This is a genomic window from Brevibacterium sp. UBA7493, from assembly GCF_002479565.1.
In the GTDB taxonomy this organism is placed as follows: domain Bacteria; phylum Actinomycetota; class Actinomycetes; order Actinomycetales; family Brevibacteriaceae; genus Brevibacterium; species Brevibacterium luteolum.
Window position 1 is genome coordinate 1 of the sequence record NZ_DLOD01000022.1, and the last position, 56,053, is coordinate 56,053.

Annotated in this window: 56 protein-coding genes (1 of these 56 cut by a window edge); 14 read left to right on the forward strand and 42 right to left on the reverse strand. The window is 67.0% G+C overall.

What is annotated here, in order from left to right:
* From B4E96_RS12570 to rimP, 4 genes are all read right to left on the reverse strand, one after another.
* Window positions 1–578: translation initiation factor IF-2 N-terminal domain-containing protein (locus tag B4E96_RS12570; protein WP_286957860.1), on the reverse strand; the 578-nt coding region annotated here is incomplete at its 3' end.
* A 131-nt stretch (window positions 579–709) separates the two neighbouring features.
* Window positions 710–961 (reverse strand): YlxR family protein, encoded by a 252-nt coding sequence (locus tag B4E96_RS12575; protein WP_165882585.1) that lies wholly within the window; start codon window positions 959–961, stop codon window positions 710–712.
* 66 nt (window positions 962–1,027) lie between these two features.
* The gene (gene nusA, locus B4E96_RS12580) at window positions 1,028–2,011 is read right to left on the reverse strand and encodes a transcription termination factor NusA (RefSeq protein ID WP_286957862.1); all 984 of its coding nucleotides are present in this window, start codon (window positions 2,009–2,011) and stop codon (window positions 1,028–1,030) included.
* A gap of 155 nt (window positions 2,012–2,166) precedes the next feature.
* A complete protein-coding gene (gene rimP, locus B4E96_RS12585) occupies window positions 2,167–2,640 on the reverse strand; it encodes a ribosome maturation factor RimP (protein ID WP_259796299.1) in 474 nt (157 codons plus the stop codon).
* Window positions 2,641–2,741: 101 nt separating this feature from the next.
* Between rimP and B4E96_RS12590 the strand changes: the two genes are divergently transcribed.
* Window positions 2,742–3,719 carry a hypothetical protein gene (locus tag B4E96_RS12590; protein ID WP_286957865.1) on the forward strand — a complete coding sequence of 326 codons (978 nt, stop codon included), beginning with the start codon at window positions 2,742–2,744 and terminating at the stop codon, window positions 3,717–3,719.
* Window positions 3,720–3,721: 2 nt separating this feature from the next.
* On the forward strand, window positions 3,722–4,741 hold the full coding sequence (locus tag B4E96_RS12595) for an aminoglycoside phosphotransferase family protein (RefSeq protein ID WP_102162605.1): 1,020 nt from the start codon (window positions 3,722–3,724) through the stop codon (window positions 4,739–4,741).
* A gap of 230 nt (window positions 4,742–4,971) precedes the next feature.
* Here the strand turns inward: B4E96_RS12595 and B4E96_RS12600 are convergent, their stop codons facing one another.
* Window positions 4,972–5,283 (reverse strand): hypothetical protein, encoded by a 312-nt coding sequence (locus B4E96_RS12600; protein WP_102162604.1) that lies wholly within the window; start codon window positions 5,281–5,283, stop codon window positions 4,972–4,974.
* A gap of 245 nt (window positions 5,284–5,528) precedes the next feature.
* Entirely contained in the window at window positions 5,529–7,358 is a 1,830-nt protein-coding gene (locus tag B4E96_RS12605) for a proline--tRNA ligase (protein ID WP_259796294.1), read from the reverse strand.
* A gap of 227 nt (window positions 7,359–7,585) precedes the next feature.
* On the opposite strand from B4E96_RS12605, the gene B4E96_RS12610 reads away from it, so the two are divergent.
* Both B4E96_RS12610 and B4E96_RS12615 read left to right on the forward strand, forming a co-directional pair.
* On the forward strand, window positions 7,586–8,494 hold the full coding sequence (locus tag B4E96_RS12610) for an SDR family oxidoreductase (RefSeq protein WP_286957868.1): 909 nt from the start codon (window positions 7,586–7,588) through the stop codon (window positions 8,492–8,494).
* A gap of 19 nt (window positions 8,495–8,513) precedes the next feature.
* Window positions 8,514–8,915, forward strand: coding sequence for an RNA-binding S4 domain-containing protein (locus B4E96_RS12615; protein ID WP_311200209.1), 402 nt, complete (start codon window positions 8,514–8,516; stop codon window positions 8,913–8,915).
* Window positions 8,916–8,926: 11 nt separating this feature from the next.
* Here B4E96_RS12615 and B4E96_RS12620 read toward each other — a convergent pair whose 3' ends face one another.
* The 7 genes from B4E96_RS12620 to dxr form a co-directional block, all read right to left on the reverse strand.
* A complete protein-coding gene (locus B4E96_RS12620; RefSeq protein ID WP_286957870.1) occupies window positions 8,927–9,802 on the reverse strand; it encodes a DUF4081 domain-containing GNAT family N-acetyltransferase in 876 nt (291 codons plus the stop codon).
* A gap of 56 nt (window positions 9,803–9,858) precedes the next feature.
* Window positions 9,859–11,007 (reverse strand): flavodoxin-dependent (E)-4-hydroxy-3-methylbut-2-enyl-diphosphate synthase, encoded by a 1,149-nt coding sequence (gene ispG, locus B4E96_RS12625; protein WP_259796290.1) that lies wholly within the window; start codon window positions 11,005–11,007, stop codon window positions 9,859–9,861.
* A gap of 146 nt (window positions 11,008–11,153) precedes the next feature.
* The gene (locus B4E96_RS12630) at window positions 11,154–13,361 is read right to left on the reverse strand and encodes a TRAP transporter permease (protein WP_286957872.1); all 2,208 of its coding nucleotides are present in this window, start codon (window positions 13,359–13,361) and stop codon (window positions 11,154–11,156) included.
* A 124-nt stretch (window positions 13,362–13,485) separates the two neighbouring features.
* Window positions 13,486–14,499, reverse strand: a complete 1,014-nt coding sequence (locus B4E96_RS12635) for a TAXI family TRAP transporter solute-binding subunit (protein WP_286957875.1) — start codon at window positions 14,497–14,499, stop codon at window positions 13,486–13,488.
* A gap of 138 nt (window positions 14,500–14,637) precedes the next feature.
* Entirely contained in the window at window positions 14,638–15,942 is a 1,305-nt protein-coding gene (locus B4E96_RS12640; protein WP_259835384.1) for a diaminopimelate decarboxylase, read from the reverse strand.
* A gap of 137 nt (window positions 15,943–16,079) precedes the next feature.
* Window positions 16,080–17,558: a M50 family metallopeptidase gene (locus B4E96_RS12645; protein WP_286957877.1), complete on the reverse strand. Its 1,479-nt coding sequence runs from the start codon at window positions 17,556–17,558 to the stop codon at window positions 16,080–16,082.
* On the reverse strand, window positions 17,555–18,793 hold the full coding sequence (gene dxr / locus B4E96_RS12650; protein ID WP_217007147.1) for a 1-deoxy-D-xylulose-5-phosphate reductoisomerase: 1,239 nt from the start codon (window positions 18,791–18,793) through the stop codon (window positions 17,555–17,557). The genes B4E96_RS12645 and dxr overlap by 4 nt, the downstream gene beginning before the upstream one ends.
* Before the next feature lie 81 nt (window positions 18,794–18,874).
* Between dxr and B4E96_RS12655 the strand changes: the two genes are divergently transcribed.
* Window positions 18,875–20,080: an acyl-CoA dehydrogenase family protein gene (locus tag B4E96_RS12655; RefSeq protein ID WP_286957880.1), complete on the forward strand. Its 1,206-nt coding sequence runs from the start codon at window positions 18,875–18,877 to the stop codon at window positions 20,078–20,080.
* Window positions 20,081–20,250: 170 nt separating this feature from the next.
* Here the strand turns inward: B4E96_RS12655 and B4E96_RS12660 are convergent, their stop codons facing one another.
* The 4 genes from B4E96_RS12660 to rlmN form a co-directional block, all read right to left on the reverse strand.
* Window positions 20,251–21,426, reverse strand: coding sequence for a hypothetical protein (locus B4E96_RS12660; RefSeq protein WP_286957881.1), 1,176 nt, complete (start codon window positions 21,424–21,426; stop codon window positions 20,251–20,253).
* Between the two features lie 105 nt (window positions 21,427–21,531).
* The gene (locus B4E96_RS12665; protein ID WP_259844731.1) at window positions 21,532–22,209 is read right to left on the reverse strand and encodes a hypothetical protein; all 678 of its coding nucleotides are present in this window, start codon (window positions 22,207–22,209) and stop codon (window positions 21,532–21,534) included.
* Window positions 22,199–22,756, reverse strand: coding sequence for a DivIVA domain-containing protein (locus B4E96_RS12670; protein ID WP_257995173.1), 558 nt, complete (start codon window positions 22,754–22,756; stop codon window positions 22,199–22,201). The genes B4E96_RS12665 and B4E96_RS12670 overlap by 11 nt, the downstream gene beginning before the upstream one ends.
* Before the next feature lie 44 nt (window positions 22,757–22,800).
* Window positions 22,801–24,150, reverse strand: coding sequence for a 23S rRNA (adenine(2503)-C(2))-methyltransferase RlmN (rlmN, locus tag B4E96_RS12675; RefSeq protein WP_286957883.1), 1,350 nt, complete (start codon window positions 24,148–24,150; stop codon window positions 22,801–22,803).
* A gap of 136 nt (window positions 24,151–24,286) precedes the next feature.
* On the opposite strand from rlmN, the gene B4E96_RS12680 reads away from it, so the two are divergent.
* Window positions 24,287–24,532: a hypothetical protein gene (locus B4E96_RS12680; RefSeq protein ID WP_286957885.1), complete on the forward strand. Its 246-nt coding sequence runs from the start codon at window positions 24,287–24,289 to the stop codon at window positions 24,530–24,532.
* Complete coding sequence (locus B4E96_RS12685; RefSeq protein ID WP_170273427.1) at window positions 24,529–24,753, forward strand: hypothetical protein; 225 nt, start codon at window positions 24,529–24,531, stop codon at window positions 24,751–24,753. Before B4E96_RS12680 ends, B4E96_RS12685 begins: the two co-directional genes overlap by 4 nt.
* Here B4E96_RS12685 and B4E96_RS12690 read toward each other — a convergent pair.
* The 6 genes from B4E96_RS12690 to rpsB all read right to left on the reverse strand — a co-directional run bounded on the left by B4E96_RS12690 (window position 24,737) and on the right by rpsB (window position 30,770).
* Window positions 24,737–26,116, reverse strand: a complete 1,380-nt coding sequence (locus B4E96_RS12690; RefSeq protein ID WP_286957888.1) for an FAD-binding oxidoreductase — start codon at window positions 26,114–26,116, stop codon at window positions 24,737–24,739. The genes B4E96_RS12685 and B4E96_RS12690 overlap by 17 nt on opposite strands.
* Complete coding sequence (locus B4E96_RS12695) at window positions 26,113–27,357, reverse strand: phosphatidate cytidylyltransferase (RefSeq protein WP_286957890.1); 1,245 nt, start codon at window positions 27,355–27,357, stop codon at window positions 26,113–26,115. Before B4E96_RS12695 ends, B4E96_RS12690 begins: the two co-directional genes overlap by 4 nt.
* An 8-nt stretch (window positions 27,358–27,365) precedes the next feature.
* Window positions 27,366–27,920: a ribosome recycling factor gene (frr, locus tag B4E96_RS12700; protein ID WP_170273424.1), complete on the reverse strand. Its 555-nt coding sequence runs from the start codon at window positions 27,918–27,920 to the stop codon at window positions 27,366–27,368.
* 118 nt (window positions 27,921–28,038) lie between these two features.
* On the reverse strand, window positions 28,039–28,800 hold the full coding sequence (pyrH, locus tag B4E96_RS12705) for a UMP kinase (RefSeq protein ID WP_102162587.1): 762 nt from the start codon (window positions 28,798–28,800) through the stop codon (window positions 28,039–28,041).
* 197 nt (window positions 28,801–28,997) lie between these two features.
* Window positions 28,998–29,825 carry a translation elongation factor Ts gene (gene tsf, locus B4E96_RS12710; RefSeq protein ID WP_102162586.1) on the reverse strand — a complete coding sequence of 276 codons (828 nt, stop codon included), beginning with the start codon at window positions 29,823–29,825 and terminating at the stop codon, window positions 28,998–29,000.
* 51 nt (window positions 29,826–29,876) lie between these two features.
* Entirely contained in the window at window positions 29,877–30,770 is an 894-nt protein-coding gene (rpsB, locus tag B4E96_RS12715) for a 30S ribosomal protein S2 (protein ID WP_259844740.1), read from the reverse strand.
* Between the two features lie 398 nt (window positions 30,771–31,168).
* Here rpsB and B4E96_RS12720 point away from each other — a divergent pair, with 398 nt between their 5' ends.
* Complete coding sequence (locus B4E96_RS12720; protein ID WP_286957892.1) at window positions 31,169–32,242, forward strand: D-alanyl-D-alanine carboxypeptidase family protein; 1,074 nt, start codon at window positions 31,169–31,171, stop codon at window positions 32,240–32,242.
* Window positions 32,243–32,313: 71 nt separating this feature from the next.
* Window positions 32,314–32,982 carry an NAD(P)H-binding protein gene (locus tag B4E96_RS12725; protein ID WP_102162583.1) on the forward strand — a complete coding sequence of 223 codons (669 nt, stop codon included), beginning with the start codon at window positions 32,314–32,316 and terminating at the stop codon, window positions 32,980–32,982.
* A gap of 15 nt (window positions 32,983–32,997) precedes the next feature.
* Here the strand turns inward: B4E96_RS12725 and B4E96_RS12730 are convergent, their stop codons facing one another.
* The 4 genes from B4E96_RS12730 to B4E96_RS12745 form a co-directional block, all read right to left on the reverse strand.
* A complete protein-coding gene (locus tag B4E96_RS12730; RefSeq protein WP_286957894.1) occupies window positions 32,998–34,005 on the reverse strand; it encodes a tyrosine recombinase XerC in 1,008 nt (335 codons plus the stop codon).
* 183 nt (window positions 34,006–34,188) lie between these two features.
* Window positions 34,189–35,394 carry a DNA-processing protein DprA gene (dprA, locus tag B4E96_RS12735; protein WP_286957895.1) on the reverse strand — a complete coding sequence of 402 codons (1,206 nt, stop codon included), beginning with the start codon at window positions 35,392–35,394 and terminating at the stop codon, window positions 34,189–34,191.
* Window positions 35,391–36,971, reverse strand: a complete 1,581-nt coding sequence (locus tag B4E96_RS12740) for a YifB family Mg chelatase-like AAA ATPase (protein WP_286957897.1) — start codon at window positions 36,969–36,971, stop codon at window positions 35,391–35,393. Before B4E96_RS12740 ends, dprA begins: the two co-directional genes overlap by 4 nt.
* Window positions 36,968–37,318 carry a YraN family protein gene (locus B4E96_RS12745; protein WP_102162579.1) on the reverse strand — a complete coding sequence of 117 codons (351 nt, stop codon included), beginning with the start codon at window positions 37,316–37,318 and terminating at the stop codon, window positions 36,968–36,970. The genes B4E96_RS12740 and B4E96_RS12745 overlap by 4 nt, the downstream gene beginning before the upstream one ends.
* Before the next feature lie 198 nt (window positions 37,319–37,516).
* Between B4E96_RS12745 and B4E96_RS12750 the strand changes: the two genes are divergently transcribed.
* The 3 genes from B4E96_RS12750 (at window position 37,517) to B4E96_RS12760 (ending at window position 39,808) form a co-directional block, all read left to right on the forward strand.
* Window positions 37,517–37,978: a prevent-host-death protein gene (locus B4E96_RS12750; protein ID WP_102162578.1), complete on the forward strand. Its 462-nt coding sequence runs from the start codon at window positions 37,517–37,519 to the stop codon at window positions 37,976–37,978.
* Between the two features lie 2 nt (window positions 37,979–37,980).
* The gene (locus B4E96_RS12755; RefSeq protein WP_286957899.1) at window positions 37,981–38,331 is read left to right on the forward strand and encodes a hypothetical protein; all 351 of its coding nucleotides are present in this window, start codon (window positions 37,981–37,983) and stop codon (window positions 38,329–38,331) included.
* Between the two features lie 394 nt (window positions 38,332–38,725).
* Window positions 38,726–39,808 carry a Glu/Leu/Phe/Val dehydrogenase dimerization domain-containing protein gene (locus B4E96_RS12760; RefSeq protein WP_259844756.1) on the forward strand — a complete coding sequence of 361 codons (1,083 nt, stop codon included), beginning with the start codon at window positions 38,726–38,728 and terminating at the stop codon, window positions 39,806–39,808.
* 62 nt (window positions 39,809–39,870) lie between these two features.
* On the opposite strand, the gene B4E96_RS12765 is transcribed toward B4E96_RS12760, so the two are convergent.
* The 15 genes from B4E96_RS12765 to B4E96_RS12835 form a co-directional block, all read right to left on the reverse strand.
* On the reverse strand, window positions 39,871–40,191 hold the full coding sequence (locus B4E96_RS12765; RefSeq protein ID WP_102162575.1) for a DUF2469 domain-containing protein: 321 nt from the start codon (window positions 40,189–40,191) through the stop codon (window positions 39,871–39,873).
* Between the two features lie 85 nt (window positions 40,192–40,276).
* The gene (locus B4E96_RS12770; protein WP_286957901.1) at window positions 40,277–41,002 is read right to left on the reverse strand and encodes a ribonuclease HII; all 726 of its coding nucleotides are present in this window, start codon (window positions 41,000–41,002) and stop codon (window positions 40,277–40,279) included.
* Complete coding sequence (lepB, locus tag B4E96_RS12775; protein WP_259844764.1) at window positions 40,986–41,657, reverse strand: signal peptidase I; 672 nt, start codon at window positions 41,655–41,657, stop codon at window positions 40,986–40,988. Before lepB (B4E96_RS12775) ends, B4E96_RS12770 begins: the two co-directional genes overlap by 17 nt.
* A 13-nt stretch (window positions 41,658–41,670) precedes the next feature.
* Entirely contained in the window at window positions 41,671–42,321 is a 651-nt protein-coding gene (gene lepB, locus B4E96_RS12780) for a signal peptidase I (RefSeq protein ID WP_286957904.1), read from the reverse strand.
* 20 nt (window positions 42,322–42,341) lie between these two features.
* Complete coding sequence (gene rplS, locus B4E96_RS12785; RefSeq protein ID WP_175292871.1) at window positions 42,342–42,683, reverse strand: 50S ribosomal protein L19; 342 nt, start codon at window positions 42,681–42,683, stop codon at window positions 42,342–42,344.
* A 201-nt stretch (window positions 42,684–42,884) separates the two neighbouring features.
* On the reverse strand, window positions 42,885–43,778 hold the full coding sequence (trmD, locus tag B4E96_RS12790) for a tRNA (guanosine(37)-N1)-methyltransferase TrmD (RefSeq protein WP_286957905.1): 894 nt from the start codon (window positions 43,776–43,778) through the stop codon (window positions 42,885–42,887).
* Window positions 43,778–44,311, reverse strand: a complete 534-nt coding sequence (gene rimM, locus B4E96_RS12795) for a ribosome maturation factor RimM (protein WP_259855638.1) — start codon at window positions 44,309–44,311, stop codon at window positions 43,778–43,780. The genes trmD and rimM overlap by 1 nt, the downstream gene beginning before the upstream one ends.
* 23 nt (window positions 44,312–44,334) lie before the next feature.
* Window positions 44,335–45,621, reverse strand: a complete 1,287-nt coding sequence (locus B4E96_RS12800; RefSeq protein ID WP_286957907.1) for an aromatic amino acid transport family protein — start codon at window positions 45,619–45,621, stop codon at window positions 44,335–44,337.
* A gap of 239 nt (window positions 45,622–45,860) precedes the next feature.
* Window positions 45,861–46,091, reverse strand: a complete 231-nt coding sequence (locus tag B4E96_RS12805; protein ID WP_102162568.1) for an RNA-binding protein — start codon at window positions 46,089–46,091, stop codon at window positions 45,861–45,863.
* A gap of 2 nt (window positions 46,092–46,093) precedes the next feature.
* Complete coding sequence (rpsP, locus tag B4E96_RS12810; protein ID WP_286957909.1) at window positions 46,094–46,570, reverse strand: 30S ribosomal protein S16; 477 nt, start codon at window positions 46,568–46,570, stop codon at window positions 46,094–46,096.
* Window positions 46,571–46,765: 195 nt separating this feature from the next.
* Window positions 46,766–48,385: a signal recognition particle protein gene (gene ffh / locus B4E96_RS12815; RefSeq protein ID WP_102162566.1), complete on the reverse strand. Its 1,620-nt coding sequence runs from the start codon at window positions 48,383–48,385 to the stop codon at window positions 46,766–46,768.
* A 123-nt stretch (window positions 48,386–48,508) separates the two neighbouring features.
* A complete protein-coding gene (ftsY, locus tag B4E96_RS12820) occupies window positions 48,509–49,651 on the reverse strand; it encodes a signal recognition particle-docking protein FtsY (protein WP_276544053.1) in 1,143 nt (380 codons plus the stop codon).
* A gap of 161 nt (window positions 49,652–49,812) precedes the next feature.
* Window positions 49,813–50,187 (reverse strand): hypothetical protein, encoded by a 375-nt coding sequence (locus B4E96_RS12825; RefSeq protein WP_225210457.1) that lies wholly within the window; start codon window positions 50,185–50,187, stop codon window positions 49,813–49,815.
* A 169-nt stretch (window positions 50,188–50,356) separates the two neighbouring features.
* Window positions 50,357–53,938: a chromosome segregation protein SMC gene (gene smc / locus B4E96_RS12830; RefSeq protein WP_286957911.1), complete on the reverse strand. Its 3,582-nt coding sequence runs from the start codon at window positions 53,936–53,938 to the stop codon at window positions 50,357–50,359.
* 210 nt (window positions 53,939–54,148) lie between these two features.
* Window positions 54,149–55,150 carry a hypothetical protein gene (locus B4E96_RS12835; RefSeq protein ID WP_286957913.1) on the reverse strand — a complete coding sequence of 334 codons (1,002 nt, stop codon included), beginning with the start codon at window positions 55,148–55,150 and terminating at the stop codon, window positions 54,149–54,151.
* 404 nt (window positions 55,151–55,554) lie between these two features.
* Between B4E96_RS12835 and B4E96_RS12840 the strand changes: the two genes are divergently transcribed.
* Window positions 55,555–55,824 carry a type II toxin-antitoxin system Phd/YefM family antitoxin gene (locus B4E96_RS12840; protein ID WP_102162562.1) on the forward strand — a complete coding sequence of 90 codons (270 nt, stop codon included), beginning with the start codon at window positions 55,555–55,557 and terminating at the stop codon, window positions 55,822–55,824.
* Window positions 55,825–56,053, forward strand: partial view of a Txe/YoeB family addiction module toxin gene (locus B4E96_RS12845; RefSeq protein WP_170273404.1) — the 5' portion only. The gene runs 26 nt beyond the window's last position; the window shows 229 of its 255 coding nt (coding positions 1–229); it begins with the start codon at window positions 55,825–55,827; its stop codon lies beyond the right edge, outside the window.

Genomic DNA, 56,053 nt, shown 5'->3' on the forward strand with positions numbered 1-56,053 from the left:
GGGCGCGGTCCGGGCTTGGGCATTCCCTGCGAGGGCGCGAACGGGTTGTTGCCAGGACGTGCACCGCCGCGGCCGCCGCCACCAGGGCGCGGTCCGGGCTTGGGCATCCCCTGCGAGGGTGCGAACGGGTTGTTGCCAGGGCGTGCGCCGCCGCGAACGCCGCCACCAGGGCGCGGTCCGGGCTTGGCTCCGGCAGCACCGGGCCTGGGGGCCGGCTTGGGAGCGGGCTGCGCGCCCGGCATCGGGGCTGCCTGGCCGGGCTTGGCGGCCGGCTTCGGGGCAGCTGCCTTCTTCTCCTCGGCTGCCGGGCCGGCAGGCTTGGCGCTGCCGGAGGCTCCCGGCTTGGGGGCGGACTTCGCACCCGGCTTCGGGGCGGCAGGCTTCTGTGCAGCCTTGTCCTTCTTCGCACCTGCGCTGCCGGAGTCGCCGTAGGCTTCCTTCAGCTTGCGCACCACCGGTGCTTCGACTGTCGAGGATGCAGTGCGGACGAATTCGCCCATCTCCTGCAGCTTCGCCAGCACGTCTTTGCTTGTTGTGCCGAGCTCCTTTGCGAGCTCATGGACACGGGGCTTTGCCACTTTTCTCCTGTCCGGGTTCCTTCCCGGACAGGAAGGAACCTCATCGTGAGTGAACAGTTCTCATTTCACTGCTCACGACCGTATGCGTCGGGTGTCATTTCTGAGCACTCACTGCTGGGTTTCCATTCGGTTCATCTGCTTTCCGTAATCCGACGGATGTCATCGAGCAACTGTGCACCGGCCGGGGCCTGGGTGCGCAGCGCTCGTCTGAACGCGCTTCTCTTCACTGCTGAGTCGACGCAGCGCTGATCGGGATGGATCCAGGCTCCCCTTCCGGGCAACCTGCGCTGGGCGTCAACCGCAATGTGCGGTGTGCTCTCGTCAACCACTGCGAGCCTGACGAGCCGACTCATCGGCTCCCGCTTCCGGCATGCCAGACACATGCGCAGAGGTTCACCAGCACATACCACGCCTGTCAGTCTAACACTGCCCGCAGGCGCTGCCGTCACTCAGCCCTCGCCGGCGGCGTCGTCCTCGGGGGTGACGATGTCGATCTTCCAGCCGGTGAGCTTGGCGGCCAGGCGGGCGTTCTGCCCCTCCTTGCCGATCGCCAGCGACAGCTGGTCGGCCGGGACGACGGCGCGGGCGAGCTTCTGGGCTTCGTTGAGCACATCGACGCGCATCGCGCGTGCTGGTGAGAGCGCGTTGGCGACGAACTTCGCCGGCGAGTCGGAGTAGTCGACGATGTCGATCTTCTCCTCCCCCAGCTCGGCCATCACCGCACGCACCCGGGAGCCGAGCTCGCCGATGCAGGCGCCCTTGGCGTTGACGCCGGGCACCGTGGCCCGCACGGCCATCTTCGTGCGGTGGCCGGCCTCGCGGGAGAGCGAGACGATCTCGACGGTGCCGTCGGCGATCTCCGGGGACTCATGCGCAAACAGCTTGCGCACGAGGTTCGGGTGCGAGCGCGACACCGTGATCGAGGGCCCTTTGAGGCCCTTGTGCACATCGGTGACGTAGACGCGGATCCGGCTGCCGTGGCTGTACTCCTCGCCGGGCACCTGCTCGTGCGGCGGCAGCACGGCCTCGACCTCGCCGAGGTCGACCTGGATCATGTGCTCATCGCGGCCCTGCTGGATGAGCCCCGAGACGATCTCGCCCTCGCGGTTCTTGAAGGTCCCCAGCACCGAGGCGTCCTCAACGTCGCGCAGCCGCTGGTGGATGATGTTGCGTGCGGTCATCGCCGCGATGCGGCCGAATCCGTCAGGCGTGTCGTCGAACTCGCCGATCGGGTTGTCGTCGTTGTCGAACTCCACCGCCCAGATGGTGGCGGTGCCGGTCTTGGTGTCGAGTTCCGCACGGGCGTCCGGGTAGGCGCCCTCAGTGCGCTGGTAGGCGGTCAGGAGGGCCTGCTCGATGAGCTCGACGAGCGTTTCGAACGGGATCTCCCTTTCGTGCTCGATCAGACGGAGCGCAGAGAGGTCGATGTCCATTGCTGAGTCCTTCTCGGCACCAGGACCCGTGCGGGTCGTGCCGGCTGTTGAGTTGTCGGTATGGGCGATGTGCCCTTGAGCCTAGCGGAGTTGCCTGGGCCAGGGAAGCATCCGATCGTCGTCTGCTGCCGCCTGCCCAGGGCCGAGGCGCGGGCCTACTTGAACTGGAGGACCGCCTCGGCGTGGGCGATCCCAGCCAGCTTCTGGCTGCGTTCCGATCCGTCGGCGAGCCGGAATACCGCCTCGGGTGCGTCGCCGTCGCTGACGGTCAGCAGCACGCCTTCGAACTCCTCGTCCGAAGTAGTGCGCACGGCCAGGGTGCGGCCGATCACACGCTGGAAGTGACGGATCTCGCGCAGCGGGCGAGTCGCGCCCGGCGAGGTGACCTGCAGGTCGTAGGCGTGGTCGTTGAACAGCGGCAGGTCGTCGATGGTCTCGGAGATGATGCGGGTGGCCTCGGTGATGTGGTCAAGCGAGACCGGATCGGTGGTCGTGCCGTCGAGGTCGATGACGACGGTCAGCGTGCGGAAGCGGCCGGCGACATGGGCGGTGATGTCCTCGACGACGATGCCGCGGGCGGCCAGCGGTTCGACGATGGCGTCCCTGACGGGGGCTGTGTGCTTGTCCATGTCCCACACCCTACGGGCGGTCTCTGAACATGGGCTGACCTTTGCCGACGGGCCGCACGCGGTGGGCCGGCGGGGAGGTCCATGCCGTTAGGATTGTCAGCATGGCATTGCAGGGGAAGAGGATCAGCCGCCGGACGCTCATCGGCGGGGCGGCAGCGCTGGTGCTCGCGCTCTCCGGCTGCGGCCTGCGCCTCGACCGCGACCCGGAGGTCCCTGCGCTCTCGACCGCTGATGCGGTGCGCAACACCGTCGCCCGGATCCTCGCCCGCACCGAGGCCGCTGGCACCGACGCCGAGGTCGTGGACACCCTGGCTGCGGCGGTCGGGCCCGAGTGGGCGCCGCCGAGAGAACTCGTCACCCCGACCCCCACCTCGGGCCCGGATTCCTATACCTATGCCGACGGGCTGCATGCCGCCGCCGAGGCGATCGTGACCCGCTTCGATGACCTCGACTCGATGCGCGCGGTGCTGGCCGATGTCGCTGTCGGTGCGGTGCTGCACCTGCAGCAGGCCGGCGATGACCGGGCTGAGGCGCTGCTGGAGACGATCCGCGCTGTGCCGGCCGACCGGCCGGACACCAACGCCGGTGCCGCGCCGAGCGACGGCAGCGATACCCCGGCCGGCGAGGACGAGGACTCCGATCCGCAGCAGCAGGCGCTGACCGCCTTCGCCGAGGCCTGCTATCAGGGCTCGTACGCCTACGAGCGCACCGCCGTGCTCGTCCCCGCTGACGCGCCCGCCCGCCAGATGATGCGCACCCGGATCACCGAACTCGATGTCGCAGCCGACCTGGCCAATGAGCGGCTGGCCGATGCCGGCCACCCGGCAGCGGAGAATCGGCCGGCCTGGCAGATCGACCCGGATCCGGCCAGCGCCGGAGCAGAGACGGCCGGCGCCGCCTATGAGGATGCGCTCATCACGCGGATCCAGCCGCTCTTCGGTGACGATGTGCAGGCCCCGCGCTTGGGGCTGGCGAGCCTGTGGCAGTCAGCTTCAGCCCGCGCACAGCTCGGGCAGCTGCAGACGCTGCGCTTCGACATCACCGATCCTGCCACCGCCACGCCGACAACGGAAGGATGACGATGCGCGTACCTGCTGTGCTGTTCAATTCGGCTGCTGAGGTGATCGGCGCCGAATACGCCAGCGCGTGGGCGCAGGCGCTGGACTTCATGCTCATCGAGCTGCTCGACCGGTGGAATCTCACCCGCGACCCAGTGCCCGGTTCGCCATGGGCCGGAGCTGAGAGCCTTGTCATCCCCGTGCTGACACAAGAGAACTATCAGGCGATCATCCGCTTCGCCGCCCCCAACACCGCCAACCCGCAGGTCCACCGGCAGGTCCTCGAGGCCCTGCAGGCCTGGCAGGGCCACGGTGCGGTGCGCGTGTTCGAACAGGACAGCTCGTTCCGGGCGACGCTGCAGGAGCGGCTGCGCACCACCGTCAACCTCTCGACCGAGCCGCTGGGCAGCGTGCCGCCGATCTGGGGCCAGCTCGTCCGCGCGCTCAAGGTCCCCGGCGTGCCGGGGTTCGTGCGCGTGCAGGACATCGCCGCGAAATGGCTGGAGACCTTCCAGGCCGACTGCGCGCTCGTGCGCGACTTCCCGGAATTCTCCGCCCAGGACTATCAGGTGCTCGACAGCGCCCGGATGTGGATGGAGAAGCTGGCATCCTCCGATGAGCACTGGCTGCTGCACGCCGACCTGCACTACTACAACATCCTCGCCGGCCACCCGGACCTCAGCGGGGTAGCCACCTGGAAGGCGATCGACCCGCAGCCGCTGACCGGCCCGACGGCCTATATGGTCGCCCCGGTCCTGTGGAACCGGCTGTATGAGATCCCCCGGCCCACCGGTGAAGAGCAGGCACAGTGGCTGCGCGAGTTCGCCCACCGGCTGTGTCATCACGCCGAAATCGAAGCCGCCTACGGCATGGGCGCAACGGTCGTCCGCGAGCTGGAGAACATGTTCTGGTACCTGCGCTCTGCCTATAAGGGCACGCAGAAGGCTTTCGGCGACGCCGCCCGCTCGCTGTGGGTGTGCCGGGCGATGTGCGGGGTCAGCGTCGGCGGCGTCAGCGCCCACGACCTCAAGCGCCTCGGCTGAGGGCTGCCGGCTGCCTGGACGTGACGTCATATGACAGGCGATGACGTGACGGTCAGAAGCGCGCCTGCCCGCGGTGCGCTTGAGCGTGGGAACGGTCAGCCCGTCCCCGTGGGGATAGGCCGGAATCCCATGCCGCGCATTGTCCTCCTCAACGGCAGCCCCTCGAACCGCCGGTGCGCGTACCCGTCGGCTGACGCCGGAGAGCAGCGAAGCTTTGGGGACCGAAACCTCTACGGTTCCGGCCCCTGCGCGCCGGATTTCGGTCTGCTGTCTGTCGCATCACCCCACGCAATCGCCGCCGCCGGCTGCGGGCCTGCCTGCAGCTCGACGCCACGGGCTCGGGCGAGGTCGGCTTCGAGCGCACGCACCCGCGGGATGATCTCGCAGCCGACGTACTCGATCGCAGCCGGGGTGCCGTTGAGACCGAACCGGGCCGCAGCGGCTGCGCACCGTTGACCAGATGCCGCTGCCGCGAGGACGCCTGCGATGCTGTCGCTGAGCCCTCTAGGTGTAGTTCCTGGGGAGACGGGAGTCTCGGTCATGGGTCCTCCAGAACAGGTCATGGGTCCTCCAGAACAGTTGGGTGTCGATGCGACACGCCCAGCCTGACGGCTGGCCCGCTCCCGAGGCGCAGGTCACGTCATGTGCCGACGTCTGGTGTCACCTGTGGTCGTCTGGGGTCGTTGTTCGTCATGAACCTTGACAGCAGACCTTCACGCACATGCACCGGGACAGCACAGCGGCCGGGACACGAGTCCGTGTCCCGGCCGCTATGGATGTGCTCAGCTCAGAGTTCGCCGCGCTTGGCTCCGAGTTCCGCGTACTTCGCGTCGATCGCCTCGACGGTGCGGGCGACAGCGTCTTCGACCGGCACGTCGGTCGCTTCGCCGGTGCGGCGGTCGCGCAGCTCCAGCTTGCCGTCGGCCAGGCCGCGACCGACGACGAGGATCGTCGGCACGCCGAGCAGCTCGGCATCGCCGAACTTCACTCCCGGTGAGGCCTTCGGGCGGTCGTCGAGGAGGACGCGCACGCCCATCGACTCGAGTTCGGCGGTGATCTTCTCAGCCGCTTCGATGGGCTCTGCGCCCTTGCCTGTGGCGACGATGTGCACATCGGCCGGTGCCAGGTGCTGGGGCCAGATGAGGCCCTTGTCGTCGTGGTTCTCCTCGGCGATGCAGGCCATCGCGCGGGTGACGCCGACGCCGTAGGAGCCCATCGTCACAACCTGGGTCTTGCCGTTCTCATCGAGCACCTTGAGGTCGAGCGCCTCGGCGTAGCGGGTGCCGAGCTTGAAGATCTGGCCGATCTCCACTCCGCGGGCCAGCTCCAGCGGGCCGGAGCCGTCCGGCGCCGGGTCGCCTTCGCGGACCTCGGCGACTTCGAGCACACCGTCGACGGTGAAGTCGCGGCCGAGGATGAGGTCGTAGACGTGGGTGCCGGCCTCGTTGCCGCCGGCCACCCAGCGCGAGCCCTCGCGGGTGATGCGCGGGTCGACGAAGAACCGCACACCGGAGCTGCCTTCGGCGCCGAGCACCTGGTCTTCCAGCGAGGTGCCGGGGCCGATGTAGCCGGCGACGATGTCTGGGTGCTTGGCCAGGTCCTCCGCGCTGGCCGGTTCGAGGTCGATCTCGCCGCTGGAGAGCATCCCGGAGCCGGCGGCCCGGTCGAGGTCGACTTCCCGGTCGCCGGGCAGGCCGATGGCGATGACCTCGCGCCGCCCATCGGGGTGGACGAGGGTGCACATGACGAGCTTCATCATGTCCGCGGCCTCCCACGGGCGGTCTTCGCGGGCGAAGAGCTCGTTGGAGACGTCGACCAGGGAGGCGATGGTGTTCGCCTCCGGGGTCGTCTCCTTGTGCGCGGCCGGCGCATCCGAGGCGTCGAGCGGCTCACCGATGAGCGTGGTGACGGCCTCGACGTTGGCGGCGTATCCGCCGGCGGTGCGCACGTAGGTGTCCTCACCGACCTCGGAGGGGTAGAGGAACTCCTCGGTGCCCGATCCGCCCATCGCGCCGGAAGTGGCCTCGACGATGACATACGGCAGGCCGAGGCGCTCGTAGATGCGGATGTAGGCATCGCGCATGATCTGGTAGGAGTCGTCGAGGCCGGCGTCGTCGATGTCGAAGGAGTAGGCGTCCTTCATGATGAATTCGCGTCCGCGCAGCAGGCCGGCCCGCGGGCGGGCCTCGTCGCGGTACTTCGTCTGGATCTGGAAGATGCTCAGCGGCAGGTCCTTGTACGAGGAGTACAGGTCCTTGACGAGCAGCGTGAACAGCTCCTCGTGGGTCGGTGCAAGCAGGTAGTCGGCTTCCTTGCGGTCCTTGAGCCTGAAGATTCCGTCACCGTAGGTCTCCCAGCGGCCCGAGGCCTCATAGGGACCGGCCGGCAGGAGGGCTGGGAAGTGGACTTCCTGGGAACCGGCGGCCACCATCTCCTGGCGGACGATGCTCTCGATGCGGCGCAGCACCTCGAGCCCGAGCGGCAGCCACGTGTAGATCCCTGGGGCGGCACGGCGGATGTAGGAGCCGCGGTGCAGCAGCTTATGGCTGGCGACCTCGGCATCGACCGGGTCTTCTTTCAGGGTGCGCGCAAACAGCGTCGACATCCGCAGGGCCAAGGTGTTCTCCCCCAGTTCGTTCTCAGGACGGTCACCTCGGACTCTATCACTGCCGAACCCCGCCCCCGCGGCGCGCAGCAGGCCCTGTCGCACGGCTCCGGGAGACCGCTGGGACACCGGCGCCGAGGTGGTGGTGACCACCACCTCGGGACCGGTCGCCTTTCCGGCAAGGCAGGTTGTGCATTGAGACCATTGTCCCGGCAGTTGACGCAGACTAGGCTCGAGACATGAATGCAGCAGAGCACCGCGACCAGCTGAGCTTCCAGAACCCCGTCACCCGCTTCCCCGAGATCAGCCCGCCGAAGCAGCATCAGCCTGAGCCCGGTCTCGATCAGGACCTGAGCCCGCAGACCGATCGCGGGCAGCACTCCTATCGCGGCACCGGCCGGCTCGTCGGCCGCAAGGCCCTCATCACCGGGGCTGACTCCGGGATCGGAGCGGCTGTGGCGATCGCCTTCGCCCGTGAGGGTGCCGATGTCGCGCTGTCGTATCTGCCCGATGAGGAGGCTGATGCGCAGGAGATCAAGGGCTGGATCGAGGAGTCCGGGCAGCGGGCGTTCCTGTTCCCCGGCGATCTGACCGACGCTGACTTCTGCCGCCGGCTCGTCACTGAGGCCGAGCAGGCTCTCGGCGGGCTCAATGCGCTGGTGAACAACGCTGGCAAGCAGATCGCGATCGAGGACTTCGGTGAGCTGGCCGATGAGCAGTGGACGACGACGTTCGCCACGAACATCCACGCGATCTACCGCATCACCCAGGAGGCGATCAAGGTCATGCCGGCTGGGTCGACGATCGTGAATTCGACCTCGGTGCAGGCCTACGATCCCTCCCCGCACCTGCTCGACTACGCCTCGACGAAGGCGGCGATCAACAACTTCACCAAGGGACTCGCCCAGCAGCTGGCCCCGCGCGGCATCCGCGTCAACGCGGTGGCGCCGGGCCCGATCTGGACGCCGCTGCAGGTCTCGGACGGCCAGCCGAAGGAGGCGCTGCCGGAGTTCGGGAAGAACACTCCGCTCGGCCGGGCCGGTCAGCCGACTGAGCTGGCACCGGCGTATGTGTTCCTCACCTCCCCGGAGTCGAGCTTTGTCATCGGTGAGACGCTCAATGTCAACGGCGGTCAGCCGACCCCGTAGGCGCTAGGCTGTGGGGACGATGGACATGAGCCCCGACTTCTCGCCTGAGCGCAGTCAGCGCATCGATCTGTGGCTGTGGACGGCCCGGATCTTCAAGACCCGCTCGGCGGCCACCACCGCCTGCCGCGGCGGGCACGTCCACGTCGACGGGCAGCGGGTCAAGGCTGCGCAGAAGGTGCGGATCGGCGATACGGTCCGGGTGCGCAAGGCCGGCTTCGAGCAGATCCTCGTCATCCGCGGCTTCGTCGACCGGCGCGGGCCGGCGTCGCTGGCCCAGCAGCTGTATGAGGATCACACCCCGGCACCGGATCCTGCGCTACGCGGGTTCACGCCGCGCCGTGACAAGGGTCTGGGCCGGCCGACGAAGAAGGATCGCCGTGAGCTCGATCGGCTGCGCGGCTACCGGTCCTCCGGTCAGTAGACGCCCTCGGGTCAGTAGATGACGGTGGCGTAGGTGCCGATCTGCCGGTAGCCGGCCCGCCGGTAGGTGCGCAGGGCCGGTTCGTTGAAAGCGTTGACGTACAGGCTCACGAGCGGGCTCATCGTCGCCTTGACCTGTTCGGTCGCAGCCAACACGGCTGGGGCGGCCAGACCGCGGCCGCGGAAGTCCGGGTGCACCCATACGCCCTGGATCTGGGCGACCTGCTCGGATCGGATGCCGACATCGGCTTTGAACACCACCTGCTCGGCGGACTCCGGTGCCGGGTAGCGGCGGATCGGCCCGCCGTCAGGGCCGTGGCCACTCGTGATGAGGAAGGTCTCCCCGGCACTCAGCAGTCCGCGCACCCGGTGGAGGTAGCCGGATTTGCCCATTTCGATCGGTGAGAAGCCGACCTCCTCGGTGAACATGTGCACGGCGGCGTCGAAGACGATGTCGATCTCCTCGGACCGGCCGAGGCGCACCCGCCTATCAGCGGTGGTGTCGGGTTGGCGGTCGGCGATCAGCAACGGCTGGTTGGGTCGCAGCACCCGGGGCACTCCCCAGGTGAGCCGGTGGTGCAGGTCGAGGACCGCATTGGCCGGCCCGACGAGGGAGCACATGTAGCGGCCGCGGGCGTTGAGCATCCTGGCCACAGCGGCGTTGCCGCCGGTCGTCGCGGCGACCGGCATGATGGTGCCGCCGATGTAGTAGGCGCTCACCGGCTTGCCGTGGATGAACCAGCCCCACAGCCGTCCGGCAGGCGTGTCAATATCAGCGCTGCCGGTGTGTTCGAGCAGCCGTGCGGCATACGCGTAGCCGGCGGGGTCGGCTGAGATCGTGTCGCGCAGCCACTGGGTGTCCATGGCGCGCAGCGGTGCCAGTGTCACGCGTCCACGTCCTTCCCTGGTGGGGCGACCGGACAGCCCTGTCAGGGCTGTGCCGGTCAGCCGACGACGACCTCCGGCGGGCCGGCCGGGTCGCCGTTCTCCTCGGCGATCCGCATGGCCTCTTCGATGAGGGTCTCGACGATCTTGGCCTCCGGCACGGTCTTGATGACCTCGCCCTTGACGAAGATCTGTCCCTTGCCGTTGCCGCTGGCCACGCCGAGGTCGGCCTCGCGGGCCTCGCCGGGGCCGTTGACGATGCAGCCCATGACGGCCACGCGCAGCGGCACCTCGAGACCTTCGAGTCCGGCGGTGACCTTGTCGGCCAGTTCGTAGACGTCGACCTGGGCGCGTCCGCAGGACGGGCAGGAGACGATTTCGAGTGTGCGCGGCTTGAGGTTGAGGGATTCGAGGATCTGGTTGCCGACCTTGATCTCCTCGACCGGTGGGGCCGACAGAGACACGCGGATAGTGTCGCCGATTCCCTGGCTCAGCAGCGCCCCGAAGGCGGTGGCGGACTTGATGGTGCCCTGGAAGGCCGGGCCGGCCTCAGTGACGCCGAGGTGCAATGGCCAGTCGCCGGCCTCGGCAAGCAGCTCATAGGCGCGGACCATGACGACCGGGTCATGGTGCTTGACGGAGATCTTGAAGTCGCTGAACCCGTGCTCTTCGAACAGGGAGGCCTCCCACACAGCCGACTCGACGAGCGCCTCGGGGGTGGCCTTGCCGTACTTCTCCATGATCCGCTTGTCCAGCGATCCGGCGTTGACGCCGATACGGATCGAAACGCCGGCGTCGGCGGCGGCCTTGGAGATCTCCTTGACCTGGTCGTCGAACTTGCGAATGTTGCCGGGGTTGACGCGCACACCGGCGCATCCGGCGTCGATGGCGGCGAAGACGTACTTGGGCTGGAAATGGATGTCGGCGATGACCGGGATCTGGCTCTTCTGCGCGATCGCCGGCAGCGCCTCGGCATCATCGGCCGAGGGGCATGCCACACGCACGATGTCGCAGCCGGCTGCGGTGAGCTCGGCGATCTGCTGCAGGGTGGAGTTGATGTCGGTGGTCTTCGTCGTCGTCATCGACTGGACGCTGATCGGGGAATCCGAGCCGACTCCGACTTTGCCGACCTTGATCTGACGGGTCTTGCGCCGGGGGGTGAGAACCGGCGGCGGCGGAGCGGGCATTCCCAGGCTGATCGCGGTCACAGACGTCCCTTCAGTTCGACAGCGGGTGGTTCACCGGCCCGCGCGGACCGGTGGTCATTGCGTCCCATTCTAGGCGGGGCATGTGAATGATTGCTGAACCGCTCGTGTGTTCGGGCACACACGAGCGGCCGGCACACACACCCAGCCTACGCCTCGGCGCCGGCGGCAGCTGGCCTCTCGGCAGGCGGTGTCGAACCGTCGCGGCGTTTGGAGCGCATGCGCTGCAGGAGCGCCATGAGCACGGCGACGGCGATACCGATGAGCGAGACCCACAGTGCTGGGATGACCATCGCGATGCCGGCGGCGATGAGCACGATCCGCTCCCACCAGTGCAGGTGGTCGAAGAAGTACCCGGCTGTTGCTGCGGAGATCGCCGTCATACCCAGCAGCGCGGTGATGAACACCTGCAGGAAATGCATGACGGTGTCGTCGGTCTGGAAGATCAGGCCCGGTGCGGAGACGAAGACGTAGGGCACGATAAATCCGGCGATCGCCACCCGGAAGGCGGTGACACCGGACTTGAGCGGATTCGATCCGGCGATGCCGGAAGCGGCGTAGGCGGCCAGACACACCGGCGGGGTGATGTCGGCGAGCAGGCCGAAGTAGAACACGAACAGGTGGGCGGCCAGGATCGGGACGTCGAAGTTGCTGACGAGGATCGGCGCGGCCACCGTGGCGGTGACGACATAGTTCGCGGTGGTCGGCAGTCCCATGCCCAGCACCAGGCAGGCGACCATGGTGAAGAACATGACGAGGAAGAAGTTCTCCCCGGCTGCGGTGAGGATGCCGTCGGCCAGGCGGCCGCCGAGGCCGGTGGCGGTGACGATGCCTGCGACCATGCCGGCGGTCGCACAGGCGGCGATGACCGGCAGGGCCACACGGGCACCGGATTCGAGGACCTCGAAGATGCCGCGGATGCTCAGGCGGGTCGACTCGCGCAGAAAGCTGAGCACAAGTGCGGTGCCGATGCCCCACAGTGCGGCCTTTGCCGGAGTGGTGCCGGTCATGAGCATGTAGATGATGACGGCCAGCGGCAGCAACTGGTCGATGCGGGTGAGCAGGTATTTCCAGCTCGGCAGCTGGTCCTTGCGCATGCCGTGGATGCGGTTGCGCTTGGCTTCGAAGTGCACAGCGAGCATGACGCCGGCGAAGTACATGAATGCCGGGATGACCGCCACGAGGATGATCGTCGAGTAGGCGATGCCGGTGTACTCGGCCATGATGAACACAGCCGCACCCATGATCGGGGGCATGATCTGCCCGCCGGTCGAGGCGGTCGCCTCGGTGGCGGCGGCGAACTTCGCCTTGAAGCCGACCTTCTTCATCATCGGGATGGTGAAGGATCCCGATGCGACGGCGTTGGCGACCGAAGAGCCGGTGACGGTGCCCTGCATCGCCGAGGCGACGACGGCTGCCTTGGCCGGCCCGCCGGCGAACTTACCGGTCAGCCGGAAGGCCAGGCCGTTGAAGTAGGCGCCGATGTTGGTGCGCACGAGCACGACACCGAAGAGCAGGAAGAGGAACACGAAGGTCGAGGACACCTGGATCGGGATGCCGAAGATCGAGCGCGAGGAGTACCAGGTCTGCTGGACCATGTTCTGCCAGGTGGTGCCGTGGTACGGCAGGATCGGCGAGTACTTACCGAGCCAGAAGTACAGCAGCGCCAGGGTGGCGATGATGACGATCGGCAGGCCGACGCAGCGGCGGGTGCCTTCGAGGATGAGGAGGATGCCGACGAGGGCGACGGTCGTGTCGAAGTCGCTGTAGCCGAACATCTGGACCTGTACGCCGGTGAGGTAGTCGTAGTTGAGGACCATGTAGGCCGAGCAGCCCATCGCGGCGAACGCGAGGATCGTGTCGAGAACGAGGGAGCCCCAGTACAGTCCCGGTTTGGTGTCCTCGCGCAGGCTCAGGCTGCGGTGCAGGGGGTAGAGCAGGAAGATGAGACCCATCGCGCCGCCGACGTGGATCGCACCCTGGATGAGGGTCGGGCGGGAGCCGGCGAAGGCGGTGTACAGCTGGAACCCGGTGAGGCCGAGCGCAAGGACGAAGATGAGCCAGCGCCACGGACCGAGTTCGGAGTCCACACGGTGGCGGGAGGCGGTGTCGTGCTCGCGCAGCACCTCCTGAGCTTTCTCCTCGGCTTCGGCCGAGCTCATGACGGCGACGTTGCTGGCGTCGACGTCCGGATCGCCGGCGGTCTCTGACGCGGCGCCGTGGTGCTTGGCATCGCGGTAGGCGTCGGTGGCAGCAGCGCCGGGATCGCCGGCGTCATTGCGGTCAGCTGCGCGGCCTGCGGCGGTGCTGCCGCCCTCAGGCTTCTCGTCGTCGCGCGGGGTTCTCGTCGAGTTCATCGGGGTTCTCCGGTGTTCAGGAGTGTGTGCGCAGGCCGCAGGCGGCGGCCTGCGCACACCTCACAGGGCCTCAGTTGAGCTAGGCGATGATCACCGGCCGGCGTATGCCGACCGGGCCCAATCATCATTCGGTGCTGATGCCCTGTTCGTCGAAGTACTTCTTAGCACCCGGGTGCAGTTCCACATCACCGCGGCCGAGCAGAGCGTCTTCAGTCTTGATGAGCTTGCCCTGCGCCAGGGAGATGTCTCCGGCCTTCTCGTAGATCGCCTTCGTGATGCCGTAGGCGTCCTCTTCGCTGACCTGGTTGGTCGAGGCGACGATCGTGGCGAACACCGTCACGGTCTGCACGTCGTCAGGGGCGAAGTCATACGAGCCGCCCGGGATGACGTAGCTTTCGTACTGCGATTCGCCGGCGATCTGGTCGGCCTTGTCCTTGTCCAGCGGCAGCAGCTTGACATCAGCGTTGGCTGCCAGCTCCGACAGCGATGCCGCCGGGACGCCGAGGATCTCGATCGAGGCGTCGATGTTGCCGTCCTGGAGCTTCGAGCGGGCATCGGCGAAGCTCTCCTCGAAGGGCTCGTAGTCGCCGTCTTCGAAGCCGTAGGCATCGAGGATGAGCTTGGCAACAGCCGCGGTGCCCGAACCGGGGGCGCCGACGGCGATCTTCTTGCCCTTGAGGTCTTCGATCGACTCGAAGCCGCTGTCCTCCAGCGTGATGACCTGTGCAGCCTCGGGGTACAGCTGGCCGATCCAGCCGATGTTCTCCAGCGGCTGTCCAAGCTCTTCGAACTCACCGGAGCCGCTCACAGCATCGTGGGCGGTGTTGTTCTGGGTGAACGCCAGCTGGGCTTCGCCCTTGGCGATGCGGCCGAGGTTGTCCACCGAGCCGTCGGTCTCCACAGCGTTGACCGTGAGGCCGTCGACTTCGTTCTGGAAGATGCGGGAGTACTCATTTCCCAGCGGGTAGTACACGCCTGCAGTGCCGCCGGTGGCGAAGGTGAGGTCGTGCGTGAAGTCCTCTGCCGGTTCGCCGCCGCCATTGCCGCCACCGCCTCCGGTGCCGCCGCCGCATGCGCTCAGTACAAGTGCTGCAGCGGACATGATTGCCGCCGCGCGTCCTACGAGTCCGATCTTCATACCGGGTTCGCTCCTTTTGTGGTTTCCGTTTCTCACCTGCGGTGGTTACCGCTGCGGCTGGTGGGCCGCATGAGCTGTCAGGCGGCGGTGCAGCCCTGTGCTGCGACCGCCGGATGCCAGTGGCTGCCGGACCGGCTGCTACCAGCTGGAGTCAACGTCGCCTCCTGCCTCAGCGACCACCTCGTCGATGGTCTGCTGTCGCCTGAGGGTGACCCAGGCCACTGCGCCGTCCTTCTCTCTGTATCCGTAGACGGCAGGCCGTGGCAAGGCGTTGTAGGAAAATGAGTTGGAAAAGTAATACGCGCCGACGTCGTGGATGGCGATGACATCGCCTTCGCGGATGAGCGGCAGCGCACGCTGGTGGGCGATGATGTCGCCTGAGAAGCAGCAGGGCCCTGCAACGTCCTGGACGCAGACGTCGTCTTCGCGCTCCTCGCCTGCCGGGTCGAGGACGCTGACGCGCAGCGGCCAGGCATTGGGCATGAAGATCGTGCGGGCAGCAACCTGCGCGCCGGCGTGGCAGACGGCGATCGGCCGGCCGCCGACGACCTTGGTCGATTCGACGCGGGTGAGCATCGTGCCGGACTTGGCCAGCAGGGAGCGGCCGAACTCGGTGATGATGCCGTAGGTGCCGTCGAAGAGCTCGGGGACCTCCGCCTCGAGCGCGGCTCGGTAGTCGGCGAAGCTCGGGGTGTGGGCGTCGGAGTCGAAGTTGACCGGCAGCCCGCCGCCGATGTCGATGTGCGTGATCTGCTGGTGGCCGATCGTTGCGTGGATGTCGGCGACGAGGTCGACGACGGCGCGCACACCGGCGGCCATCGAGGACAGGGCCATGCCCTGGGAGCCGGAGTGCACGTGGATCTGGTTGAGCCACGGGCGGGCGGCGTAGGCGTCGATGATCGCCTGCCGGGATCCCTCGTCGCGCAGCGGGATGCCGAACTTCGACGTCGGGGTCGCGGTCGACATCTCCTCGATCTTGCCGGCGCCCAGCTGCGGGTTGATGCGCACGCCGATCCGGCCCTTGGGGGTCGCGCCGGCCAAATGCTCGTCGATGCGGGAGAGTTCGGTGAAGTTGTCGAGGTTCATCGCCACGCCGAGGTCTAAGGCGGTGTCGATGTCGTGGCGGGTTTTGGCCGGGGAGTCGAAGACGATCCGGTCGGGGGTGAACCCGGCCAGCTGCGCCATCCTGAGCTCACCGGGGCTGGCGACCTCGCAGCCGGCGCCGAGCTCGGCGAGGTGGCGCATCATCGGCACGAGGGTCACGGCCTTCGCAGCGACTGCGTGGGTGACCGGTGATGGGGAGTCGAAGGCCGCCTCGGCGGCGCGGAACAGCTCATCGAGGGTGTCGAGGTCGACCATGCCGATGATCGGGTAGTCGGCCGGGAGCATCTCCCGGGCCAAGGCGTCGGACATCGCGGTCGCGCGCCGCTGAGCGTGGTGCACTGGGCTCCCTGTACGTCGGAGGTGGTGGTCCCGGCGGCCGGTGACCGGCCGCTGGTGGAATCATCGTAACCTCTCACACAGCGCTCAGCTGCGGTTCAGGATTTCCGGTGGCTACAGTTCGCTAACGATTGCCGTCGCTACTGGAACAGGACGACGGGTTTGACGATGTCGACGTAGACGAGCAGCACGGTCATGCACAGCATCAGCCCGACGACGACGTAGGTCAGCGGCAGCAGCCGGGCGGTGTCGAAGGGCCCGATGATCCCGCGACCGCGGGCGAGGTTGATCCGCCGTCGGGCGCCTTCGTACAGGGCGACGGCGATGTGCCCGCCGTCGAGCGGCAGGAGCGGGATCATGTTGAAGGCGAAGAGGAACAGGTTGAGCGAGCCGAGCAGCCCGAGGCCGGTAACGACTTTGCCGGTGACGTCGATCTGGTCGGTCGAGACGATCTCACCGGCAACCCGGCCGACGCCGACCATGCCCATGATGCCCTCAGGGTCGCGCTCCTTGTTCGTCGTGGCAACCTGGACGATGTCGACGAGCTTGACCGGCAGCGTCGCCAGTGCTGTAAAGGTCCGGCCGAGGGCCTGGCCGATCTGGCCGGGGAACTCGCTCACCGGGATCGGCGTGTACGCCTTGTCCGGGCCGACGCCGAGGAAGCCGACGGTCTCGGTGACGAGCTCGCCGTTGCCGTCGCGTGTGAGCTCGCCTTTCTCGTAGACGGGGCGCTCGGCGGCGATGATCGTCGTCGGGATGGTCTTCTGCGCTCCGCCGTCCTCGACGACGATGTCGACCTCTTTGCCGGCCAGGCCGCGGACTTCGCGGGTGATGTCGTTCCAGGAGTGCATCGGCTTGCCGTCGATGGAGATGATCGTGTTGCCCGGCGCGATGCCGACCTCGGCTGCAGGGGTCGGCTGGTCGCCGGGCAGGCAGCGATTCTGGTCGGCTGGTGCGCGTTTGGCCATTTCGGTGGCCGGAACCGCGCATTCGGAGACGGTGGCCACGGTGGTGTTCAGGGTCGGAACACCAACGCCGAGCAGCATGATCCCGAGGATCAGGATGCCCAGCAGCAGGTTGACCAGCGGGCCGCCGAACATGACGACGAGCCGCTTTGGCACCGAGAGGGCGTAGAAAGTGCGGTGCTCCTCGCCGGGCTCGATGAACTGGTTGGAGTATTCGCGGGCGTCGTCCATGGTGCGCTCGAACATCCGCGGCTTCCGGGACTCCGTCGGGATCTCTGTGGACCCGCCTGCAGCTTCGGGGCTCGCACCGACTCCGGCCAGCTCCCTGTCCTCGTGGCCTTCGACGGCTTCGGTGACGATGCCCGAGGCGTCGGTGGCCCCGTGCGACTGGTCGACGGTGGCGTGGGTGGCGTGCTTGGGCGGGTACATGCCCGGCATCGCGATGAACCCGCCGAGTGGGAGCGCCTTGATGCCGTATTCGGTCTCCCCGCGGCGGCGGGAAAACAGGGTCGGGCCGAAGCCGACCATGTAGTGGGTGACTTTGACGCCGAACTTCTTGGCCGGGATGAGGTGGCCGAGTTCGTGCAGGGCGATCGAGATGGAGACCCCGATGAGGATGAGGACGATGCCCAGGGCGTAGAGCAGACTGGTCATGCGCGGGCCCCCTCCGCGGCAGCCGGCTCAAGCCAGCCGGCGATGAACTCGCGGGCACTGCGGTCTGCTGCCAGCACGGTCTCCAGGGTCAGCTCGGTGGCCTCTCCCCCGTTCCCGAGGTGCTGGTCGAGGGCTGCGGCGATGCCCTCGGAGATCTGCGGGAAGGTGATCGTGCCTGCGTGGAAGGCGGCGACGAGCTCTTCGTTGGCGGCGTTGTATACCGCTGGTGCGGTCCCGCCGGCCCTGCCGGCCCGGATCGCCAGACCGAGGGCCGGGAAGTTCGCGTCATCGACCGGCTCGAAGGTCCAGGAGCTCGCGGCGTCGAAGGGTTCGGGTGCGGTGGCACCTGCGATACGGGTGGTGGTGCCGTCGCGATCGGTGCCGAGGGCGTAGGCGATCGGCAGCTTCATGTCAGGTGGGGAGACCTGGGCGATCGTCGAGCCGTCGACGAACTCGACCATCGAGTGGATGCGGCTCTGCGGGTGGACGACGGCGGTGATGCGGTCGTAGTCGATGCCGAAGAGCAGATGCGCTTCGATGACCTCCAGGCCCTTGTTCACCAGGGTCGCGGAGTTCGTCGTGATGACGGTGCCCATGTTCCACGTCGGGTGGGCCAGCGCTTGTTCGGGGGTGACGGCTGCCAGCTCGTCAGCGCTCATGCCGCGGAAGGGACCTCCGGAGGCGGTGATGATGAGCCGGGAGACCTCCTCGCGGCGGCCGGCGCGCAGCGCCTGGGCGATCGCCGAATGCTCGCTGTCGACGGGGATGAGCTGGGCTGCGTTCTCCTCAGCGGTGCGCAGCACGAGCTCACCGCCGATGATGAGGGACTCCTTGTTCGCCAGCGCGACATCGGTGCCTGATTCGAGGGCTGCCAGCGTCGAGGTCAGACCGGCGGCACCGGTGACAGCGTTGAGCACGACGTCGGCGGGTTCGGCTGCCAACCGGGCCGACGCCTCGGGACCGGTGAAGATCGTCTCGACTGCCACCTGCGCGCCGAGCTGGACGGCGCGTTCCTCCAGCAGCTGCCTGACCTGGGCTTCTCCCCCGGCAGGCGGGGTGGCGATGGCCAGTGCGCGGGCCCCGGCGCGGATCGCCTGGTCGACTGCGGTGTCGATATTCGACCCCGCTCCGATGCCGGTGACGGCGAATCTGGCGGGGTTGGCGGCGATGACTTCGAGAGCCTGGGTGCCAACCGAGCCAGTGGCCCCCAGTACAATGACGTTACGTACCTTCACGGTGACAGATCATCTCATTGATTTCTTAGAACGCGATGACACGTGCGCTCACTGCTGCCCCACGAGGAGAGGAACTCGACGATGAGCAAAACCATGACCCCTGACGAGATTCTGGCGATCGATTCGGTCTTCGAGAAGGAGGACCTCGAGTGGGCGGGCATCGTCCGCAAGTGGCTGGACGAGAACGTCCGGGAGAAGATCGGCGACTGGTACCTCGAAGGCACGATCCCGGCTCGTGAGCTGGCAGAGCAGCTCGGTGAGCTCGGCGTGCTCGGCATGCATCTGGAAGGATACGGTTGTGGCGGAGCGACCGCCACCCAGTACGGCCTGGCCTGCCGTGAGCTCGAAGCCATCGATTCGGGTCTGCGTTCGCTGGTGAGCGTGCAGGGATCGCTGGCGATGTTCGCCATCCACAACTGGGGCTCCGAGGAGCAGAAGGAGGAATGGCTGCCGCAGATGGCCGCCGGCAAGAAGCTCGGCTGCTTCGGCCTGACCGAACCGGATGTCGGTTCGGACCCGGCTGGCATGAAGACCCGCGCGACCAAGGACGGCTCCGATTGGATCCTCAACGGCGCGAAGATGTGGATCACCAACTCCCCGGTCTCCGATGTCTGCGTCGTGTGGGCCAAGACCGAAGAAGATGACGAGAAGGGCCGCCCAGTTGTCCGCGGCTTCGTCGTCCCCACCGACACCCCCGGTGTCGAGGTGCCCGAGGTCAAGCGCAAGCTGTCGCTGCGCGCCTCGATCACCGGTGAGATCGTGCTCGACAACGTCCGTCTGCCGGAATCGGCGATGCTGCCGAAGGCCAAGGGGCTCAAGGGACCGCTGTCCTGCCTGTCCGAGGCCCGCTACGGCATCGTCTTCGGCGTCACCGGTGCTGCCCGTGACTCGCTCCTCTCCGCACTGGAGTACACCGGCACTCGCATCCAGTTCAACCGTCCGCTGTCGTCGTTCCAGATCACCCAGCAGAAGCTGGCGAAGGCCTTCGGCCAGTACTCGTCGATCACCCTGCTGGCCGCCCACCTCGGCAAGCTCAAGGACACCGTCGGTGTGCGCCCGGAGCAGATCTCCCTGGGCAAGATGGTCAACGTCGACACCGCGATGAACATCGCCCGCGACCTGCGCGCCACCTTCGGCGGTTCGGGCATCACGAGTGAGTACTCTCCGCTGCGCCACGCCATCAACCTCGAGACCGTCCTCACCTACGAGGGCACCCACGAGGTGCACCAGCTGACCCTCGGCCGCGCGATGACCGGCATCAACGCCTTCGCCAACTACGAGGGCTAATCGGCCGACCGACATCACGGCCCCGGTGACTCTGCGCAAGTCACAGGGGCCGTTGCCGTTCGCCCTCGGATTCGCCGACGAGCTCACAGGAGCACCTCCAATGCGTGCCGGATTCTGGGCAGCGATCTCGGGAATTCAGAGGCGGTCTTCAACAATGCGCTCGGTAGGTCTCAGCCCGGCAGCCCGTCCTGACGCTGCCGACCGATGAGCATGCCGCAAGCGATGAGCATGAGCACGATGACGAGCACGACCTCCAGCGCCTGCCGGCTGGTTGACAGTGCCGCGCTGAGCACAAGCGGGACGAGCAGGCCGCTGGTCCGTGATGCGATGCCCATACCGGCGAAGCAGGCCCACGGGTGCGCTGCACTGAGGCTTGCCATGCGGGTGTTGAGCGATGACGTGACGATCGCGGAGCTGATGAGTGGGCCCGTGAGGATGATGCCGGTGATGACGGCCCAGTTCTGCTCGATCCACAGTGCCCCGGAGATTCCGATCAGGGCGAGCAGCACCGCAGCCGCGAACTCGCGGTTGGTTCGGCGCATCGAGCCGTGACCGAAAGCGGTCGCTGTGGCCATGGCAATGAGTTCGCGCATGACGAGTCCGACACCGATCGCAGCGCCGAACTCCGGCAGGGCGAGCGGGAAGATCGAGCTCGTCGTGATGAAGATGACCGGCAGTGCTGAGGCCGACAGTGCCCCGCGGGCCATGACTGATGACCGGCCGATCGCTGCGACCGAATAGACGATGGTGCTCAGCAGCGGCACCCGCTGGGTGACGTGCCGGTCGCGGCTGGGCCCGGGCAGCCACCAGGCGGCGACGAGGATTCCGAGCCCGGTGGTGGCGACGATGACGAACAGCACGTGGGGCTGCTCGGCTGCCAGGGCCCAGGTGATGAACAGGCCTGCTGCCAGTGCGCCGCCGCGCTGGATGAAGACGTTGATGCGCTGGCCGTCGGCCTGCCGTTCCCCGAGCATCGAGGCGTAGTGCGCGAGGGCGGGGATGTAGATGAGACTGGAGCAGCAGGCGTAGAGGGTTCCGAAGATGACGATCCACCAGCCGGAGCCGGCGATGAGCAGCCCGATGGTGATGAGCAGGATGAGGATGCCGGAGGTGCCGATGACCCGCCGCAGTCCGTAGCGCTCGATCGCCGAGGCGGCCGGTGAGTCGAGCAGGATGCCGAGGCCCATGTAGATCGTCACCGTTAACGAGGCCAGCCCGAGGTTCGGGGCCATGACGGCCAGGCCGGTGAGCATGAAGGAGTGGAAGCCGAAGTACGTGCAGATGACGATGACGATCGCCCAATAGCGGCGCGCCCGCCGCGCCAGCTTCCGTCTGTCGATCGCCATGAGGCTTACGGTAACACCGGGATCAAGGCCGTTTCGGACGTCTGTGATCGGCGGCACAGAGCCGATCGCGGCCTTTCCACGGGCTGTCTGGCTGGCTCAGATCGCTCAGCGGCTGAGGAACATCTCCACAGCGTTGAGACTCTCGGCAGCACTCAGGCTCACCCCGTCGAGGCGCAGGACTTCGCGGCCGGGTCCGATCTCTGCCGCCGCGGCATGCTTGAACGCCGATTCCTTCATGAGCGCCCCGGCGTCGAGCGGTTTGCTCTCCGGTCCGTCGGCGAGCAGCTCGGTGCCTTCGAAGTGCGACCAGATCTTGCGGGTCTCCGTGTGCATGCCGGCCTTCGCGGCAGTCTGAGCGGCGGCGTCGCCGTTTCTGCTGGCGTGCTCGCCGGCTTCCGCCTGCGCGCCTTCGGCCGGGCGCAGCACGGGGGCTGTCTTCTTCTCCCCCGGCTTCAGGCTCTTGGATCCGAGGACCACGCAGCTGCCCAGCCGCAGCGCAGCGAGCATCGCGAGGATGAGGGTGACCGGGCGCAGCCCGTCGTCGATGACGAGGAACGGCGGGGCCGGTTCGTGGACCGCGCGCAGGATGCCGGCGAACTTCGCGACCCGGTCGAGGGCGTCCTCGTACGTCAGCGACACCTCGGCGTCGGCGAAGAAGATCTCGTCAGCCCGCCCGGTAACGATCGGGTAGTCGAGCAGCTCGAAGACGGGGTTGAAAGTACCCTTGTCCTTCGGTGAGTTCGTGCCCGGCTTGCGGAACCAGTGCAGCTGATCAGTCGACACTGGCCATGACCTCGACGACCCGGTCGATGAACGCATCGACCTGGTCCTCGTCGTAGGCGCGGTTGCCCTTGCGGGTGCGGAAGAGCACGCGACGGACTTCGTCAACACTCATCGGCTTGCCCTGGGTGAAGTAGCCGTTGATGCGGTCGCACAGATCGTCGACCTCTTCGACGTCATAGCCGATCTGGCCCTTCTCCGGGTGGTTGAACCGTTCGCCGTATTCGCGGGCGAGGCGTCCGCGCAGCGAGCTGGCGGCACGGGTGAGCTCCTTGACCCAGGCGTCCTCACCGGAGCTGGAGATGAGCCGGTCGCGGCTGCGCTTGGCGAAGGCGTCTTCGAGACGGTCGAGGGCGGCGTCGACGACGCCGACGTGGTAGCCGTTGCGCACCAGGTCGAAGCCGACGGTGCGCACCGCACGCGCGTCGAGATCGCCGGGCTGCGGCGTGTCGGATTCGAAGGATTCGCGGGCCCGCTTGAAGAAGCTGTCGACCTGTGCGGGGTCGTATCCGTTCTTCCAACCCGACATCCTGGGGAAGTTCGTCTCCACGTCGCTCTCCTTGTGAATGCTGTGCGGTGCTTAAAGTGTAGCGCTCAGTCCTCTTCGGCCGTGGCAAGCTGGCCGCATGCCCCGTCGATGTCCTGACCTCGGGTGTCGCGGATCGTCGTCGGGATCCCGGCGTCCTGGAGGCGGCGCACGAACTCAGCTGCCACCTCGGGCTCGGATGCCGTCCACACCGAACCGGGGGTCGGGTTGAGCGGGATCGGGTTGACGTGCACCCAGCCGCGGCCGCGTGCGTTGAGCTTCTTGCCCAGCAGTTCGGCGCGCCAGGCGTGGTCGTTCATGTCCTTGATGAGAGCGTATTCGATGCTCACGCGCCGGCCGGTGACCTTGTAGTAGTTGTAGGCGGCGTCGATGGCCTCGTCGACCTTCCAGCGGGTGTTGACCGGGATCATCTCATCGCGCAGGCCGTCGTCTGGGGCGTGGAGGCTGAGTGCGAAGGTGACCGGGATGTCCTCGGCGGCGAGCTTGTTGATTCCGGGCACCAGCCCGACTGTCGAGACGGTGATGCGGCGCGCACCCATGCCCAGGCCGGCCGGGGCCGGGTCGACGAAGCGGCGCACGGCGTTCATGACGCGCTTGTAGTTGGCCAGCGGCTCGCCCATGCCCATGAAGACGATGTTGGTCACGCGTTCGGCCTGCCCCGCGCCCGAGGCGGTGGTGCCCTCAGCATGTTCGCTCGCCTGGGCTGGGGCCTCGCCTTGGTCTTCGTCGGCTTCGGAGCCGACGGCGGCGGCTGGGTTGCCGAGCATGTCGGTGTCACCCGAGGTGTCGTCGGCCAGTTCGCCAGCGGCGATGACCTGGTCGGCGCGGATGACCTGCTCGACGATCTCAGCTGTCGACATGTTCCTCGTCAGGCCCTGCTGGCCGGTGGCGCAGAACGGGCAGTTCATGCCGCAGCCGCACTGCGAGGACACGCACAGGGTGATGCGGTTGCGGTAGCGCATGAGCACCGATTCGACGAGGGCGCCGTCGAAGAGCCGCCACAGGAACTTGATGGTGTCGCCGTTGGAGGTGCGCAGCCGGCGCACCTCGGTCAAAAGCGGTGGGAAGAACCTCTCGGCCAGTTCGGCACGCCGGTCCTTCGGCAGGTCGGTCATCGCCTCGGGGTCGGTGGTGTGGTGGACGAAGTAGTGGGTCGAGAGCTGCTTGGCGCGAAACGCTGGCAGTCCCATCTCGGTGACGGCGGCGATCCGCTCGTCCATCGACATATCGGCCAGGTGGGTCGGCGGCTGGGTGACGCGCGGGGACTTGAAGTTCAGCAGCGGCCGGCCGTCACGCGTCGGGGTGCGCGAGGTGGTGCCGTCTGCGTGCTCGACGATGGGCCGCACCTGTCGGCGGGGCGGCCTGTTGGTCGGTGTGGAGGAGGTCTTCTCAGTCATGTCCTCCCAGTATCGCATGTGCAGGCTGGGCGATGTGTGAGAGCGGCACTCTCCTAGCGAAGAACCCTCAGATGCTGGTGGCAGGCGATCTCATCTGGCACGATGGAAGACCCCCCACACGAAAGCTGTGATCCCCATGACGGGCACCGAGATCGTCCGGTTCGTCGCTGCGCTCGTTGTCATCGGCGCCAGTGCCTATCTGGTGTTCAGGACCGATGGATGGCTTCCGCTCATCTGCGCGGTGGCGGTCATCGCCGGCATCATCCTCCTCATCGACCTCATCCAGGGCATCCGCAGGCGGCGCCGGGACGAAGCGGCCGATCCCGCTGCTGACTCCGCGAGCCGAACCTCGCGTGAACCGGTCGTAGGCGATCTGCGGTGACCGGTCATGAGAAGCTCCGGCTGGTCGCCTGCCTGCTCGTGGTCGCCGTCGGCATCTACCTGTTCATCGACGGTGCTGCGTGGAATCGCGTGCTCTCCGTCGTGCAGATCGTTGCCGGCCTCTGGCTCTTCGCCGAGACGCTCCAGGGTGCTCGCCGGCGCAGCGGGACGCCGATCGCTCCGCCGCTGATTGAGGACCGTCTGCTTACGCCCCGAGGCTGAAGACCTTGCCGGGGTTCATGATGCCGTGCGGGTCGAGCGCGGACTTGATCGCCCGGTGCATGTCGAGGACGTCGTCGCTCAGCTCCCGGGACAGGCCCGGCTTCTTCAGCAGCCCGATCCCGTGCTCACCGGAGACGGTGCCGCCGGCTTCCAAGGCGACAGTGATGATCTCCTCGAATGCCGCCTGCGCGCGTTCGCGGGCGGCGTCGTCGCCGATCGGGGTGACGAGCAGCGGGTGCAGGTTGCCGTCGCCGGCGTGGGCGATCTGGGCGAGCACCGTGTCGTGCTTGCGGCCGATCTCCTGGATCTTGCCGAGCACCTCGGGCACCTTCGAGCGGATCACACAGACGTCTTCGGTCAGCACCGGGCCGAGCCGTTCAAGAGCCGGATAGGCGAGCCTGCGGGCGGCAAAGAACGCATCGGCTTCCTCAGCGTCCTCGCTGATGGCAGCAAAGGTGGCGCCAGCGGATTCGAAGGCGGCGACGATGCCCTCCGCTTCGGCCTGCCCGGCAGCACCGGGAACGTCGGTGGCAGCCAGCAGCAGCACCTCGGCTTCGGCCGAAAGACCCATGTTCTTCCACTCATCAACTGCTTTGAGGCAGTAGGAGTCGACGAGTTCGAGCGCGGAGGGGATGATGCCGGCAGCCGTGACGTGGGCGACGGCTTGGCCGGCGTCAACGAGGCTGTCGAAGTAGCCGACGATCGCCCGGGAGTCCTGCGGCAGCGGCAGCAGACGCACGGTGATCTCGGTGACGATGCCGAGTGTGCCCTCAGCGCCGATGATGAGGCCGCGCAGGTCATAGCCGGCGGCGTTCTTCGCTGTCGTCTTGCCGACGCGCACGAGCTTGCCGGTGCCGGTGACGACTTCGAGGTTGAGGACGTATTCGCTCGTGACGCCGTATTTGACGCAGCACAGTCCGCCGGCGTTGGTGGCGACGTTGCCGCCGATCGTCGACCAGGGGGCACTCGCCGGGTCCGGCGGGTACCACAGGCCGTCTTCTGCCACCCGGGCGCGCAGGTCATTGTTGACGACGCCGGGCTGCACCCGGGCGGTGCGTTCGACCGGGTCGACGTCGAGGATCTGGTTCATCGCGTCGAAGCTGATGACCAGGCATCCCTCCAGCGCGTTCGCCCCGCCGGACAGCCCGGTGCCGGCCCCGCGGGCGACGACGGCGACCGAGTGCTCGATCGCCCAGCGCACGGCGGCGACCACTTCGGCGGTTTCGCGCGGGCGCACAATCGCCAGGGCTTGGCCGTAGGGCGCCCATTCGGCCTCGTCGTGCAGGTAGGAGGCCATGATGTCGGCATCGGTGATGATCGTCTCGGTCGGGAGGACCTGAGACAGGGAGGCAAGAAGGCTCATGTGATGAATCCAGGCAGGAAGGTGAACAGGACGAGGGCGACCGGGGCGGTCGGGAGTATCGAGTCGAGGCGGTCCATCACTCCCCCGTGGCCGGGCAGCAGGGTGCCCATGTCCTTGAGGTCGAGGTCGCGTTTGATCATGGATTCGGAGAAGTCACCAAGGGTGGCGAATGCCGGGATGATCGTGCCGAGGACGACGCCGGTCCAGATTGGGGCGTCGAAGGCCCACAGCGCCATGCAGATGCCCACGGCGGTGGAGAACACGGCGGAGCCGGCGTAACCCTCCCAGGACTTCTTCGGGCTGATCTTCGGGGCGATCGGGTGTTTGCCCCACAGCACGCCGAAGGTGTAGCCGCCGATGTCGCTGGCGATGACGAGGGCGAGGAAGAGGATGACGAGCAGGTTGCCGTCCGGCTGGGTGAGGATGAAGACGACCGAGGAGGCCATGAGCCCCACATAGGTGAGTGCGAAGAGGCTTAAGCAGACGTCCTTGACCGGATTGGGGCGGCGTTCGAGGAGTGTGAAGAGCAGGATCGCTCCGGCCCCGACGGTGAAAGCCACCCACAGGGCCTCACGGCCGGCCAGGTAGGTCGCCAGGATCATGAGGCCTGCGGCGGTGACGGTCGGTACGCGGGCGACAACGGAGCCGGAGCGTGAGAGCGCGTTGGCCAGCTCCCACATCGCCACGATGACGCCGATGAGCACGATGACGACGAAGGACGGCGGGTAGAACAGCAGCGAGGCCAGCACTCCCCCGCCGAGCACCGCGCCGACGGCGATGGCCGCCGGCAGATTGCGCCCGGCGCGCCCGTAGTCCTTCTTCTCCGGTTCGGCGGCGGTGGCCGATCCCGGGGCATTGTCGGTTGCCGTCGCGGTATCTGCGCTGGTGGCCTCGGCGGCCTTCTCCGCCTCCGGGGTCGGGGTGACGAGCCCGTGTCCGTAGGCCGAGGCCGGCGGGGAGCCGACCACTGCGTGCGGCTGGGTCTCGGTCGCCTGGGACTGTTCCTCAGCGCGCTGCGCCTCATCAGCAGCCTGCCACTGCGCCTCAGTCGCCTGCCGTTGCGCTTCGGCCCCGGCGGCGGTGTTGCCCGTCCGCTGAGCCGGCGGTGTGGGCGCCGGCTGGATGACCGGCAGCTGCCCGGTCCGGGCGGCTTCCCGCTCGGCTCTTATGGCATCACGACGACGCGGGAACTCCTGGGTGTAGAGTTCCCACTTCTCGCCGTCGACTGGTTGCTGGGCCATCGCTGGGCTCAGACTTCGAGCAGCTCTTCTTCCTTGGCTGCCAGGAGGCGGTCGATGGAGTCGACCTTCTTCTTCGTCAGCTCGTCGAGCTCACCGGTGGCGCGCTTGGCTTCGTCCTCACCGACCTCGCCGTCCTTCTGCATCTTCTCGATGGCGTCCTTGGCGGTGCGGCGGATGTTGCGGATCGACACGCGGCCCTGTTCGGCGTAGCCCTTGACGATCTTGACGTATTCTTTGCGGCGATCCTCGGTCAGCTCCGGGAGCACCACGCGGATGACGTTGCCGTCGTTGGCCGGGTTGGCGCCGATGTCGGAGTTGCGCAACGCGGTCTCGATGTTGCCGAGGGCGGTGCGGTCATAGGGGGTGATGAGCAGAGTGCGGGCCTCGGGCACCTGGAAGGACGCCAGCTGCTGCAGCGGGGTCGGGGTGCCGTAGTACTCGACTTCGATGTGGGCGAACAGTGCGGGGTTCGCGCGTCCGGTGCGCACCGAGGCGAAGTCGTCCTTCGTCGCCTCGATCGTCTTGTCCATCTTCTCTGCGGCTTCGGCGAGAGTTGCTTGCATCGCGGTGCACTCTTTTCTTCGGTCGGTTGCGGAACTGCTGGTCGTCCCTCAGGTCTATTCTATTGTCTCCGCCTCCACCAGCACGGCAGGCGGGCAGGGTGATAGGGGGCCTGGCGGCTCAGGCGCCGCGCACGGTGGTGCCGATCGGCTCACCGGCGATCGCGCGGCGCAGGTTGTGCTCGCCCTGCATGCCGAACACCCGCATCGGCAGGGCGTTGTCCATGCACAGGCTGAAGGCGGTGGCGTCGACGACCTTGAGGCCGCGCTGCAGCGCCTCCTGGTAGGTGATCGAGTCGATCCGCTCAGCAGTCGGGTCGGTCTTCGGGTCGGCGGTGTAGACGCCGTCGACGCCCTTCTTGGCGATGAGGACCTCATCGGCGCGGATCTCCAGGGCGCGCTGGGCGGCGACCGTGTCGGTGGAGAAGAACGGCAGTCCGGCGCCGGCGCCGAAGATGACTACCCGACCCTTCTCCATGTGGCGCATCGCCCGGCGCGGAATGTAGGTCTCTGCGACCTGCGTCATCGGGATCGCCGACTGCACGCGGGTGTCGACTCCCTGCTGTTCGAGGAAGTCCTGCAGGGCCAGGCAGTTCATGACGGTGCCGAGCATGCCCATGTAGTCGGCGCGCGTGCGGTCCATGCCGCGCTGGGAGAGCTCGGCGCCGCGGAAGAAGTTGCCGCCGCCGACGACGATGCTGATCTCGACCTCCGGCACACAGGTGGCGATCTCCTTGGCCACCGCTGCCACGACGTCGGGGTCGACGCCGACGGTGCCGCCGCCGAACACCTCACCGGAGAGCTTCAGCAGGATGCGCCGGCGATCGGTGCGCACCGGGGAGATCTGGTCGTGCTTGGAGGAATGGACTGGAGATTCCGACATCGCTTTCTTCCTTGTCAGGCGGCAGGCTGGCGGCCCTTTCTGAGGGCACACCACCGATCAGTCTAACGTGTCCGCACGCCCCCGGTTCCACCTGCGGCACGGCAGGTCACCACCACCTCGGGCACGGGGTGCGGACATGCCGAAGGCGGCAGCCCCACGTGGGGACTGCCGCCTTCAGTCAGCGATCAGTGCGTCGCTCAGCTGCCGACGCGGAAGCGCTGGAAGCCCAGCGGCTTGACCTTGGCCTCATCGAGGATGGTCTGCACGCTCTTCTTCGGCTCCTTGGCGAAGGGCTGATCGAGCAGGCAGTTGTCCTTGAAGAACGCGTTAACGCGGCCCTCGACGATCTTCGGGATCGCCTGCTCGGGCTTGCCCTCGTTCTTCGAGGTCTCCAGTGCGATGCTGCGCTCCTTCTCGACGACGTCGGCGGGGACGTCCTCACGCGAGAAGTAGGTCGGGGTCATAGCGGCGATGTGCACGGCGACATCGTGGGCTGCCTCGTCGTCATCGCCTTCGTAGGCGAAGAGAACGCCGACCTGCGGGGGCAGGTCCGGGTTGGTGCGGTGCAGGTACGAGTCGACCTTGCTGCCTTCGACACGGCCGACGCGACGCAACACGACCTTCTCACCGAGGACAGCGCCCTGCTCGGCGATGAATTCCGAGACCTTCTTGCCGTCGGCCTCGGAGTCCAGCAGCGCCTCGGCGCTGTCGGCCTTGGCCTCGACTGCCAGCTTGAGGACCTCGTCGGCGAGCTGACCGAACTTGTCGGACTTGGCGACGAAGTCGGTCTCCGAGTTGAGCTCGATCATCGTGCCGACGCCGTTCTCGACGTGGGTGGCGACGAGACCGTCAGAGGTCGAGCGGTCCTCGCGCTTCGAAGCGGACTTCAGTCCCTTGACGCGCAGGATCTCAATGGCCTTGGCCTGATCTCCCTGTGCTTCGTCGAGAGCCTTCTTGACAGCCATCATGCCGGCGCCGGTGCGGTCGCGCAGCGCCTTGATGTCAGCGGCAGTGTAGTTTGCCATGCGATCTCCTTGTTGAGACGTGGTGGTCTGGGTCAGACGAGCGGATGCGGCTCAGGCTTCGGTCGACTCGGTGGAGCCGGCCTCAGCGGTCTCTTCGGTCTGCTGCTCGGCCGGGGCTTCAGCAGTCGCCTCGGCCTTGGCCTCGGTGTCCACAGCCTTGTCCTCGCCCTTGCCCTCGAGGAGCTCGCGCTCCCACTCCGGCATCGGCTCGACGGAGACAGCCGAGACGTTCTTCTCGCCGCCTTCGTCCGAGGAGTGGCGCTTGATGAGGCCCTCTGCCACAGCGTCGGCGACGATGCGGGTGAGCAGAGCGACCGAGCGGATCGAGTCGTCGTTGCCCGGGATCGGGTAGTCGACTTCGTCGGGGTCGCAGTTGGTGTCGAGGATGGCGATGACCGGGATGCCCAGCTTCTTCGCCTCGTCGACGGCCAGGTGCTCCTTCTTGGTGTCGACGATCCAGACGGCCGACGGGGTGCGCTGCATGTCGCGGATGCCGCCGAGGGTCTTCTCGAGCTTGTCCTTCTCGCGGCGCAGGATGAGGAGTTCCTTCTTGGTGTACATCGAGCCTGCGACGTCGTCGAAGTCGATCTCCTCAAGCTCCTTGAGGCGGCGCAGACGACCGGAGATGGTCTGGAAGTTCGTCAGCATGCCGCCGAGCCAACGCTGGTTGACGTACGGCTGGCCGACGCGCTTGGCCTGCTCTTCGATGGCTTCCTGGGCCTGCTTCTTGGTGCCGACGAACATGATCGAGCCACCGTGAGCGACCGTCTCCTTGATGAATTCGAAGGCGGTGTCGATGTAGCCCAGCGTCTGCTGCAGGTCGATGATGTAGATGCCGTTGCGCTCGGTGAAGATGAAGCGCTTCATCTTCGGGTTCCAACGACGGGTCTGGTGTCCAAAGTGGACGCCGCTGTCAAGCAGCTGGCGAATAGTGACGACGGCCATGCCGGCGCACTCCTTTCATTGTCATTCGGTTGATGCCTGGCATCCGCCGTGTCGGGCCGACAGTCCCAGCTCAGCCGCACGACACCGCACACGTGTGTGCGGTGTCGCGGAGGATGGGATCTGCACCGGTGGCCCGCCGCGGGTACTCGGATGCGCGTAGTCAGATCTGCAGCTGATCAGTCTCGCGCGGGCGCGGGGCTGAAGAGCACACAGTTCTGCTATGTGTAGTCTACGATCTTCCCCGCCAGCGACCAAACCTGCCGCCCCTGCCCTCACCGGGCCCGAGGTGTGTGGATGGTCCCGGCGTGCGTGCCAGGAGTGCTGGGGATGGCGAGGCGTCCTCCACAGCCGTGCCCGAGGTGTGGGCTGGGTGTGTGCGCGGCATGAGTGTGGAGGGCATGAGTGGACGTGAGCGCACCGGGATCAGGGCCAGACTGCAGCAGCTGGGGTGCATCGCCGTGTGCGGGATCCTCGCCGGGGTTGTGGCCGTGCCGGCCGGGCTGCCGGCAGAGCAGGCCGGTGATCCTGACAGGTTCGGCCGGCCCGTGGTCATCATCGCCCCGGCGGCGGCACAGGCGGCGGAAGCTGCAGCCGATTCCGGTGACTGGGTGACTCCGGTGCCCGGGTTTGAGGTGGTGCGTGCCTTCGACAAGCCGAAGCAGAACTGGCAGTCAGGCCACCGCGGCATCGATGTCGCGGTGCTGCCGGGTGAGTCGATCCGCGCCCCGCGGTCAGGAACGGTGCACTTCGCTGGCAGTGTGGCCGGGCGTCCGGTGTTCAGTCTGGATGTCGGTAGGCACATCGTGTCCTTCGAACCGGTCGAGACGGATCTGACAGCCGGTGATGAGGTGTGGGCTGGTCATCCGGTCGGCACAGTTGCTGATCCGAGTCATTGTGATGACGGGTGCGTGCACGTTGGGGTGTGGGCGAGCGGCAAGCCGAAGGACTATCTGAATCCGGCTGCGTTCTTCTCGCAGGACTTCTCGATCCTGCTGCCTGAGGCGCAGGCCCCTGAGGAGATGCCGGAGGCTTCCGGCGATGACGGATCCTCCGGTGCCGGCGCGTGGGGAGGGCATTCAAACGGCCGGATCCCAGCCGTTGCGCTGTGCCCGCTGGATCGTGCCGCTGGGCATCGGCTGCGCTGTGACGCGGCGCGGTCGTTCGATGAGCTCAGCGATGCCTACCGGCAGCGCTTCGGCCAGCTGATTTCGGTGACGGACTCGTACCGGGACTATCAGACACAGGTGATCCTCAAAAGGCGCAAGGGCCGGATGGCCGCCACGCCCGGCAAGTCGAATCACGGCTGGGGCCTGGCAGTCGACCTCGGTGGTGGGATCAACCGATTCGGGACTGTGCAGCATGAGTGGATGCGCTCCAACGCCCCGCGCTTCGGCTGGGTGCACCCGAGCTGGGCCCGGCAGTCCGGGTCGCTGCCGGAAGCGTGGCATTGGGAGTACAAGGGACGGCAGTAGGGTCGCTGCCACCCACTGCCCTGCCGTGTCAGAACTGGAATAGCTGCCTGGTGTGTGTCGTTGTGGCTGGCATGAGCATTCACAGCATCGCCGTCGTCGGCGGCCACGGAAAGATCGCCCGTCACCTCACTGAAATTGTCACCCCGGATATGGAAGTCCGCTCGATCATCCGCAACCCGGAGCACGCTGCTGAACTTGAAGAGCTCGGCGCTGTGCCGGTTGTCTGCGACCTGGAGAAGGCCTCGCAGGCTGAGCTGGTGGAGGCGTTCGGCAATGCCGATGCCGTCATCTTCGCCGCCGGAGCCGGTGGCGGTTCTGGCATCTTCCGCAAGTACACCGTCGACCTGGCCGCCTCGATCGCGGCGATGCAGGCAGCCGCCGCGGCAGGCATCGACCGGTTCGTGCAGATCTCGTTCATCGGCGCCGGCGGTCCGACGCCGGAAGGCACCGAAGAGGTCTTCGCCGCCTATTGGGATGCCAAGCGCGAGGCTGACAATGCTCTGCGCGCCAGCGGCCTGGACTGGACGATCGTCAAGCCGGGCCGGCTGCTCGATGAGCCTGGCACCGGCTGCCTCGACATCGCCACCGGGACCGAACGTGGGGCCACGACACGGCGTGAGGATGTCGCGGAGTTCATCGCGATGATCCTCGATGACGGCCGCACCATCGGCCGGGAGTTCGACATCATTGACGGTGAGACCCCGATGCACGAAAGCCTCAAGGCCACGCTGGGCTCCTGACAAGCTGCTGCCGGTTCAGGCGCGGGGGTGCGCCTGCCGGTAGCTTTCGGCCAGCCGTCCGAGGGAGACGTGGGTGTAGATCTGCGTCGAGCTCAGTGAGGCATGCCCGAGGAACTCCTGCACCTCGCGCAGGTCAGCACCGTTTTCGATCATGTGGGTGGCCGCCGAGTGCCGCAGCCCATGCGGTGAGAGCTCCGGTGAGTCCGGCAGGCCGGCAGTCGCTGTATGGACGACTGAGCGGATCTGGCGGACATCGATGCGCCCGCCGCGGGCACCGAGGAAGAGTGCTGTAGCATCACGAGCGGTCCTGTCGTTCTCCAACACTGGCCGGCCGCGCTGCAGCCACGCCCGCAGTGCACGCTGGGCAGGCAGTCCGAAGGGCACGCGGCGTTCCTTGCTGCCCTTGCCCATGACGGTGACGAGCCTGCGATCCGTGTCAATGCTCGTCGTGTGCAGCGCCGCGATCTCTGAGACGCGTGCGCCGGTGGCGTAGAGCAGTTCGAGCAGTGCGGCATCGCGCAGCCGCAGCGCCTCGTCTTTCGGGGAGCGTTCGGTCTCACCGGTTTCCTCGGGATCAGTGCGAGCAGTCACCTCACTGGGTTCGGTTTCAGTGTGCTGCATGACGGCATCGACGTGGCGCTGCTGCAGGACTGCCGGCAGCCGCGAGGCCTTGCGGGGGCTTGCCAAGCGCAGCGCGGGATTGGATCGCATGAGCTGGTGGCGGGTGCAGAACGCGCAGAAGGCGCGCACCGCTGCGATCCGCCGCGCAGTGGTCGCCGGCGCAGCTCCACTGCGCGACTGAGCGAGCAGCCATTGGCGCAAGTTGCCCAGCTCAATGGCGTCCAACGGCAGGTGTCCATCGTCGTCGGTGAGGAAGGTCAGCAAGGTGCGCACATCGCTGAGGTAATTGCGCACGGTGTGCTCAGACGCGTTTCGGTGCACACGCAGCTCTTCGGCGAAGGCGGCGAGCGCTTCAGCGTACTCTCCGGGCAGCTGTGCCGCGGTGTCGGGGGAAGTCGACATGCTTCTCAGTGTAGCCAGCCACGCTGTCGGGCCAGCCGGTGGCTCGCCGGCGACGAGCAGCTGACGCTGCCGCGAGCGTTGAGCGTGGAGTGGCTGGCCAGATGACGTCGTATGAGCGACATCGTGTGCCGGCGACTGATCTGCAGGCAGACTGCTGACCGCTGCCACCGGATTCGAGCCGCGTCAGCCGGTCGCTCCTCGGGTGACGACTGCGCGCTTCTTCACCCAGCCGTGGGCTTCGCGTTCGACGTGCCCGGACAGTTCGAGTGCGGCAAGCGCCGCCATGACGGTGTGGGCGTCGAGACCCGAGCGGACGGCGGCAGTCGCCGCTTCGATCCCGCGAGAGGTCGGCAGCACGTTGTAGGTTCTGCTCTGTTCTGCGGTCATGTCGTCGGTGATCCGCAGCGCTGGCTGACGGTCGGTCTCGCTGCGGGTGGCGTCGATCGGTTCGACGAGTTCGGCGATGTCATCGGCAGATGTGACGCAGACGGCCTGGCCCTCGCGGATGAGACGGTGGCAGCCAGCGGATGCTTGGCTGGTGATCGGCCCGGGCACCGCACCGACCGTGCGCAGCAATTCAGCTGCCCTGTTGGCGGTGTTCAGTGCACCGGACCGCCAGCCAGCTTCCACCACAATGGTGGCCTGGGCGGCAGCGGCAATGAGGCGATTGCGCAGCAGGAACCGGTGTCGCATGGCGGTTTGTCCGGCTGCCGTTTCGGACACGACGGCATACCGAGTGCCGATGCGGGTGAGCATGTCGGCGTTGCCGCGCGGATAATAGCGATCCACTCCCCCGGCCATGAAGGCGACCGTCCCAACCTCGGGTGTCTCGGCGGCGGCGAGCGCCGCCTGGTGGGAGGCTGCGTCGATGCCGTAGGCGCCGCCGGAGACGATGGTGTGTCCTCGCATGGCCAGTTCGTAGGCGATGCTGCCGGCGACATGCTCACCGTAGTGCGTTGAGGCACGTGCTCCGACGAGTGCGATCGAACCGGTGAGCAGCTCCTGCAGGTTCCCAGGTCCGCGCACCCACAGCGCGAGGGGCTCGTGGATGCCGAGCTCAGTCAGCTGTGTCGGCCACTCATCATCTTCCGGATGGATGAGGCGGGCTCCGAGCCGGGCCATGATCCGCTGCTCTTGGACGGCATTGAGGCTGGGCAGGCGCATCCGCCACCGCTCGTGAACCGTCGACAGCTTGTCTCCCGGGACCTGCAGACCGACGGCTTCGCATGCCTCATGCAGCTGCGGAACGGCCTCGGACTGCCGGGAGCGGATGAGCGCGAGCATCCGCTCGGCACCAAGGGCGAGAACGCCGGCTTTGAGGATCTCATCGCCTGGTTCGGCCAGGCGCAGCAGGTCGACGCAGGCCAGTCGCTGAGTGTCGGTGGTCATTGTGCCTCCCGCATGCGCAGGAGTGCCGCGGCGAGCACATCGTCGCCATCGGGGCGGGTTCGGCCGGCGAGGTCGGCGATGGTCGCGGCGATCCGCAGCACTCGGTCATATCCGCGCATCGACAGCAGACCGCGTTCGAGTGCCTGGTCGAGGACGTGAGTCTCACTGGATCTGAAGGAGAACGCTTCTCGCAGATACGCACCCGGTGCGCGGGCGTTCGTGTTCCACGGCATATCGGCATAGCGGTGGGTCTGGCGCTCCCGTGCTGCCGCCACCCGCTCGGCGACGACAGTCGACGACTCGACTGGCGCATCCGTGCGCAGGTCGGCTGCGGTGACAGGCAGGACGTCGAGCTGGATGTCGACGCGGTCGAGCAGCGGGCCGGAGAGCTTCTGCCGGTAGCGGCGGCGCACGTGCGGGGTGCACGAACACGTCTGGGTGCTGATGCCAGCGACACCGCAGGGACACGGGTTGGCCGCCAGCACGAGTTGGAATTTCGCCGGCAGCACCACCGACCCCCAGGCGCGGTGGATATCGCAGTAGCCGCTCTCCAGCGGCTGACGCAGCGCTTCGAGCACGTCGCGGTTGAATTCCGGAGCCTCATCGAGGAACAGCACCCCGCGGTGAGCGCGTGAGAACACTCCGATCGCTCCCGGCCGGGAGCCACCGACCATCGCCGTGGCTGTCGTCCGGTGATGAGGCGCTTCGAACGGTGGAGCAACAGCATCGAGTTCATCGGCTTCGACGCAGCCGGCCAGTGACTGCATGGCCAGCACTTCTATGCGCTCATCGCGGTTCAACGGCGGCACGATGCCGCTGAGACAGGCGGCGAGCATCGACTTGCCGGCGCCGGGAGCACCGCTCATGAGCAAGTGGTGGCCACCGGCGGCCGCCAGTTCGAGTGCGCGCCGGGCGTCATGCTGACCGTGGACGTCGGCGAGATCGGTGGGTTCGATGACGTTCTCGCGACTGCTGGGAGCCGCGGGCACTGGTTCGGTGTTGGATGGTGCCGCACGACCACCGTGAGCCTGGACGACATCGGCCAGATGCCCGGCGGCAACGACCTCAGCCTGCGGGACAAGAGCTGCTTCGGCACGATTGCCGTAGGGAACGACGAAGCGAGTGAAGCCCGCCTCCAGACCGGCGAGGATCGTCGGCAGCACCCCGCGCACAGGCAGAATGCGCCCGTCGAGACCGAGCTCACCGCAGTGCACGACCCCATCTGCTGAGTGCTCCGGAATGAGCTCCTCGCAGGCGAGGATCGTCACCGCAATGCCGAGGTCGAAGGATGTGCCGACCTTCTTCACCGCACCCGGCTGCAGGTTGACCGTCACCTTCGCAGCGCTGAGCGAGATCCCCAGATTCGACAGGGCCGCGCGGACCCGTTTGCGCGACTCGCTGACCGAGGCGTCAGGCAGGCCGATGATGTCGATGCCGGGAATGCCCTGGTTCATGCTCGTCTCAATGCTGATCGGTGTGCCGCTGGTCCCCCACAGCGCGACTGCCTGGGCCCGGCCGAGACGGTTGCGCACACCGCCGACGACGCGGACCTTCTGCTCCTCTTCCACCGCACTCATCGCACATCCCGGACGTGTTGGAGGTCCGGTTGGCGGGCGCTCCACAGAATGCCGATGGCATCGAACCTGAACTGCGGATACCACTCATCGCACTCGGCCAGGAACCGCAGACCGAGGGTCCGCAGGTTTCTGAGCTTGATCGGGGTGATCGCCTCCAGCGGGTGCCCTGCCCAGGACGCGATACGGGTTTTGACCTCGACGAAGACGAGCGTGTCACCGTCGCGGGCGATGATGTCGATCTCGCCATTGGAGCAGCGCCAGTTGCGGTGCAGGATCGTCCAACCGAGGCATTCGAGGTAGCGGGTGGCGTAGTCCTCACCGGTGCGGCCGAGTGTCTGTGCTTTCATGGCTCCACCTCACCAGCGCATGCGGCTGGTGAGAACGCCTGCCCTACCGGTGTGGACGGACACCGATCGTGCACACCCGACCGGGCTCACGCCTCCGTGCCGGTCCACACCCAGCCAGTCGCGAGGTCAGCATCGGAGGGAAGACAGCCGCAGCAATAAACCCTAGACTTCCGAACACGTTCCGAATATGATGGATCTATGACCGCTGCTTCCGCCCTCCCTGCCTACACTCGGCGCTCGTCGGATCTGAGTAAGCACTCCGCCGAGGTCTTCGCCGAGGCTGAAGATCACCCCGTCACGGTGACGCGCCGAGACGGCGAAGCGCTCGTACTCATGTCGCAGCGCGAGGCAGACGCCCGCACTCACCTGCTTGACTTCGCTGCTCGGTTGCTGACCGTCGCCCTCGACGAATCCGGCACTCTCCCCGAACGCATGACGAGGTCGTTCCCGTGGATGCACGCTCTCTCTCCTGAGGACCGCGAGTCCTGCGCTCACAATCTCGTCGACGCCGCACGAGCGTCCTTCTCGACTGATCAACCGCACCTGGCGATCGCTGAGCTGACGTCGTGGAAGGAGACAGCCACGGCAATGGCCGCTGGACTCGGGAGTGCCGAACTCGAATGGCTCGACGAGGGTGACGACGTCGTGGAGCGCCCCTGACCGTGTCAGGCAGCAAGAAGGGCACGTTGGTTCCTCGGCCTCCGAACAAGGTCGAGTATGAAATCAGATTCGCTACCGCCGAAGCACAGAAGGGCTGGCGCGACCTCGTCGCAACCATCCGCAATCCGATGGCCGATACCTGGGATTTCCTCACCCGGGCGCCTTTGACCACCACTCCAACCAACTATCGGCTCAAGGGCCAGCTCGGACATCTTTCCCGAGGCGGAACCACGCACGAACGTTGGCAGCACAAACCGACCGCGAAAGGCACTGCTCGGATCTGGTACTTCGTCGTCGACAAGACTGTATTCCTCGAGCAGGTTCACACAAGCCACCCGAACGAGACGAAATAACCGCTCGCTGCCAGTCGCCGCGCCCAGCCGAATATTGCCAGAATCTGCATTTTCGGCCAATCCGCTTTTCGTGTGCCCACGCCATCATCTGCGCTGGATCACCCAGCCTCGAGTTTTTAACTCCCGAACTGCGCGAATTGTCGACACGTCCTGGAAAAGATCCGCGCCCGAAATCCCGGGGTCAAGGCTCATCAAACACCCACGTGCACAGGCGCGACGAGAAGGACAGCCAGAGTAGAAGTAGTACAGCCACCGGACCATCCCGCCCAGCTACCTCTGTCCGGCAGAACCGATGTACGGTGAGGTCAAAGGCCGCTCGCGCGAACCGCGTGCGGTTTTTGCACGGGCGCACATCCCGCGCCTGCTGCTCACACCTGAGACCGAAGGAGTCACCGTGGACCTCTTCTCGCACCCTGAGTTCGATCACCACGAGCAGGTCATCTTCTGCCATGACCGCGACCTCGACCTGCGCGCCATCATCGCCGTGCACGACACCACTCTCGGACCGGCTGCCGGAGGCTGCCGCATGTATCCGTACGAGTCCGAAGCCGATGCGCTCACCGACGTGCTGCGCCTTTCGCGCGGCATGACGTACAAGAACTCGATCGCCGGCCTGCCGCTGGGCGGCGGCAAGTGCGTCATCATCGCCGATCCGCACCGCCCCGACAAGGCAGAGGTGCTGCGCGCCTTCTCCAAGCACGTGCAGACACTCGGCGGCCGCTACTGGACCGCCATCGACGTCGGTGTCGGCCCCGAGGATGCCGACGTGCTGGCCGAGAACTGCGATTACATCTTCGCCCGCGCCAGCCAGTTCCCCGCAGGTGTCAGCACCTCCCAGTTCACCGCCCTCGGCGCGTTCACCTCGCTGCAGGCCGGTGTCGCACATGTGTGGAAGGAACGCGCCAAGGCCGACTCCTCGGATCCCGCTGACCGGGTGGACCTCTCCGGTCTGCGCGTGGCTGTGCAGGGGCTCGGCGGGACGGGCCGCGAACTGTGCCGGATGCTGCATGAGGCCGGTGCCGAGCTCGTCGTCTCCGACGTCTATCAGCCGGCTGTCGACTCCACCGTTGAGGCATTCGGCGCCACCGCTGTTCCCGCCGATGAGATCCATGCCCAGGATGTCGACGTGTTCGCACCCTGTGCTCTCGGCGGCATCATCAACGATGAGACGATCGGCGACATCAAGGCCCGCCTCATCAGCGGCATCGCCAACAACCAGCTCGCCACCCCGGCCCACGGCCAGCAGCTGCGTGAGCGCGGCATCGCCTACGTGCCCGACTTCCTCGCCAACGCCGGCGGTGTCATGGCCGCTGCGACGATGATCTACTCCGAGCCGTCGCTGGAGGGTTCGCGTGCCAGCGTGCTCTCGCTGTTCGATCGGGTCACGCAGGTCCTCGATCAGGCCGAGGCGGAGGGCCGTCCGGCTGCCGAGGTCGCTGAGGAGATGGCCGGTCAGCGCATCGCCGACGCTCGCTGATCCACAGGCGGCAGCGCAGAGCTGTGGCCGCACAACGACGTGTGGTCACAGCTCTTCGTCTTTCACGGGCGCAGCGACTGCGGCGGATCGAAGTCCTCGTTCTTGGCGATCTCTTCGATGTTGACGTCCTTGAAGGTCAGGATCGACACGTGCTTGACGAAGCGGGCGGTGCGGTAGGTGTCCCACACCCAGGCGTCTTTGAGGGTGACTTCGAAGTAGACGTCCGAGCCCTCGTGGTGGGCCTTGAGATCGACCGAATTGGCCAGGTAGAACCGCTGGTTGGTGTCGACGACATATGAGAACAGTCCGACGACGTCGCGGTACTCGCGGTACAGCTGCAGTTCTAAGTCGGCTTCGTAGTTTTCCAGGTCCTCGGCGCTCATGGCGTCATCCTATGCCACCGACCGCGGTTGCAGAATCTTCAACCGGCGGCAGTGGCTGGACAGCGAGCGTCTGCCCGGCTCGGGTTCAGACGTCGATGCGGAAGCTGCGTCGGTGATGCGGGCTCAGCCCGTGCGCGGCGACGCCGGCGCGGTGGGCCTGGGTGAGGTAGCCGACGTTGGAGTCCCAGGCGTAGCCGGGGTATTCGGTGGCCAAGGCGTGCATGAGCTCATCGCGGGCGACCTTGGCCAGCACGCTGGCGGCAGCGATCGTCACGCGGGTGCCGTCGCCCTTGATGATCGTGCGCACGTCCGGGACCTCGACCTCGGCGGCGGGTCCGAAGGTGTCGAAACAGTCGAGGGTGAGCGGGGAGGACAGCCAGTCATGGCTGCCGTCGAGCAGCACGAGGCTGGCCGGCGGCAGTGCGGCCAGGGCGCGCCGGCCGGCCAGGCACAGGGCCAGTGTGACGCCGAGAGCATCGATCTCGGCTGGTTCGGCAAAGGCGACGGCGGTGTGCTGCTGCCAGGCGGTGACAGTCTGGGCGATCGTCTGCCGGGCGGTGATGTTCAGCTGCTTGGAGTCGTGGATGCCTGCAGGGATGTCGCCTGCGAGCAGGTCAACCAGCCGATAGTGGACAGCACCGACGCCGATCGGCCCGGCCACGCAGCCGCGGCCGACCTCATCCATGCCGATGATCGACTCGACACCGCTGGCGGCAAGCTCGCGTTCGACGCTCAGGTCGCGCAGACCGGCAGCGGTGCTGCCGGTGCGGGTGGCGCGTTCGAGGGTGGCGGTGTCAGGGCTGCGGGACATCGGCGTATACCGCCTCCGGGTTCTTCAGCCGGCCGACCCGGTCAAACGGCCAGTTGCGTACGAACACAGTGCCCACCACCTTGTCCTCGGGGACGAAGGCACCGCCGGGTGCATCACCGTTGTAACGGGAGTCGAGTGAGTTGGTGCGGTTGTCGCCCATCATCCAGTAGTGCCCGGCCGGGACGTCTTCGGAGAACTCGATCTCCGAGGGCTCGGTTCCCTCACCGAGGTAGGTCTCATCCAGCGGCTGCCCGTTGACGGAGATGCGGCCTTGGGCATCGCAGCATTCGACGTGGTCGCCGCCGACGGCGATCGCCCGCTTGACGAGCTGGGTGCCGGCGTCGGAGGGGACGAGGCCGATGAATTCGAGGATCGGGTTGGGCTTGTAGTCGGCGACGAGCCCGGGTGAGAGCCACCCGCCGGGATCGGTGAAGACGACGATGTCCCCACGGTTGACCGTGTTGCCCGGCAGCTGGTTGGCCAGCACCCGGTCGTTGACGAGCAGGGTCGGCTCCATCGAGCTGGAGGGGATGTAGAAGGAGCGCACCACCCACGTCTTCACAGCCGTCGAGACGACCAGGGCGATGACGAGGATGACAGCGACCTCCACGAGGAAGGAACGCCAGCTCTTCTTCTCTGACTTTTTTCGGGCCACTCAGGCAGTCTACCTACTTGCCCCGGTCAACCGAGGAGCCGTGGCCGATGACAACGCCGATGACCCGGCGAGTGGGGACCATCCCGCCGCCGGGGCTGCCGAGCAGTGCACGCGAGTCGGTCGAGTTGTCGCGGTTGTCGCCCATGAGCCACAGCCGGTCGGCGGGCACGTCGACGGCGAACGGGGTGGCCGAGGCCGGGTGGTCGGCACTCGGAGCAGAGGCAAGATAGGGCTCGTCGAGCTCTTCGCCATTGCGGATGAGCCTGCCGTCATCCGAGCAGCATTCGAGGGTGTCGCCGGGTCCGGCGATGACGCGTTTGATGAAGAACACGTCGCCGGGTCCGGCGCCGAACCAGGAGCCGACCTGCTGGGCGGCGTTCGGCGGGCTGGTCGGCAGGAAGGAGCCGCGGCCGTCGATGACGACGACATCACCGGTGTCGATGCTGCCGGTCAGCGCGTCGGCGCGCAGCACCGTTACCTGGTTGCCGGGCCGGAATGTCGGCTCCATCGACTCCGAGGGGATCGAGAACGACTGGACGCCCAGTGCCCGGATGCCGGCGGCGGTGAGCACGGCGACGATCGCGAGGATTGCGATGACACGCAGCCACCGCCTCGGGCGCGGCGAAGGGCGCGACTGTGCAGTCACGCCCTTCGCCGGTGTCATGGTCTCGCTGTGGCGAGTGATCAGCGCTTCTCGCGGATGCGCGCTGCCTTGCCGCGCAGGTTGCGCAGGTAGTACAGCTTCGCGCGGCGCACGATGCCGCGGGAGACGACGTCGATGCGCTCGACGGTCGGCGAGTGGAGCGGGAAGGTGCGCTCAACGCCGACGCCGAAGCTGATCTTGCGCACGGTGAAGGTCTCCGAGATGCCGGCACCCTGACGGCGGATGACGACACCCTTGAACATCTGGATACGCGAGCGGCTGCCCTCGATGACGCGGACGGCGACGTCAACGGTGTCGCCTGCGCGGAACTCGGGGAGGTCCGTCTTCATCGACTTCTTGTCGACAATGTCAAGCTTCTGCATGATGTGTTCTCCTGTGTGCTCGCCTCGGGTCGGCACAGCTTCGATCAGCCCGGCGCACGGCCGGTGACGAGATGAGTTCGTCTGCCGGAACGGTGTTCCTCTGCTGCGCTCACCTGCTGGCATGATCCTCATGGGCTAACGGTGGGCGCTGGCACCTGCTCCCCCGGGGCAGATCGGTGCCAACAAACGCAATGCTCTATCTTAGCCGCCGGGTCCGCCGGGCTCAACTTCGCGTGCGGCCTCGGTGAGCACCTGGCGGTCGCGGGCGTCGAGGGCCGCGTCGGGGAGGCCGGCGAGCAGGTCGGGGCGGGTCCGCTGGGTGCGGATGAGCCGCTGGTCGCGCCGCCACCGCGCGATCGCGGCGTGGTTGCCTGAGAGCAGCACGTCGGGCACCGGATGTCCGCGCCAGTCGGCGGGTTTGGTGTAGACGGGGTATTCGAGGAGGCCGTCCTCGTAGCTCTCCTCGATCAGCGACTCCGGGTTGCCCATGAATCCGGGGATGAGGCGGGCGACGGCTTCGATGATGACAAGTGCGGCGACCTCGCCGCCGTTGAGCACGTAGTCGCCGATCGAGACGAGTTCGACGTCGAAGTCGCCTCCTGCCCAGTCGATAACCCGCTGGTCGATGCCCTCATAGCGCCCACAGGCGAACACGAGATGCGGCCGGACTGCCAGCCGGCGGGCGTCAGCCTGGGTGAAGGGGGCACCGGCCGGCGAGGGGACGATGAGCACCGGCTTCTCCCCCACCTCGGCGGCATCCGTGCCCAAGGCGGTGGTCGCCTGGGTGCCATCGCTCGACCCTGCCAGGTCGGCCCGCCCTGCCAGGTCGGCCCGCTCTGTGAGGTCGGCCCGCTCCGCGAGGTCGGCCAGCCCGGCGACGTGGCTGAGTGCCTGGGCCCATGGTTCGGGCTTCATGACCATACCCGCACCCCCGCCGTAGGGGGTGTCGTCGACGGTGCGGTGCCGGTCGGTGGTCCAGTCGCGCAGGTCGTGGATGCCGACGTCGAGGAGGCCTGCGGCCATCGCCTTGCCGGTCAGGGAGAGTTCAAGCGGGGCGAGGTAGTCGGGGAAGATCGAGATGACGTCGATGCGCATCAGTCGTCGAACCCCGGGATGAGGCCGGCGGGCGGGGTGAGCACGATGCGTCCGGCGTCGATGTCGACGTCCGGGACGATCTCGGCGACGAAGGGCACGAGGATCTCCTCATCGGAGTCGCTGCGCTCGACCTGTTGGGCGGAGGGTGTGATGTGCAGCAGGTCCTGTGCCGCGCCGGGGCTGACCCCGGAGACCTTCCCGACGAGGTGTTCGCCGATGAGGGCGTCGGCGCCGATGAGGTCGTCGATGTACCAGGCGTCCTCATCGTCGTCATCGGTGTCCTCTGCATCGACGGTAATGAGGGTGTTGCGGATCTCCTCGGCCCGGTTCCGGTCAGGCACCTCCGCGAAGCTGAGCAGCAGCCGGTCGCGGTGCCAGCGGGCGCGGGTGAGCGTCAGCGGGCCGATATCAGGCTCGGTGCCGAACACCGCCTCGGGAACGAAGCGCTCATCGGGTTCGTCGGTGCGGACTTCGACGGTCATCTCACCGCGGATGCCGTGCGGTTTGCCCAGGCGGGCGACTACTGTGCTCATGACTCCAACGGTATCGCAGGCGCTCACGTCCAGCCGTTGGGCACGAGGCCGATGATCGTCAGCAGCGAGTAGATGAACGCGCCGGTGAACACGGTGATCATGGCGATGCGGATGACCGGGTGAGCGACCCAGCCGGCCTGCCAGGCCGGTTCGACGTCACCGGTGCGCCGGGCGCGGGTGAGCATGAGGACTGGAACGACCGCCATGACCGCACCGGCGAAGGCACCGGCGTAGCCGAGGGCGGAGACGAATCCGGCCAGCCCGATGAGACCGATGGCAAATGGGACGAGGCAGGCTGCCGCGATCGAGATCGCGCGGTGCCGGTAGTTGCTCTCCTGCAGGTTGAAACGGTCGAGGATGTTCGTGTGCAGGGTCAGGCCGAGCGCCCAGAACGAGGTGAGCATCGCCAGCGCGGCGAAGATGTTGGCCAGGTAGTAGGCAACAGGTCCGAGCTGCTGGCCCCAGCCGAGGGTGACGACCGGGGTGAGTCCGTCGTGGCCCATGAGCCCGAGCGCTGAGAGCGGGATGAGGGCGAGCAGCGTGCCGGTGGCGACCATGCCGGTGACGATGGCGCGCGGGAGCATGCGCGGGTTGTGCTCGGCCAGGCCGCGGGCGAGTTCGGGCACGATGTACTGGGCGAGGAAGGCGAAGACGGTGAGGTTGACGATCGGGATGATGAAGTAGGGCTTGAAGTACGTCAGGTTGGCGATGTCGATGCCAGGGCCGAACAGCGTCCAGGCGACGAGGCTCAGGCAGATGATGAGCATCGTGGTGGTGATGAGCTGCTCGGACCGGCCAGTGGCGTGCAGGCCGAACCAGATGACGGTGATGCCGGGGATGAGGAAGATGAGGCTGCCAAGCGTCGGTGAGATGCCGAGCAGGTTCGACAGGATCTCCCCGGAGCCGGTCGAGTAGGCGATCATCGCTCCGTAGCCGTTGACGAGCACGCCTGCGAAGACGAGCCAGGATCCGGCCTGGCCGATGTAGCGGCGGGCGAGGCCGGCCAGCTGCATGGGCTTGCGGGTGCGCAGGGCGACCTCGGCGACGTAGAGCATCGAGCAGGTGGTGAGGAATCCAGAGAGGACAAGGGCGATGACGAGGGCGGTGAATCCGCCTTCGCGCATGCCGTAGGGCAGGCTGAGGATGCCGGCGCCGATGTTCGTGCCGAAGATCATCGCCACGCCCTGCCAGAACGTGATCGAGACCCGCTTGAGGCTGCCCTCCGCACCCGAGGTGGTGGTCACGGCGGTGGTGGTCGCGGGTTCGGCAGTGGATACGGCAGCAGTGCCGGCGGTGTCGTGCGGTCTCATCGTCGGGGTTGTCCTTTGTGAATGAGAACGAGCACGCACCGCACCTGGTTCAGGTGTCAGTCGTGCTCGTTCACGGCTGTCTCATCGGCCGCGTGTGCGCGGCGCTGACCAGCACTGTAGCACCGCCGTCAGCCAGGCCTGCCTGCGGGTCCCAGCCACCGCCTCGGGAGCGGATGCGAAAGCCCCGGCACCTCCCACTTGGGGTGGTGCCGGGGCTTCTCAGCTGTATGCGGCTGCGCTTATGCCTCGATGAGGTCGACGCGCACCTGTTCGCGGCCGGCGAGGGCGCTCATGACGGTGCGCAGCGCCTTGGCGGTGCGACCTGAGCGGCCGATGACGCGACCGAGATCGTCGGGGTGGACGCGGACTTCGAGCGTGGTGCCGCGCTGCGATCCGCGCGAACGCACCGAGACATCATCGGGGTTGTCGACGATGCCGCGCACGAGGTGGTCGAGAGCCTGGGAGAGCATGATCAGCTCTCTTCGCTTCCAGCCTCGGCTGATTCCTCAGCCGGGGCCCCAGCGGTCTCGTCAGCCTTGTCCTCGGCAGGTGCCTCGGCGGCCTCGTCGGACTTCTCCTCAGCCTGCTCGGCCTCGTCGTCCTTCTTGGTCTGCTTGACGACCGAGTCGGCGGCGGGGGCGGTGAAGCCCTCCTTCTCCTGCTGCGGCTTGACCGAGCTCTCGGTGCTGCCTTCGCCGGTGAACTTCGCCCAGTCGCCGGTGAGCTTCAGCAGTGCCTTGACCTGGTCGGTCGGCTGGGCGCCGACGGACAGCCAGTACTGTGCGCGCTCGGAGTCGATCTCGACGACCGAGGGCTCACGGGTCGGGTGGTAGATGCCGATCTCCTCGATCGCGCGGCCGTCACGGCGGGTGCGGGAGTCGGCAACGACAACACGGTAGAAGGGTGCACGGATCTTGCCCATGCGGGTGAGTCGAATCTTGACTGCCACTGTAGTGGTGTCTCCTTTTGCATGTTAGGTGCTGCAAGCGTCACCGCATCCGTGGGGATGGACTCAGCTGACGCGCGCGTGGACCGGACTGCGCTGCGGTTGAGAGGGTCCGAGCACAGTCGAGTACAAGCGAATATTCTGCCAGAAATGCGCACGCCGCGCCAACCGGAGTCAACCGGCAGGCCGGCGGGTGTGTCAGTCCTTGCCGAAGATCCCGCCGAAACCCTTGGGCAGCTTCGAGAGATCGATGTCCTCGTCCTTGTCCAGGCCGAGGTTGCCGAAGGCCGAGCCGGTCGGGGTCGGCTCCTTGCCCTCGCGCTTGAGCTGTGCGAGCTTCTCCTGCTCAGCGCGCTTGGCCGGGTTGCCGGACTTGCCGGCGGCCTTGCCCTTCTTGCCCTTCTTCTTGCGGCTGGGACCGCGACCGCCGGGTGCTCCGGGCAGACCGCCCATACCGGGCATGCCTCCCATGCCGGGGGCGCCACCGGGCTGACCGCCCATGCCGGGCATGCCGCCGCCCTTGCCCATCTGGCGCATCATCTTCTGGGCTGCCGCGAAGCGCTCCATGAGCTGGTTGACCTGGGTGACGGTGGTGCCCGAGCCCTTGGCGATGCGGGCGCGGCGGGAGCCGTTGAGGATCTTGGGGTTGGTGCGCTCCTGCGGGGTCATCGACTTCACGATCGCCTCGACCCGGTCGACCTCGCGCTCATCGAAGGCCTCGAGCTGCTCCTTGTACTGGCTCATGCCCGGCATCATGCCGATCATCTTCTTCAGCGAGCCCATCTTCTTCACCGCAGCCATCTGCGTAAGGAAGTCGTTGAGGTCGAAGTCCTCGCCGGCCTGGACCTTCTTCGCCAGCTTCTGCGTCTGCTCCTGGTCGAAGGTCTTCTCGGCCTGCTCGATGAGGGTGAGGATGTCACCCATGTCGAGAATGCGGTCGGCCATCCGGTCGGGGTGGAACTGTTCGAAGTCCTTCATGCCCTCGCCGGTGGAGGCGAACATGATGGGCTTGCCGGTCACCTGGGCGACGGAGAGCGCGGCACCACCGCGGGAGTCGCCGTCGAGCTTGGAGAGCACGACACCGGTGAAGTCGACGCCTTCGAGGAACGCCTCAGCGGTCTGCACGGCGTCCTGGCCGATCATCGCGTCGATGACGAAGAGGACCTCGTCGGGGTTGACGGCTGCGCGGATGTCGGCGGCCTGCTGCATGAGGACTTCGTCGATGCCCAGTCGGCCGGCGGTGTCGACGATGACGACGTCGTGCAGCTTCGACTTGGCCACTCCGATGGCATCGGTTGCAACCTTGACGGGGTCGCCGACGCCGTTGCCGGGTTCGGGCGCGTAGGTGTAGGCGCCGGCGCGCTCACCGACGATCTGCAGCTGGTTGACGGCGTTGGGCCGCTGCAGGTCAGCAGCGACGAGCATCGGCCGGTGGCCTTCGGACTTGAGCCAGTGGGCGAGCTTTCCAGCCAGGGTGGTCTTACCGGCACCCTGAAGGCCAGCGAGCATGATGACCGTCGGCGGGCGCTTGGCGAACTGCAGGCGGCGAGTCTGTCCGCCGAGGATGGAGACGAGTTCGTCGTTGACGATCTTGACGACCTGCTGGCCGGGGTTCAGTGCTGCTGAGACCTCGGATGACAGCGCGCGTTCGCGCACATTGCCGGTGAAGGTGCGCACGACCGGCAGCGCGACGTCGGCGTCAAGCAGCGCGCGCCGGATTTCCCGGATCGTGGCATCGACATCTGCTTCGGACAGGCGGCCCTTGCCGCGCAGGTTCTTGAAGGTCGATGTCAGACGATCGGAGAGTGAATTGAACACGAAGGTCTTCAGCTTTCGTCAGAGTCAGTACTTGTCAACATCTCAGGATAACGCACGGCAACCGGTCACCGCATGGCCAGCGTTCCGGTCGTCACACCGTGAAGGCGCCGGCTCCCGGAGCTGTTATTCGGCCAGCAGGGCGTCGACGAATCCTGCCGCGTCGAAGGGCGCGAGGTCGTCAGCGCCCTCACCAAGGCCGATGAGCTTGACCGGCACGCCGAGAGCGCGCTGGACGGCGACGACGATGCCGCCCTTGGCGGTGCCGTCGAGCTTGGTGAGCACGATGCCGGTGATGTGGACGGCTTCGGAGAACACCTTGGCCTGCTGCATGCCGTTCTGCCCGGTGGTCGCGTCGAGGACGAGGAGCACCTCGTCGATGTCGTGGCCCTCTTCGCTCAACGGGCGGGAAGCCACACGCTTGACCTTGCCGAGCTCGTCCATCAGGTCGCGCTTGTTCTGCAGGCGCCCGGCGGTGTCGATGAGCACGACGTCAGTGCCGTCGACCTTGCCCTGTTCGACTGCGGCATAGGCGACCGAGGCGGGATCGGCACCCTCTTCTCCCCTGATCGTCTCAACACCGACGCGCTCACCCCAGGTGGTCAGCTGCTCGGCAGCCGCAGCACGAAAGGTATCGGCTGCGCCGAGACGCACGCTGCGGCCCTCGGCGACGAGCACACGGGCGATCTTGCCGACCGTCGTCGTCTTGCCGGCACCGTTGACGCCGACGACTAGCACGACGGCCGGGTCGCCGCCAGGCGTGCCGGAGTTCTCGCGTTCGACATTGAGGCGACGGTCCATGGTCGGGTCGACGACGTTGATGAGCTCTTCGCGCAGCAGTTCCCGGACGGTCTCCGGTTCGCGGGTTCCAAGCACGCGGACGCGTTCGCGCAGCCGGTCGACGAGTTCGGTGGTGGTGTCGACGCCGAGGTCGGCCATGATGAGGGTGTCCTCGATCTCCTCCCACGTCGCCTCATCAAGCGTGTCGCGTGAGAGCAGGGCGAGCAGGCCGCGGCCGAGCGTGGAGTTCGACTTCGACAGCCGGTTGCGCAGCTTGGCCAGCCGTGTCGTGGGTTCGGTCGGTGTCTCAACCGCGACCGGCGCCTCGGGCTCTTCACCGGGTTCGAGGCCCGGCTCCTCGGTCAGGTCCGGCAGCTCGCTTTCCGGCGGGGCGGGCTTGCGGCGCTTCGGAACGAAGAGGAAGGCTCCGCCGATGATGAGCACGGCGGCGCCGATGAGCACGATCCACAGCAGTGAGTCTCCGGTCAGGAGGTCCACGTTCAACTCCAAACAGTAGGCAGGCCGGCCATGTGCGACGGCGTTGGTCGGCGGTCAGTCACGGGGAAGGTCATGATCTCAGGTGCCCGGGTGGGGCGCTTCACTGTGCACAGTGCCATGTGCGTGTGCGGTTGGCAAGCTGCCAGCTGGGCCTATCCGAACAGCAGGGTGATGGCGGTGCGGAAGCCCGATCCGGTCTCGGGCACCTTCCAGTGCCGGGTGCGCGGCCGGAAGGTCAGCAGCGGCGGGGTGCAGTGGCGGCGCGGCTGGGGGCGCAGCACATAGGAGTGCTCGCGCATTGCGGTGACGGCGGCCTGTTCGCGGGTGGCCAGGTGCGAGGTCTCCTCGTCGTGGCCGAAGAACCCGTAGGCGTCATCGTCGTATCCGGTCCATTCGCTCGGCAGCCGGAAGCGCTGGGTGCGGTCGCTCTTGATCCGGCCTTCGGACTGCAGGCCCGGCAGGGCGACGACGAGCACGATGACGAGGCCGATGAGCACCGTGGCTCCCATGCCGATGAGGACTGCCATGCCGCCGCCTATGCCCATGGCGTCTCCGAAATGGGCTGACCTGCGGGCATGGGCGGGGAGCTCCTTCTTCTACCGGTGTCCGTGTACTCGTGAACGCCCAGCACCTCGGCGATGAGCATTCGTCCTTTTCAGTGTATATCCCCGCCTGCTCATCGCTTGACGGGTCGGGTTATTCGGTGCGGTGAATTCGCTGAGAGATTACCTTTGAGACTCCGTCGCCGTGCATAGTGACGCCGTAGAGGGCGTCGGCGATCTCCATCGTGCGCTTCTGGTGGGTGATGACGATGAGCTGGGAGGACTCCTGCAGCTCCTGGAACACCGTGAGCAGGCGTGAGAGGTTGAGGTCGTCGAGGGCGGCTTCAACTTCGTCCATGACGTAGAACGGGCTCGGGCGGGCCTTGAAGATCGCCACGAGCATGGCGATCGCCACCAGGGAGCGCTCACCGCCGGAGAGCAGCGAGAGCCGCTTGACCTTCTTGCCCGCTGGCCGGGCGTAGACGTCGACGCCGGTGGCGAGCATGTCATCGGGTTCGGTGAGTTCGAGCCGGCCCTCACCGCCCGGGAAGAGCCGGGAGAAGATGTCGGCGAACTCTCGCTGGGTGTCAGCGAACGCCTCGGCGAAGACGGTGCGGACGTGCTCATCGACGTCGTCGACGAGCCCCAGCAGGTCGCGCCGGCTCGCCTCGATGTCGTTGATCTGGTTTTCGAGGTAGTCGTGACGCTCGTTGAGCGCGGCGTACTCCTCCAATGCCAGCGGGTTGACCGCGCCGATCTTCTTCAGCTCCTTCTCGGCAGCGGCATGGGCTTTCTCGACGTCGGCGCGGACGTAGGGCACCTCCCCGGCCGAGGTCTCGTCGTCTTCATCCTCGGTGCTGCCCTGCCCGTCGAGGCTCGGCACCGGCATGTGCGGGCCGAACTGGTCGACGAGGTTCTCCGGGGACAGGCCGATGTCCTCACGCGCCCGGCGGGTGAGCTCATCAAGGGTGAGCACGAACCGCTCGCGTGCCAGCTGGGCTTGGTGTTCGGCATCGGTGACGGCGGTGAGCTCATCGGCCTGGCTCGCGCGGGACTCGCGCAGCCGCCGCAGCTCCTCGTCGAGCTGTTCGTGCCGGGTCTTCGATTCGGCCAGTTCGGCCTCGGCGCGGGCTTCGATATCCTTGAGCCGGGTCGCCAGCGCTTCGGCGAGCCGTTCGATGACGCGGGCGGATTCTGCCTGGGCGCGCCGCCGTGCTGCGGACCGGGCGGCTTGGGCGCGGGCGTCCTCTTCCTGCTTGGCGGCCCGTTCGAGGCCGCGGATCCGGTCGGTGAGGAATCCGACGCGGTCGCTGAGTCCGCGTTCGGCGATGCGGGCTTCCATCACCTCATCGCCAAGCCCTGCGACGCGTGCGGCGAGGGCGTCGCGTTCGCTCGTGTCCGGTTCCTCTTCGACGTGGTCGGTGTTGGCTTTGAGCGCGGTTTCGGCGCGTTCGAGTTCGGCTTCGGCTGTCGCGATGTCGTCGGCCAGCCTGCTGCGGGTCTCCTCGGTGCCGGCCAGCGTCTTCTCCAGACGCTGGACTTCCTCTGCCGCCCGCGAGACTTCCTGCCCGACGGCCACGATCTGCGCATCGGAGGCATACAGCTTCTCCAGTGCCTCATCGACTGCGGTCTGTGCCGCACTGATGCCGGGTTCGGCATCAGCCAGGCGCTTCTCGACGGCAGCCAGCGCGTGTTCGAGCGCCTCGACCTTCTCGGCGGTTTCGGCCAGCGCCTGCCGCGAGGCGATGCGCGCGCCCTCCCCGGAGCTCGCCCGCGCCACCCGGAAGGGTGAGAACACCTCACCGGCCGGGGTGACGAAGGTCTTCCCGCCGGCCTCGCGGGCTCGCGAGGCTGCGGTGTCAGCGGAGTCGACGACGATGACATCGCCGAGGCTGGCCTGCAGCAGGGCGGCCAGTCCGGAATGTCTGGTCGAGACGAGGTCGAGTGCCGGCACCCCACGGCTCAGATCGGGGGCATCCGCGCCCGAGGCGGAGGTCGCCGAGGCACCCGCCGTCTCCTTGGCTGTGTTCGATGTTCCGGCGACGACGAGGTCGACGTCGGTGTCCTCACCGACGTGGTTGAGGACGGCGAGCGCTGCGTCGATGTCGTCGACGACGACAGCTCCGGCGAGTTCGCCGAGAACGGCGGTGATCGCGGTTTCGCAGCCGGGGGTGATGACGAGCTGATCGCCGACGGCACTCTGGATGCCGGGCAGTCCGCTGTCGAGCAGCTCAGCGGTCTCGGCGGCCAGCCGGGTGCTCATCTGCAGCGCTTCGACCCGGGCCCTGGCCTGCCCGAGTTCGGTGCGGATCTCGTCGCGTTCGGCTTCGTCCTGCGACTTCGTCTCCTGCAGAGCGGTGAGCTTCGCAAGTGCTGCTTCGTGGGCTTCATCGAGCGCGGTCTCCCCGGATTCGGTGTCCTGCGCCTGCTGCTGGGCTGAGGCCAGTGCCGTCTTCGCCTCGTCGAGCCTTCTGGTGAGGGACGATTCCTGTTCGTCGAGGCCCGCGAGCTGACGCTGGGCATCAGCGAGGGTCTTGCGCGCGACATCGCGGGCGGATTCGACACTGGAGCGCTCCCGCAGCCGCTGGGCAATGCGCTGGCGCTGGACGGTGAGCTGCTGCTCGGCTTCCTTCAGCTTCCCGGCTGCCGCATCGCGCCGGGTGGTGAGCTCGGCGAGTTCGGCGGCTTTCTGCGCGTGATCGGCTGCCACGGTTTCGAGTTCCTCTTCGAACTTCGCAGCCCTGGCACGGATCGCATCGGGGCTGTCGCCGCCGCTGCGTTCGACCGGGGCCTGTTCGAGGAACCCGATCCGGTCGCCTGCCCGCTGGGCCAGCGCGGTGGCGCGGGTGGCGCGGTTGCCGGCGGTGCGCAGCCGGGTGCGGATCGCCTCGGTGCCGGAGTCGTGGTCGCGCAGCTGTGTCTCGACTGCGCGGATCCGCTCGTCGATGTCGGTGAGCGCGGCCTGCAGCTGTTCGCGGCGCTGCTGGGAGTCCTCGGGCCCGGTGATGGTCTCCAGCCGGGCCTGGACTTGGACGATGTCGTCGGCGAGCAGCCGGGCGGCGGTGTCGCGTAGGGTCGCCTGCACGACGGCGGCGCGTTTGGCTGCCTTGGCCTGCCGGCCGAGCGGGCCGAGCTGCCGGGCGAGTTCGGCGCGCAGGTCGGCGACCCGGTCGAGGTTGGTCTGCAGTCCGGTGAGCTTGCGCAGCGCCTTGTCCTTGCGGCGGCGATGCTTGAGCACGCCGGCGGCCTCTTCGATGAAGCCGCGGCGCTCGAGTGGGTCGGCGTGCAGGATCTGGTCGAGCCGGCCCTGCCCGAGGATGACGTGCATCTCCTTGCCCAGACCGGAGTCGTTGAGCAGCTCCTGGATGTCGAGCAGCCGGGCCGGTGCGCCGTTGACGGCGTACTCGCTGCCGCCGGTGCGGAACAGCGTCCGGGAGATCGTCACCTCGGTGTACTCGATCGGAATCGCACCGTCGGTGTTGTCGATCGTCAGTGACACCTCGGCGCGTCCGAGGGCCTGCCGAGAGGAGGTGCCGGCGAAGATGACGTCGTCCATCTTCCCGCCGCGCAGATTCTTCGCCCCCTGCTCCCCCATCACCCAGGCCAGCGCGTCGACGACGTTGGACTTGCCCGAGCCGTTGGGCCCGACGACACAGGTGATACCGGGTTCGAAGGCGAGCGTGGTGGCTGAGGCGAAGGACTTGAAACCGCGCAGCGTCAGCGACTTCAGGTACATCGCCTCAGCTCCTCTCGACGGTCCGTTGTGCCCCTGAGTCCACCCTGCCGGTGGGGACAGGCGGGGATTCTCCCCGAAAGTCTACCGTTCAGCCTGCTAGTGGGGATCTGACCAGTCTGAATGAGGGCGGACCGCACCAGTCTGATTGAGGGCTGGCGCTCGGGGATCTCTTCCGCGGTGGAGGGATGCAGACGCTGTTGTCTGCGGGAGTCAGGCGCTGATCTCCTTCGACGGCACCGCTGCGGCCAGAGCACCGCCGACGGTGTGTCCCCACATTGCGGGAAGCGCTGTGGGAAAGATCCGAAGCGCATCCGCCTCGCCCACGCGAGCACTTGTCGCCACGATCGCACCGCGCCCTGACGGCACACCTTCAACGTAGATCGACGGCGGTTCCTCACCACGTTCGATCTGGGCGATAGCGAGCCGGAGACGGTCGGAGAGGTACGAGACGTCAGCTGGGGCGAAGTGGTCTGCGATTCGCGACGCATAGGCTTCCACTGTGACCCCGGAATGGGTGTCCATCCCGAGCTGCTCGGCTGTCTGCAGGACGAGGGCGTGGATCCACTCCGTGACAGCGCCGTTGGACAGCGCTGTCACACGCAGCGTGTCGGGCTGGCCGGACGCATCGTGGACTTCGAAGAGCGCGAAGAGAGCGTCACCCATCAGATCGTGGCGCGTCGTCGAAGACAGCCTCAGGTGGACATCGGACATGCCGTTGATCGCAGCGGAATGCACGCCGGCTGCAACTGACGTCCGATTGTTCGCGGCGTAGCCCAGGCCGAAGGACTGGCCGAGCATGCTGAATTGATGCGCGAGGGTCCCCCGAGCTTCACCAGCGGTCTTCTCGTCGAAGTGGCGCTCGACCTCCAGCACACGATGAGTATCGAGCCGCATCACTGCGTCAGACGAATACGCTTCTGTCGCTGCTCGTGCCAGAAGCTGCTCGGCATGAGCGGCCAGTGAGTTCGCAGTTGCCCAGTCATCGCGATTGATGCGCCTGGCCCGCATTTCACTGGTGACTCCCACCAGCAAGAGGATGAGACCGACGACCCACACAACCCAGGTCGGCGAGAGGACGAACAGTGCCGCGGCACCTCTATCGGAACCTGCGAATGCAACCGCGAGCGCAATGATGAAGATGAGGATCGCGACGAGCAGGGAGCCGACGACAAGTGACTTACGGTGCAGGTGGCGGCGCGCACGGCAGCACATCAGGGGTGGAGTGGATATCTTTGATCATATGCGGTCGCGAGCCGTATTCGGTGAATCCCCGGGGCAGGCCTTGCCCTTCAGTGGGATCAATGCGCCTTGCCGGCACCGATCACGCCAGCAGTCCAGCCGCTCGAGGACTTGAAACCGCGCAGCGTCAGCGACTTCAGGTTCATCGCCTCAACTCCTCTCTGTGGTCGGGGCCTGTGTCATGCCTGCGGTGATATTGTGTGAAAATCTGCCCTCTGAGCAGACGCGCCGGTCCTGACCAGCCGCAACAGCTTCGGAGGATCGCGGATCCGCGTGGGTTGCTCGAACGCTGCGAGCGCGAGGACTGACGCTCTATAGAGCCTCTGTTACGTGGTACCATTAACCAGTACCACTCATTCGAGGGAAGGAAGCGGCCCATGTCCATCAGCGCTAGCGAAGCCCGCAAGACCCTGTTCCCCCTCATCCAGCGCGTCAACGATGACCGGGAGGCCGTGGAGATCGTCTCCCGGAAGGGCAACGCCGTCCTCATGCCAGCCGACGAGTACTCTGCATGGCAGGAGACCGCCTACCTGTTCCGCTCGCCCGCAAACGCCCGTCGGCTGCTCGATTCCTACGAGCGCGCCACCTTGGGCAGGACCGAGGTGCACGAACTTGACCGCACCGACGATGCGGACAGGGGCGCCTGAGTGCGCCTGGTCTGGGACAGGTCCGCCTGGGAGGACTACACGTACTGGCAGACTGCTGACCGGAAGGTCCTCAAGCGAATCAATACGCTCATCGATGCCTGCCTGCGCGAGCCCTTCGCCGGGATCGGCAAGCCGGAGCAGCTCAAGTACGGCGCTCAGGGGGCCTGGTCGCGTCGGATCACTGAGGAGCACAGGCTTGTGTATCTTGTCGACGGTGACGACGTGGTGA

Excerpts from the sequence above, each read along its gene's own strand:
- B4E96_RS12575 (WP_165882585.1), bottom strand. The coding sequence starts at position 961 with ATGTGTCTGGCATGCCGGAAGCGGGAGCCGATGAGTCGGCTCGTCAGG.
- nusA (WP_286957862.1), bottom strand. The coding sequence starts at position 2,011 with ATGGACATCGACCTCTCTGCGCTCCGTCTGATCGAGCACGAAAGGGAG.
- rimP (WP_259796299.1), bottom strand. The coding sequence starts at position 2,640 with ATGGACAAGCACACAGCCCCCGTCAGGGACGCCATCGTCGAACCGCTG.
- B4E96_RS12590 (WP_286957865.1), top strand. The coding sequence starts at position 2,742 with ATGGCATTGCAGGGGAAGAGGATCAGCCGCCGGACGCTCATCGGCGGG.
- B4E96_RS12595 (WP_102162605.1), top strand. The coding sequence starts at position 3,722 with ATGCGCGTACCTGCTGTGCTGTTCAATTCGGCTGCTGAGGTGATCGGC.
- B4E96_RS12600 (WP_102162604.1), bottom strand. The coding sequence starts at position 5,283 with ATGACCGAGACTCCCGTCTCCCCAGGAACTACACCTAGAGGGCTCAGC.
- B4E96_RS12610 (WP_286957868.1), top strand. The coding sequence starts at position 7,586 with ATGAATGCAGCAGAGCACCGCGACCAGCTGAGCTTCCAGAACCCCGTC.
- B4E96_RS12615 (WP_311200209.1), top strand. The coding sequence starts at position 8,514 with ATGGACATGAGCCCCGACTTCTCGCCTGAGCGCAGTCAGCGCATCGAT.
- B4E96_RS12630 (WP_286957872.1), bottom strand. The coding sequence starts at position 13,361 with ATGAACTCGACGAGAACCCCGCGCGACGACGAGAAGCCTGAGGGCGGC.
- B4E96_RS12635 (WP_286957875.1), bottom strand. The coding sequence starts at position 14,499 with ATGAAGATCGGACTCGTAGGACGCGCGGCGGCAATCATGTCCGCTGCA.
- B4E96_RS12645 (WP_286957877.1), bottom strand. The coding sequence starts at position 17,558 with ATGACCAGTCTGCTCTACGCCCTGGGCATCGTCCTCATCCTCATCGGG.
- B4E96_RS12655 (WP_286957880.1), top strand. The coding sequence starts at position 18,875 with ATGAGCAAAACCATGACCCCTGACGAGATTCTGGCGATCGATTCGGTC.
- B4E96_RS12660 (WP_286957881.1), bottom strand. The coding sequence starts at position 21,426 with ATGGCGATCGACAGACGGAAGCTGGCGCGGCGGGCGCGCCGCTATTGG.
- rlmN (WP_286957883.1), bottom strand. The coding sequence starts at position 24,150 with ATGACTGAGAAGACCTCCTCCACACCGACCAACAGGCCGCCCCGCCGA.
- B4E96_RS12680 (WP_286957885.1), top strand. The coding sequence starts at position 24,287 with ATGACGGGCACCGAGATCGTCCGGTTCGTCGCTGCGCTCGTTGTCATC.
- B4E96_RS12690 (WP_286957888.1), bottom strand. The coding sequence starts at position 26,116 with ATGAGCCTTCTTGCCTCCCTGTCTCAGGTCCTCCCGACCGAGACGATC.
- B4E96_RS12695 (WP_286957890.1), bottom strand. The coding sequence starts at position 27,357 with ATGGCCCAGCAACCAGTCGACGGCGAGAAGTGGGAACTCTACACCCAG.
- frr (WP_170273424.1), bottom strand. The coding sequence starts at position 27,920 with ATGCAAGCAACTCTCGCCGAAGCCGCAGAGAAGATGGACAAGACGATC.
- pyrH (WP_102162587.1), bottom strand. The coding sequence starts at position 28,800 with ATGTCGGAATCTCCAGTCCATTCCTCCAAGCACGACCAGATCTCCCCG.
- tsf (WP_102162586.1), bottom strand. The coding sequence starts at position 29,825 with ATGGCAAACTACACTGCCGCTGACATCAAGGCGCTGCGCGACCGCACC.
- rpsB (WP_259844740.1), bottom strand. The coding sequence starts at position 30,770 with ATGGCCGTCGTCACTATTCGCCAGCTGCTTGACAGCGGCGTCCACTTT.
- B4E96_RS12720 (WP_286957892.1), top strand. The coding sequence starts at position 31,169 with ATGAGTGGACGTGAGCGCACCGGGATCAGGGCCAGACTGCAGCAGCTG.
- B4E96_RS12725 (WP_102162583.1), top strand. The coding sequence starts at position 32,314 with ATGAGCATTCACAGCATCGCCGTCGTCGGCGGCCACGGAAAGATCGCC.
- B4E96_RS12730 (WP_286957894.1), bottom strand. The coding sequence starts at position 34,005 with ATGTCGACTTCCCCCGACACCGCGGCACAGCTGCCCGGAGAGTACGCT.
- dprA (WP_286957895.1), bottom strand. The coding sequence starts at position 35,394 with ATGACCACCGACACTCAGCGACTGGCCTGCGTCGACCTGCTGCGCCTG.
- B4E96_RS12740 (WP_286957897.1), bottom strand. The coding sequence starts at position 36,971 with ATGAGTGCGGTGGAAGAGGAGCAGAAGGTCCGCGTCGTCGGCGGTGTG.
- B4E96_RS12745 (WP_102162579.1), bottom strand. The coding sequence starts at position 37,318 with ATGAAAGCACAGACACTCGGCCGCACCGGTGAGGACTACGCCACCCGC.
- B4E96_RS12750 (WP_102162578.1), top strand. The coding sequence starts at position 37,517 with ATGACCGCTGCTTCCGCCCTCCCTGCCTACACTCGGCGCTCGTCGGAT.
- B4E96_RS12765 (WP_102162575.1), bottom strand. The coding sequence starts at position 40,191 with ATGAGCGCCGAGGACCTGGAAAACTACGAAGCCGACTTAGAACTGCAG.
- B4E96_RS12770 (WP_286957901.1), bottom strand. The coding sequence starts at position 41,002 with ATGTCCCGCAGCCCTGACACCGCCACCCTCGAACGCGCCACCCGCACC.
- lepB (WP_286957904.1), bottom strand. The coding sequence starts at position 42,321 with ATGACACCGGCGAAGGGCGTGACTGCACAGTCGCGCCCTTCGCCGCGC.
- rplS (WP_175292871.1), bottom strand. The coding sequence starts at position 42,683 with ATGCAGAAGCTTGACATTGTCGACAAGAAGTCGATGAAGACGGACCTC.
- trmD (WP_286957905.1), bottom strand. The coding sequence starts at position 43,778 with ATGCGCATCGACGTCATCTCGATCTTCCCCGACTACCTCGCCCCGCTT.
- rimM (WP_259855638.1), bottom strand. The coding sequence starts at position 44,311 with ATGAGCACAGTAGTCGCCCGCCTGGGCAAACCGCACGGCATCCGCGGT.
- B4E96_RS12800 (WP_286957907.1), bottom strand. The coding sequence starts at position 45,621 with ATGAGACCGCACGACACCGCCGGCACTGCTGCCGTATCCACTGCCGAA.
- B4E96_RS12805 (WP_102162568.1), bottom strand. The coding sequence starts at position 46,091 with ATGCTCTCCCAGGCTCTCGACCACCTCGTGCGCGGCATCGTCGACAAC.
- B4E96_RS12825 (WP_225210457.1), bottom strand. The coding sequence starts at position 50,187 with ATGGCAGTCCTCATCGGCATGGGAGCCACGGTGCTCATCGGCCTCGTC.
- smc (WP_286957911.1), bottom strand. The coding sequence starts at position 53,938 with ATGTACCTGAAGTCGCTGACGCTGCGCGGTTTCAAGTCCTTCGCCTCA.
- B4E96_RS12835 (WP_286957913.1), bottom strand. The coding sequence starts at position 55,150 with ATGTGCTGCCGTGCGCGCCGCCACCTGCACCGTAAGTCACTTGTCGTC.
- B4E96_RS12840 (WP_102162562.1), top strand. The coding sequence starts at position 55,555 with ATGTCCATCAGCGCTAGCGAAGCCCGCAAGACCCTGTTCCCCCTCATC.